This window comes from Pseudomonas sp. CJQ_9 (assembly GCF_043106615.1).
Classification (GTDB): Bacteria; Pseudomonadota; Gammaproteobacteria; order Pseudomonadales; family Pseudomonadaceae; genus Aquipseudomonas; species Aquipseudomonas juntendi.
On record NZ_JBICMS010000095.1, the window covers coordinates 1 to 56,751 of the forward strand.

The following is a 56,751-nucleotide window of genomic DNA, read 5'->3' on the forward strand; positions in this document are numbered from 1 at the left end:
TCAAAAGGCTCCCGCTTCCCAAACAGAGGCTGGAAATTGAAGCTCGCACTGAAGGGGTTTCGATCCTCGGTGGCGTAGCTCCAAACCTCGTCTTCAAAAGCCTGGGCCAGCACAGGAAGTTCAATCCCGACAAGGTCCTGGACTTGAACCAGCCAAACAGCCCTGTCCACAATCTTGATGAGGTAGTCGATCAATCCATAGGAAGCCAGGTAGAAGCGTTTAATCATCGCTGGCTCTACAAAACTGATGGTTTGAACAGGCAGTTCGCCCTCGATTGCCTGCAACAACATCACGAAATGAAGAGGCGTATTAGCGGAGAAGTTGAAGCGATCGTATGCCACCGTGGCCGAAAACCTGCGTCGCAGTTGCTCGTTTGCCAGCAGCAGATTTTCGGTGCGCTTCAAGCCAATCAGAACAAATGCGATACAGGTTTCATTCATCAGACTCTTGATCCAGTCTGCTGCCTCATACGCACCGTTACGACGATAATCGACCAGGTGCTGCGCCTCATCGAGTACCAACATCTCCACGCCAAGGTTCTTCAGGAGGAGGACTACGCGTGCAAATTTAACCTCAGCAGAATGTCCTCGTGCCTCAGCGAAAGGATCCTTCAACTCTGCCAAAATGGCTGCTGCCAAGTTTTTCTTAGTAGGAGACGAAGGCATCTCAACGAACAGAACTGCCCGCTTCTGCGGGTCATGGCTCTCCGATTCTTCCAGTGACCGAATGTACTCCTTAACCAATGTGCTCTTGCCCACACCGCTTGGACCTTGGATCAGCAACCCTTTACTTGCTCTGGTACGCCGACTATCGCCGTGGATTTCGCCTAGTCGCGTCAACGCTCGCTCGACTTGAGGGCTGTGAATAAAACGATCGCGGAGCGTAAAGCTGTATTCACCATGCTCATAGCATTCGTAAAGATCGATGGCGTTCATGGCTTAGAGCTCCCAGCAGGGCGACGAACCGAAACCTTGAAGGCTGCTGGCGGAATGTTAGGAATAGAGTCACCGGTCCATTCCACTTCAGCGAGTACCTTCGGTGGAGGCGTGCTTTCGGTCACTCGACCCTCCTTGTCAATCTTCGCTATGGCAGCTGCGCGCCGTTTTCTGAGCGTCTGCGAACGGCGGGCCTCGTCTGCATCCTCCATAATTTCCTGGTAGCACCTGTGCGTAGCCTCGAAGCTAGGCTGCTCATTGTATTTTTCTCGCAGCGCTTTCTCGGCAGCCTTCCACACCTCCCTGCTCTTACCGGCCATTCGCTCATCTTTGGCGGGCACTTTGAAGAACAAGTTTCTGAAGCGGTCGTGAACCCAGACGTGCCCGGCTTCGTCTCGATAGCGGACGTTTACCTTTTCCCCGTCTGCCAAACGCATACGTAGTTCAGCAAGTTCCGTAGAGTGGTAGCCCACTTTGGCTACCTCGATGCCGTAATGGTGAACCTTCACCGAGGCCCGCTTGGCCAGAATGCACTCCAACGAATCCAGGTCGACGGGAAGGCTAATGACATGGTTCGCCTCGCTAGTCCCCCAGACTTGAGCCGGTGTTCTGTTGTCCAGCCCCCGATGAGGAGTCTGGTGGTAACCATCGACGATCCATTTCACTACCACCGCTTCCAATTGAGGGAGCGTGAAGCATGCATTCTTCTCCGAGTCGTAATCGCCACGTTGCTGGATATTTGAGAAGGTGGTACCCGGGAGGTTGTGGATAAGCCCCAGGTTCTGTGTGCTGAAAAAGCGTTCGACGGCACCTTTCCTTTGAGGGGCTCTGGAAGCGGGATACATTATCTCGATACCCAACTCGTTGAACCCCATGATGAGATCACCCGCGTGAAATTCCGCCGCGTTGTCTGGGACGATGCGAGCCGGCAGCCCACGTGCCCACCATTCATTTCTCACTTTAGGAAAACGCTTCAGCAGTTCGGCCTTTGGGCGGATTGAGCGTTCGATCACACGAAGCACGGTCTCCGTATTTGGCGCCGACAGGTGAAGCAGATATCCCATCACCATTCGAGAGAAACGGTCGAGGACGATCGTCAGATAGGGGCGCCCAATGCACAGCCCCGAGGTTTCATCCACAAGCTGTACGTCCAATAGCGTGTGATCAATCTCCCACCGTTCCAAAATCTCATGGACACGTAGGACACCCGCCGCAACGCGGTGCTTTTTGTCTGCTGCGTGTTTTCCGAGCCTCTCCTTATCCACAAGGTACGGATCCAGCTTGGCGATGTACCTTCGGACAGTCATTCCGCTTGGGATCTTGAGCTGATCCGAAGACAAACGACTTTTGTTCCGCTCTTTTATCTGGTCCTCGAATTCTGAAACGACCACGCTGACCGCAGGAATCGTATCCTGCAGGTAGGTTTTATTAATCACGCCTTCAAGAATAACTTCGAGCTCTCCCTGTATCGCGGGGGCCCGTCCCTTTTTGGCATGCTGAGGGATAAGCTTTACTACGTTCTGGCCAATGTATTTGGCTGCCCAACGTCGAATGGTGGAAACCGAGGGTGCGCACGCATCCCCAATCTTTTTGGCGATTTCTCTAAGTGTCTTGATCATGTCTTCGTCACCCGGTAGCTTGTATTTACCGCGCTTAGTTAGGTCGTCCAGATACTTGCGTCGGCGCAATGCTTCATCCCCATGTTTTTTGGGGAAGCATGAGATGTCTGGAGGGATGTTCCGTACATACGGAACCTTCCCGAGATAAGGCTGATCAGCGGAGATCTCGATCTCGCGCTTCTCGTAGGCCTCATAGAACTCCTTTTCGGATAGCTTCGTGGGCTCACCAAGCTCATCGAAAAAGAGCAGCTTCCGGTCGATAAGCCTCTTCTCAAGCACCATCAGTACGCCACGAACGATGACGACCAATTTCACCCTAAGGGAAAAGGTTTGCATGGCGGTGCCCCCCTTGCAGGAAGACCGGGGAATTAGTGTCAATTGACCTATCTAGGTCAATACCCACCACCCCAAGGCCTAACAAGCGCCAGGCTTTCCTCTCACCAACCACGCAGAGCAAATCTGCAACGGTCATAGGCGGCCATTCGTTGAAGGCCGCCATTACCTCCTCCAACGCCTGATGCGAAAGCTCTGGACCGCGCCGGTGATACATCAACCTTCTAAGATTGGTAGCCAGGGGTTCAGCTTCAATTAACTTTTCAGTGATCACCGAAAAGTTACGGGCAGTGGCGTTGAAGTAGCGCTCAGCGGCATCCAGTCGCTGCCTGACGCTGGCAATCTTCAGTCGGTCGTGAGGCTTCACTTCAAACCACCACTCGCGCCCATCCGCGAGGAAAACCTGTACGTCTGGGTAATATTTGAAGTAGCCCTGGAGCGATGGAACACGTTCCTCACTGGGCTGCGGGACGTAGCCGATGACCGCAGGAGACAGCTCAAGAAGCCGAAAAAGAGCGCCTTCGAGCTGGGACTCCCAGGGCACAGGCTTTTTATTTTTGAGCGATGGGAAGTAGCCGCGGTAATGGTTGGACCGCCGCGTGACCACCTTTCGTACTGTCATGAAACACCTCCGAAAATCTCGAAACGAGCGCCGACGCTGCGCCAAAAAATCAAGGCGCAGAGCGGGCGAAGTGAGGCCTTTCGACAGGCAACACTGTGCCGTCGAGTGGCCTCGCTAAGGTCGAAAAGATGGGAGAGGATTGACAGCCGCTTCGAAAAAGCAGACATTGCGGATTCTCAGTACGCAAGTCAGCTTCGCTAAGCGCGGTCAGTCCTCTGAGGATTGGTCGCGTTTTTCTACATTTTGAGGCCTCCTTTTCTGCTCATAAGTCATGACCCTCATGACTGATCAGAATCTCAAGCAAGCGGCTTGCTCTATTTACTTCTAAACCGCCACGTGGTGATTGCCCGAGCAGTTTTGATCTGATCTGAAGTTCTCGCTCCAACCAGCTGATTGGATTACAAATCTTCAGAGCGATGCTGAAAAAGTTAGTCATAGATCTTATTCCAACATCACTTCGAAATCTACAATAAATCTAATTCGGCAAGTTCTGCTCAATACTGCCTCGATACTAAGTTTCTAAAAATAGATACTTAACAAGTATGTGTAATTAACTATTAACTTGTACGAGTATAAATTTTGGAATCGCAGCAATCCCTCAACACCTAAGGTCCGCCGCTGACCTTTTCAGTTTTCCCGGCTGCCCATCAGATCCCTTCCTCAATGCATCCCCATCCCCCTGAAATTCCAACGAGTGGAGTAGGGCGTACCGGCGGAACTCCGGGCAAAAAAAAAGCCCGCGATGGCGGGCTTGATGGTGACCGACGGGGACCAGGTTCGCAGTCCCGGTCGGTCAACTATTTGTGAAACCGTGCAGCTATTCTGTGAACCTACACCTGATTAGAAGTCCAGGTTAGAAACCGACAGGGCATTGCTCTCGATAAAGTCCCGGCGCGGTTCGACCGCATCACCCATCAGGGTGTTGAAGATCTGGTCGGCAGCGATTGCATCTTCGATGGTGACCTTGAGCATGCGGCGCACGGTTGGGTCCATGGTGGTTTCCCACAGCTGCTCAGGGTTCATCTCACCCAGCCCTTTGTACCGCTGGATAGTATGCCGCTTGGTGCTTTCGTTCATCAGCCAGTCCAGCGCTTCTTTGAACTCGCTGACCGCCTTGCGGCGCTCACCGCGCTGCACATAAGCGCCTTCGCCCAGCAGGGTAGAAAGGTTGGCGCCCAGGTTCACCACCGTACGGTAGTCATTGCTGCCAAAGAAGTCGCGGTTGAACGTAACGTAGCTGGCCAGGCCGTGGGAGGTCACTTCCACTTCCGGCAGCCACACGTTGCGCTCTTTGTCTTCGCGCAGGCTGGCCTGATAAGCAAGGCCGGACTTCTGGCTGTTGCTCAAGCGCGCCTGGAACTTCACCAGCCAGGCTTGCATCGCAGCATGATCGCCCAGTTGCTCGACGGTCACTTCCGGCAGGTAGATGAAATGCTCGGTGATTTCTTCTGGGTACAGGCGCGACAGACGCTTGAGCGTTTTCATCACGCCGCGGAATTCGTTGACCAGGTTTTCCAGTTGTACACCGGCAACTGCTGGCGCCGACTCGTCCAAGTGCAGGCTGGCATCTTCCAGGGCCGACTGGGTCATGTACTCTTCCATGGCCTCGTCGTCTTTGATGTACTGCTCCTGCTTACCTCGCTTGACCTTGTACAGCGGCGGCTGAGCAATGTAGATGTAGCCGCGCTCGACAAGCTCCGGCAACTGGCGGAAGAAGAAAGTCAGCAACAAGGTACGGATGTGCGAACCGTCAACGTCAGCATCGGTCATGATGATGATGTTGTGATAACGCAGTTTATCGATGTTGTACTCTTCGCGGCCAATGCCACAACCCAGCGCCGTGATCAGCGTGCCCACTTCCTGGGACGAGATCATCTTGTCGAAGCGCGCCTTCTCGACGTTGAGGATCTTACCCTTCAGCGGCAGGATCGCCTGGGTACGGCGGTTACGGCCCTGCTTGGCGGAGCCACCTGCGGAGTCACCCTCCACCAGGTACAGTTCAGAAAGGGCAGGGTCCTTTTCCTGGCAGTCCGCCAATTTGCCCGGCAAGCCGGCAATGTCCAACGCGCCCTTGCGACGGGTCATCTCACGGGCTTTGCGGGCCGCTTCCCGAGCACGCGCAGCGTCGATCATCTTGCCAACGACGGCCTTGGCCTCGTTAGGGTTCTCCAGCAGGAAGTCGGCAAAGTACTTGTTCATTTCCTGCTCAACGGCGGTTTTCACCTCCGAGGAAACCAACTTGTCTTTGGTCTGCGAGCTGAACTTAGGGTCCGGGACCTTGACCGAAATGATCGCGGTCAAGCCTTCACGGGCATCGTCGCCAGTGGTAGCTACCTTGTTCTTCTTCGCCAGGCCTTCCTGCTCGATGTAGTTGTTCAGGCTACGGGTCAGCGAGGAACGGAAGCCCACCAGGTGGGTACCACCATCACGCTGCGGAATGTTGTTGGTGAAGCACAGCAGGTTTTCGTTGAAGCTGTCGTTCCATTGCAGGGCAACTTCAACGCCGACGCCATCCTCGCGCTGCACATTGAAGTGGAACACCTGGTTGTTGACCGGCGTCTTATTGGTGTTCAGGTACTCTACAAACGCTCGCAGGCCACCTTCATATTTGAAGAACTCTTCCTTACCACTGCGTTCGTCCTTCAGCAGAATGCCGACGCCGGAGTTGAGGAACGACAGCTCGCGAATCCGCTTGGCCAGGATGTCCCAGCTGAAATGGATGTTCTTGAAGGTCTCAGCCGAAGGCTTGAAATGGATATGGGTACCCGTGGTTTCGCTGTCACCCACAACCGCCATCGGCGCTTGTGGAACACCGTGCACGTAGGTCTGTTCCCAGATCTTGCCGCTGCGGCGAACGGTCAATACCAGTTTCTCGGAGAGGGCGTTCACGACCGAAACCCCAACACCGTGCAAACCGCCGGAGACTTTGTAGGAGTTATCGTCAAACTTACCGCCGGCGTGCAGCACGGTCATGATGACCTCAGCGGCGGAAACACCTTCTTCTTTATGCACGTCGACCGGAATGCCCCGACCGTTGTCGCGGACACTGATGGATTCGTCCGGGTGAATAATGACAGTGATGTCATCGCAGTGACCGGCGAGGGCTTCGTCGATCGAGTTGTCGACCACTTCGAAGACCATGTGGTGCAGGCCGCTACCATCATCGGTGTCGCCAATGTACATGCCGGGACGCTTGCGTACGGCATCCAAACCTTTCAGCACCTTGATGCTGGAGGAGTCGTACGTTTGATTTTCGCTCATGCCTTCACTCCCGATGGTCGTGGGTCTGGGTGATACGGCCTTGTTCCACGTGGAACAAAGCAACTGGCGTTTCCGTCTGCCAGCCTTCCCTCAGTAATTCGTGATCTACACAGGTGATGAACACCTGGCAGCGTAATTCTTCAAGCAAGCGGCACAGAGCGCGGCGGTGCTGGTCGTCGAGTTCGGACGGCAAGTCATCCACGAGATAAATACAGTGACCGCGGCGAGCCTGGCTGACGAGGTGGCCTTGGGCAATGCGCAGTGCGCACACCACCAACTTTTGCTGACCACGCGACAAAATGTCGGCTGCATTATTGGCAGCCAGACGAAGACGCAGATCAGCGCGCTGCGGACCGGCTTGGGTATGGCCCATTTGCTGATCGCGAAGGAGAGAGGAGGCGAGTACTTCTTGCAGTTCCCGGTCCTTGTCCCAGCCTCGGTAGTAGCTCAGGGTCAACCCGTCCAGTTCGACCAGTTCGCTCAGGGTTCGCTCGAAGACGGGCTTCAAGGCCTTGATATAGTTGCGACGGTATTCATCTATTTCCGCACTGGCCAGGCACAGTTCCCGGTCCCAGGCGGCTTGCGAAGCTGGGTCAAGTGTACCATGCCGCAACCATGAGTTCCGCTGCCGCAGCGCCTTCTGCAGCCGTTGCCAAGCGGGTAGGAAGCGAGGTTCCACGTGGAACACTCCCCAATCCAGGAACTGGCGGCGAATTTTTGGTGCGCCCTCCAGCAGCCGAAAGCTGTCCGGGTTGATGAGCTGCAACGGCAGCAGCTCTGCCAACTGCGCAGCGCTACGGGCGTTCTGCCCATCGATGCGAATGGTAAAGTCCCCCTGGCGCTCGCGGGACACACCGAGGTTACTGGTGCCGCCCTCCGTCAATTGCACCTCACCAAATACGGTACAGGCAGCCTTTTCGTACTGTATGACCGGGTTCAAGCGGGTGCTGCGGAATGAGCGCGCTAATCCAAGCAAATGCACGGCTTCCAGCACACTGGTCTTGCCACTGCCATTGGCGCCGTAAAGGATATTGATGCGGGGGGAGGGTGAGAGCGTCACCGGGTGCAGGTTGCGCACCGCGGTGACCATGATACGTCGAAGGGACATGTCGCCTGCTACAGGTTACAGGCGCATCGGCATGACAACGTAGGAAGAATCATCATTCCCGGCTTCCTGCAGCAGCGCACTGCTGTTGGAGTCAGACAGGATCAGACGAACTTGCTCAGTGGTCATCACGCCCAGCACATCCAGCAGGTAGCTGACGTTGAAGCCGATTTCCAGCGAGCTACCCTCGTAGTCCACACTGATTTCTTCTTCCGCCTCTTCCTGCTCGGGGTTATTGGCCTGAATCTTCAATTGGCCAGCAGCCAGCTGCAGGCGAATGCCACGGTACTTCTCGTTGGAAAGAATCGCGGTACGGCTGAACGCCTCACGCAGCGCCTGACGATCGCCGACCACCACTTTGTCGCCGCCTTTAGGCAGTACGCGCTCATAGTCAGGGAATTTACCGTCTACCAGCTTGGAGGTAAAAGTGAACTCGCCAGTGGTCGCGCGAATATGGTGCTGGCCGAGCACGATGCTGACCATGCCTTCAGGGTCAGTCAGCAAGCGCGCCAACTCCAAGATACCTTTGCGGGGCACGATGACCTGGTGGCGATCGTCTTGCTCGATGGGCGCCGTCATGGAGCACAAGGCCAAGCGGTGACCGTCGGTAGACACTGCACGCAGGGTGTTGCGGGAAACCTCGAGCAGCATACCGTTGAGGTAGTAGCGGACATCCTGCTGAGCCATGGCGAAGCTGGTACGCTCGATCAAGCGGCGCAGCTTGCTCTGTTCCAAGTTGCAGGTCAGCGAACCCGGGCCTTCTTCCACTGTAGGGAAGTCGTTGGCAGGCAGGGTGGACAAGGTGAAACGGCTACGGCCGGCCTTGAGCAACAGTTTCTGCTCGTCGACCTTGATATCGATCAGGGCGTCATTGGGCAGGCTTTTGCAGATGTCCATCAGCTTGCGCGCTGGGACAGTGATCTCGCCAGGCTCAGCCGGCTCTTCCAATTGCACGCGGCCTACCAGTTCGACTTCCAGGTCGGTACCGGTCAACGACAGTTGCTGGCCTTGCACGACCAGCAAAACGTTGGACAGGACCGGCAAGGTCTGACGGCGCTCGACGACACCGGCGACCAGTTGCAGGGGTTTCAACAGGGCTTCGCGTTGAATGGTGAAATGCATGGTCTAGTCCCTTGCCTTCAATTAGCTGCGCACACGGCCATCAGGTCGTCAGCGTTCGCAGCAGGTTCTTGTAGTCCTCGCGGATATCCGCGTCGGATTCCTTCAATTCGTTAATCTTGCGACAGGCGTGCAGCACGGTCGTATGATCGCGCCCGCCAAACATGTCGCCGATTTCCGGCAAGCTGTGGTTGGTCAGCTCTTTGGACAGCGCCATGGCCACCTGGCGAGGGCGCGCCACGGAACGCGACCGTCGCTTGGACAGCAAATCGGAGATCTTGATCTTGTAGTATTCGGCGACGGTACGCTGAATGTTATCCACACTGACCAGTTTGTCCTGCAGGGCCAGAAGGTCTTTCAGCGATTCGCGGATCAGCTCGATGGTGATATCGCGCCCCATGAAATGCGAGTGAGCGATCACCCGCTTCAGCGCACCTTCCAGTTCGCGAACGTTGGAACGGATGCGCTGGGCGATGAAGAACGCTGCATCATGCGGCAGTTCGACCTTGGCCTGGTCAGCCTTCTTCATCAGGATGGCTACACGCGTCTCCAGCTCTGGCGGCTCTACGGCAACCGTGAGACCCCAGCCAAAGCGCGACTTCAAGCGCTCTTCCAGGCCTTCGATCTCTTTGGGGTAGCGGTCGGAGGTCAGAATGACCTGCTGGCCCCCCTCAAGCAGCGCGTTGAAAGTGTGGAAAAATTCTTCCTGGGAGCGCTCCTTGCGGGCAAAGAACTGGATATCGTCAATCAGCAGCGCATCTACCGAACGGTAGAAACGCTTGAATTCGTTGATGGCATTGAGCTGCAGTGCCTTGACCATGTCTGCGACGAAGCGCTCCGAATGCAGGTACACAACCTTGGCGTTCGGGTTCTTCTTCAGCAAGTGGTTACCCACAGCATGCATAAGGTGGGTTTTACCCAGACCCACGCCGCCATAAAGGAACAACGGGTTGTAGCCATGCTTGGGATTGTCTGCAACCTGCCAGGCCGCTGCGCGCGCCAGCTGGTTCGACTTACCCTCGACAAAGGTGTCGAAGGTGAAGGTTCGGTTCAGGTAGCTGGTGTGCTTGAGTGCACCTTCAACCTGTACGGTGCGCTGTTCGGCCCTGCCACTGGTGGCTGGCGCAGCGGCCGGCTCAGCCATGGCATCGAAGCTGTCGCGCGAAGACGGCTCAGCCATTTCATCCATCGGTACAGATTCGGCAACCGCTACCGCCGCAGGTTCGATTGTAGCCGCAGCAGGCGCAGCCTTAAGGCTCTGGCTTTTGGCCTGGGTCTGCGCCTGTGACGCGGCGACCGCAGCACTGACCGGCGCGTTGGGCGCGGCGCGCGGAGCCGAGCTGCGGCGGCTGCCTATTAATAAGGAAAGGGCAGGTGCTATGCCGCTGCCATTCTCGCCCAACAATTCGAGCAAGCGGCCCAGGTACTTTTCATTGACCCAATCGAGAACGAAACGGTTAGGCGCATAGACGCGCAACTCGTCGCCTTCGGCTTCGACCTGTAGCGGACGGATCCAGGTGTTGAATTGCTGGGCAGGCAGTTCATCGCGCAGAAGCTCCACGCACTGCTGCCAAAGTTCCACTGACACGGATATCCCCTGAGTTTGAAAGCCGGATGAGGCAAAAACAAACCGCCATTGTACCGGTCAAGCGTCCAGTTATCCACATGTGGACACATGAGTAACCATGACAAATCAGCCATTTATCGACCAGATTGGCATGATGGCGGTGTTGATAAGCCCTGTGGATAACCGACCATGAGAGCTATGCACAACCCTGGGTCCAGCCCTGTGGATAATTCAGCTGTGCATAACAGGCCATTTAATCCACAGGTTGCGACCATCTACGAAACAAGCGCAGCACGGGTTCAGAACATACTTATGAAATCCTGTACATCCCATGAACCGTGGCCTTGGCATGGTTATCCACAGAAAGTTATCCACCTAAGCTTTATAGGTTTATCAGAAAAGCTTTTTATATCTCTCTTCTTTTTTTCATGTTGTCCCCAACGTGTACCTTCGATCAAGCACCCTCGGGAGAATGGCCGAGCAGTTGCCGTCCATCACGTGCTCTATAGGTAAAGACTGGTTGGAAATTGACCTACGGGCTTGCTTTCTCTAGAATCGCCGGTCTCGTAAAAAGGGGGCCATCCCGGCCCGTCGTCGACAAACCAGGTAACACGCCATGAAACGTACTTTCCAACCAAGCACCATCAAGCGCGCGCGCACTCACGGTTTCCGTGCCCGTATGGCTACCAAGAACGGCCGCGCTGTTCTGTCGCGTCGTCGTGCCAAAGGCCGTAAGCGTCTGGCCATTTGATTTTTCGGCACAGGTGGTGAGTCAGGACTTCAGTCGGGAAAAGCGACTGCTTACACCCCGGCATTTCAAAGCGGTCTTCGACTCCCCAACCGGCAAGGTTCCAGGGAAAAACCTGCTGATCCTTGCTCGCGAGAACGGCCTCGATCACCCACGGCTGGGCCTGGTGATCGGCAAGAAAAGCGTCAAACTCGCCGTTCAACGCAATCGCCTCAAGCGCTTGATGCGCGATTCCTTTCGTCTGAACCAGCAGTTACTTGCCGGCCTGGACATCGTGATCGTCGCGCGCAAGGGATTGGGTGAAGTAGAAAACCCGGAATTGCACCAACACTTTGGCAAACTCTGGAAACGCCTGGCGCGCAGCCGCCCAGCACCAGTAGTCACCGCCAATTGCGCAGGGGTAGACAGCCAAGATGCGTAAACTGGCGCTCGTTCCGATCCAGTTTTACCGCTACGCCATTAGTCCTCTGATGGCCAGCCACTGTCGTTTCTTCCCCAGCTGCTCCTGTTACGCCTACGAAGCCATCGAAAATCATGGCTTGTGGCGTGGTGGGTGGCTGGCTGTTCGTCGCCTGGGGCGTTGTCATCCGTGGAATGCAGGCGGTTTCGACCCCGTTCCACCCGCTCCTTCCTCCCGAACTTCTTCGATAGCCGAGTAATCATGGATATTAAACGCACGATCCTGATCGCCGCGCTGGCAGTCGTGTCCTACGTCATGGTCCTGAAGTGGAACGATGACTATGGCCAAGCTGCCTTGCCGACTCAGAATACTGCTGCCAGCACTGTTGCGCCGGGCTTGCCCGATGGCGTGCCGGCCGGTAACAACGGTGCCAGCGCCGATGTACCGAGCGCCAACGCCGACTCCAGCCCTGCCGAACTGGCACCGGTCGCACTCAGCAAGGACCTGATCCGCGTCAAGACTGACGTCCTTGAGCTGGCTATCGACCCGGTTGGTGGTGACATCGTCCAGCTGAACCTGCCGAAATACCCCCGCCGCCAGGACCACCCGGACATCCCGTTCCAGTTGTTCGACAATGGTGGTGAGCGTGTCTACCTGGCACAAAGCGGCCTGACCGGCGCCAACGGCCCGGATGCCCGCGCCAGCGGCCGCCCACTGTATGCCGCCGAGCAGAAAAGCTACCAACTGGCTGACGGCCAGCAGCAATTGGTGGTCGACCTGAAGTTCAGCGACAACGGCGTCAACTACATCAAGCGCTTCAGCTTCAAGCGCGGTGAGTACGACCTGAATGTCAGCTACCTGATCGACAACCAGAGCAGCCAGCCGTGGAGCGGCAATATGTTTGCCCAGCTCAAGCGTGACGCCAGCGGCGATCCGTCTTCGAGCACTGCGACCGGCACCGCCACCTACCTGGGTGCAGCCCTGTGGACAGCTTCCGAGCCTTACAAAAAGGTCTCGATGAAGGACATGGACAAGGGCAATTTGAAAGAAAATGTGTCTGGTGGCTGGGTAGCCTGGCTGCAGCACTACTTCGTGACCGCGTGGATCCCGGCCAAGTCGGACAACAACGTTGTTCAGACGCGCAAGGACAGCCAAGGCAACTACATCATCGGCTACACTGGCCCGGCACTGAACGTACCTGCCGGTGGCAAGGTTGAAACCAGCGCCATGCTGTATGCCGGACCGAAGATCCAGTCCAAGCTCAAGGAATTGTCCCCAGGCCTGGAACTGACCGTCGACTACGGCTTCCTGTGGTTCATCGCCCAGCCGATCTTCTGGCTGCTGCAACATATCCACAGCCTGCTGGGCAACTGGGGCTGGTCGATCATCGTGCTGACCATGCTGATCAAAGGCCTGTTCTTCCCGTTGTCGGCTGCCAGCTACCGTTCCATGGCGCGAATGCGTGCCGTTGCACCGAAACTCGCCGCGTTGAAAGAGCGCTTCGGTGATGATCGCCAGAAGATGTCCCAGGCGATGATGGAGCTGTACAAGAAAGAGAAGATCAACCCGTTGGGCGGCTGCCTGCCGATCCTGGTGCAGATGCCGGTGTTCCTGGCCCTGTACTGGGTGCTGCTGGAAAGCGTTGAAATGCGCCAGGCGCCATGGATGCTGTGGATTACCGACCTGTCGATCAAGGATCCGTTCTTCATCCTGCCGATCATCATGGGCGCCACCATGTTCATCCAGCAACGCCTGAACCCGACACCGCCGGATCCTATGCAGGCCAAGGTGATGAAAATGATGCCGATCATCTTCACCTTCTTCTTCCTGTGGTTCCCAGCGGGTCTGGTGCTGTACTGGGTTGTGAACAACTGCTTGTCGATTTCGCAGCAGTGGTACATCACACGTCGCATCGAAGCAGCCACGAAAAAAGCTGCTGCCTGACGGGCTGCTACGCTAGCCTGTGAATAAAAACGCCCCCTAGTGGGGCGTTTTTGCTATCTGTCGTTGTTGTCGTAGAGGCTTTCGAGCATGAACATTGTGCGTGAAACCATCGCAGCCATCGCCACCGCCCAGGGCCGCGGCGGGGTGGGGATTGTCAGGTTGTCCGGGCCCCTGGCCGCCAAGGCCGGGCAATTGATCACCGGCCGTACGCTTACCCCGCGCCACGCCCATTACGGCCCCTTCCGCGATGAGGAAGGGCTGGTACTGGACGAAGGGATCGCATTGTTCTTCCCCGGGCCCAATTCGTTCACCGGCGAGGACGTGCTTGAGCTGCAGGGCCACGGTGGCCCGGTGGTGCTGGACATGCTGCTGCAGCGCTGTGTACAAGTTGGCTGTCGGCTGGCCCGCCCAGGGGAGTTCAGCGAGCGCGCGTTCCTCAACGACAAGCTCGACCTGGCGCAGGCCGAAGCCATTGCCGACCTGATCGAGGCCAGCTCCAGCCAGGCGGCCCGCAACGCCCTGCGCTCGCTACAGGGCGAGTTCTCCAAGCGTGTGCATGGTTTGACCGAGGCGTTGATCGCATTGCGCATCTACGTCGAGGCAGCGATCGACTTCCCTGAAGAAGAGATCGACTTCCTCGCCGACGGCCACGTGCTTTCGATGCTCGATACCGTACGCTGTGAGTTATCCACCGTGCAGCGCGAGGCCGGGCAGGGTGCGTTGCTGCGCGACGGCATGACGGTGGTTATCGCCGGCAGGCCTAATGCCGGTAAATCCAGCCTGCTGAACCAGCTGGCCGGGCGCGAAGCGGCGATCGTCACCGATATCGCCGGCACCACACGGGATATTTTGCGCGAACATATCCACATTGATGGCATGCCGCTACATGTGGTGGACACCGCCGGTTTGCGGGCCACCGATGACCATGTGGAAAAGATTGGTGTGGAACGGGCGCTGAAGGCCATTGGCGAGGCTGACCGGGTATTGCTGGTGGTTGACTCCACAGCGCCCGAAGCCAGCGACCCGTTTGCCCTGTGGCCAGAGTTTCTCGACCAGCGGCCAGACCCGGCGAAGGTTACGCTGATCCGTAACAAGGCAGACCTGAGTGGCGAGCGGGTAGGGCTGGAACAATGCGATGATGGCCACGTCACGATCACCCTTAGCGCCAAGGGCAATGATGCAGGCCTGCAGCTGCTACGCGACCACCTGAAGGCCTGCATGGGTTATGAACAGACTGCCGAGAGCGGTTTCAGCGCCCGCAGGCGCCACCTGGATGCGTTGCGCCAGGCCAGTGAGCACTTGGAGCACGGCCGCGCACAACTGACTCTGGCGGGCGCGGGAGAGCTGTTGGCGGAAGACCTGCGTCAGGCCCAGCATGCGCTGGGCGAGATCACCGGGGCATTCAGTTCGGATGATTTGCTGGGGCGGATCTTCTCCAGCTTCTGTATCGGCAAATAATCCACAGCCGGGCACCGCCAAGAGCCGCTTCTTCGGGAGCGGCTTTTTTTTGCCTGGAATTCACGCATGGGCCGTGCGGGCCCCATCGCCGCCTGCCAGCACCCACAAGCATCCTGCTTTCCATGCTTGTTCCGCCCTCCAGTGGGAACGGGTTTACCTGATATGAGGCCAGTACAGGCTCACAATTTTTATACACAAGCGTAGAAATGCGCTCAGGAGCCCTGTGGAAAACCCGCCTTCAGCTCCGTTGATAAGCATGCTTTTTTTCTGAGGACAAAACCCCCTGTGGGTAAACATGCATTTAATCCACAGGCTAAAGCACGTTATCCATACCCCTCAGGGCACTCCAACCACAGGGTTTAATTTCTCTGTACATACCGTAATTCATGGTCTGCAAAGGTTTATCCACAGATAAGACTGCGCATAAGAATAAACATAAAAACAAAGCTTTTATAAATTTCTCTTCTTTGATTTCTGTTGTGTGCCACTCATCCACAGACTGGTCAAAATTTGCTCAGACGGTTTCTTTAAGGGGGGGTAAGTCCCTATACTTGTCGGCTTACCTTCTCTATTCGCAAAAACAGGCACGAGGTGCGTGGTGGATTTCCCTTCCCGTTTTGAAGTGATCGTCATCGGCGGCGGCCATGCCGGTACCGAGGCTGCGCTTGCGTCAGCACGCATGGGTGTGAAAACCCTGCTGTTGACCCATAACGTGGAAACCCTCGGTCACATGAGCTGCAACCCCGCCATCGGCGGTATTGGCAAAAGCCATCTGGTCAAAGAGATCGATGCCCTCGGTGGCGCCATGGCGTTGGCTACCGACAAGAGCGGCATCCAGTTCCGCGTTCTGAACAACCGCAAAGGTCCAGCTGTACGGGCAACCCGTGCACAGGCCGACCGCGCCATCTACAAGGCCGTGGTTCGTGAAATCCTGGAGAACCAGCCAAACCTGTGGATATTCCAGCAATCCTGCGATGACCTGATCGTCGAGCAGGATCAGGTCAAAGGCGTGGTGACCCAGATGGGCCTGCGTTTCTTTGCCGAATCGGTGGTACTGACCACCGGTACCTTCCTTGGCGGCCTGATCCACATCGGGTTGCAAAACCATTCAGGTGGTCGCGCCGGTGATCCGCCTTCGATCGCGCTGGCACACCGCATGCGCGAGCTGCCATTGCGCGTAGGCCGGTTGAAAACGGGTACGCCACCACGTATCGACGGTCGTTCGGTGGATTTTTCGGTCATGACCGAGCAACCAGGCGATACGCCCATACCGGTGATGTCGTTCATGGGCAATGCCGAAATGCACCCACGCCAGGTCAGTTGCTGGATTACCCATACCAACGCGCGTACCCACGAGATCATTGCCTCGAACCTCGACCGGTCGCCCATGTATTCGGGCGTGATCGAAGGGGTGGGCCCGCGCTACTGCCCATCGATCGAAGACAAGATCCACCGGTTCGCCGACAAGGAAAGCCACCAGGTATTCATCGAGCCTGAGGGCTTGACCACCCATGAGCTGTACCCGAACGGTATTTCCACGTCGCTGCCGTTCGACGTGCAACTGGAACTGGTCCGTTCGATCCGTGGCATGGAAAACGCCCACATCGTGCGCCCTGGCTATGCCATCGAGTACGACTACTTCGATCCGCGTGACCTCAAGTACAGCCTCGAGACCAAAGTCATCGGCGGCTTGTTCTTCGCCGGCCAGATCAATGGCACCACCGGTTACGAAGAAGCCGGCGCCCAAGGCCTGCTGGCCGGCACCAACGCCGCGTTGCGGGCACAAGGCCGTGACAGCTGGTGCCCTCGCCGTGACGAGGCGTACATCGGCGTACTGGTCGACGACCTGATTACCCTGGGCACCCAGGAGCCGTACCGTATGTTTACCTCGCGTGCCGAGTACCGGCTGATTCTGCGCGAAGACAACGCCGACCTGCGTCTGACCGAAAAGGGCCGTGAACTGGGCCTGATCGATGACCAGCGCTGGGCGGCCTTCTGCGCCAAGCGCGACGGCATCGAACGCGAGGAGCAGCGCCTGAAGTCGACCTGGGTACGACCCAATACCGAACAAGGCCAAGCCATTGTGGATAAGTTCGGCACGCCGCTCAGCCACGAGTACAGCCTGCTCAACCTGCTGGCCCGCCCGGAAATCGACTACGCCGGGCTGATCGAAGCCACCGGCGGTGAGGCAATCGATCCACAGGTCGCCGAACAGGTCGAGATTCGCACCAAGTACGCCGGTTACATCGACCGCCAGCAGGATGAGATCGCTCGCCTGCGTGCCAGCGAGGACACCCGGTTGCCTGTGGATATCGACTACACGACCATTTCCGGCCTGTCGAAAGAGATCCAGGGCAAGCTGGGCCAGACCCGCCCGGAAACTCTGGGCCAGGCATCGCGCATTCCCGGCGTGACCCCGGCGGCGATTTCCCTGTTGCTGATTCACTTGAAAAAACGCGGCGCTGGCCGCGAATTGGAGCAAAGCGCTTGAGTGCCCTGGTTACCCCGCAACATGCTGAAGAGTTGTCCACAGGTGCGCGGCAGCTTGGTGTAGACCTGAGTGCCGAGCAGCATGAAAAACTGCTCGGCTACCTGGCCTTGTTGATCAAATGGAACAAAGCCTACAACCTGACCGCCGTGCGCGACCCGGACGAGATGGTTTCGCGGCATCTGCTCGACAGCCTGAGCGTCATGGCGTTTATCCACAGCGCGCGGGACAACTGGCTGGATGTCGGCAGTGGTGGTGGCATGCCTGGTATTCCTTTGGCTATCCTGCACCCGCACAAGCGGGTGACCGTGCTGGATGCCAATGGCAAGAAAACCCGCTTCCTGACCCAGGTGAAAATGGAACTCAAGCTGGACAACCTCACGGTTATCCACAGCCGGGTCGAGGCGTTTCAACCTGCACAACCGTTCGATGGGATCATCTCCCGTGCCTTCAGCAGCATGGAGAACTTCACCAACTGGACCCGCCACCTGGGCGACACCGGGACGCAATGGCTTGCAATGAAGGGGCTGCATCCTGCCGATGAACTGGTAGCATTGCCCGCAGACTTCACAGTGGAAAGCGAACAGGCCCTGACCGTTCCAGGTTGCCAGGGCCAGCGCCATCTGCTGATACTGCGCCGCAAGGCATGACTGGGAACACGCGCATCAATGGCTAAGGTATTCGCAATCGCGAACCAGAAAGGTGGTGTAGGCAAGACCACCACCTGTATCAATCTCGCCGCCTCGCTGGCCGCAACCAAGCGTCGTGTGCTGCTGATCGACCTCGATCCGCAGGGCAACGCCACCATGGGCAGCGGTGTGGACAAACACGAACTCGAGCACTCGGTCTACGACCTGCTGATCGGGGAGTGCGACCTGGCCCAGGCCATGCATTACTCCGAGCACGGTGGTTTTCAGTTGCTGCCGGCCAACCGCGACCTGACCGCCGCCGAAGTGGTGCTGCTGGAAATGCAGGTCAAGGAAAGCCGCCTGCGCAACGCGCTGGCGCCCATCCGTGACAACTACGACTACATCCTGATCGATTGCCCGCCGTCTCTGTCGATGCTGACGCTCAACGCCCTGGTCGCAGCCGATGGGGTGATCATCCCCATGCAGTGCGAGTACTACGCACTGGAGGGCCTCAGTGACCTTGTGGATAACATCAAGCGCATCGCTGCCCGGCTGAACCCGGAGCTGAAGATCGAGGGCTTGCTGCGGACCATGTACGATCCCCGCCTGAGCCTGAACAACGATGTGTCGGCCCAGCTCAAGGAGCACTTCGGGCCCCAGCTTTACGACACGGTCATTCCGCGCAATATTCGCCTGGCCGAGGCCCCCAGCTTCGGCATGCCGGCCCTGGCCTACGACAAGCAATCGCGTGGCGCCCTGGCTTATCTGGCGCTGGCTGGGGAACTGGTTCGCCGGCAACGCCGTCAGTCGCGCACTGCACAGACAACTTAAGGAATCCGTATGGCCGTCAAGAAACGGGGTCTCGGACGTGGGTTGGATGCACTGCTCAGTGGTCCTACCGTGAGCGCGCTCGAAGAGCAGGCTGTGAAGATCGACCAAAAGGAGCTGCAGCATCTGCCGGTCGAACTGATCCAGCGTGGCAAATATCAGCCACGCCGGGACATGGACCCACAGGCGCTGGAAGAACTTGCCCACTCGATTCGCAACCATGGGGTGATGCAACCGATCGTGGTGCGCCCGATCGGCGATAACCGCTACGAGATCATTGCCGGTGAGCGCCGTTGGCGTGCCACCCAACAGGCCGGCCTGGACACCATCCCGGCCATGGTCCGCGAAGTGGCCGACGAGGCCGCCATTGCCATGGCGCTGATCGAGAACATCCAGCGTGAAGACCTCAACCCGCTGGAAGAGGCGCTGGCCCTGCAGCGGCTGCAGCAGGAGTTCGAACTGACTCAGCAACAGGTGGCCGATGCGGTCGGCAAGTCGCGGGTCACCGTGGCCAACCTGCTGCGCCTGATTACCTTGCCTGAGGCGATCAAGACCATGCTGGCCCACGGCGACCTGGAAATGGGTCACGCCCGCGCATTGCTCGGGTTGGATGAGAATCGCCAGGAAGAGGGGGCGCGTCATGTTGTCGCACGTGGTCTCACCGTGCGCCAAACTGAAGCACTGGTTCGCCAGTGGCTCAGCGACAAGCCTGAACCGGTCGAACCGGGCAAACCTGATCCGGATATCGCGCGCCTTGAACAGCGGCTCGCAGAGCGCCTGGGCTCGGCTGTGCAGATTCGCCACGGCAACAAGGGCAAAGGCCAATTGGTTATTCGCTACAACTCGCTTGACGAGTTGCAAGGTGTGCTTGCACACATCCGCTGAAACAATTGCTGTTGTAGCGGGCAGTCGGAAATCACTACCGAAGAGTTGAATAGGGGTTAAACCACCCCTATACTCTGCGCGCATTTTGTCGGCACAAATTATGCCAAGTCATCACTGACTTGTTGGTCGACTTCCGAGGAGCAGTTGTGATGGAAATCCGCACGCCAAACCGCCTGCCTTTCCATCGCTGGGCGGTTTTTCCGGTACTGCTGGCTCAATTTGTCGTATTCCTGCTGGCGACCCTGGTGTTGTGGCAGTGGAAAGGGGCGGTCAGTGGATATTCAGGCCTTTGCGGAGGTTTGATTGCCTGGCTGCCCAACGTGTATTTCGCCTGGAAGGCTTTTCGCTTTAGCGGAGCTCGGGCGGCACAAGCCATCGTCAAGTCATTCTACGCTGGCGAGGCAGGCAAGATGATTTTGACGGCAGTGCTTTTTGCACTGACCTTCGCAGGAGTGAAGCCACTGGCGCCGCTAGCAGTATTCGGCGTCTTCGTGTTGACCCTTTTGGTCAGCTGGTTCGCGCCCCTGCTGATGAATAAAAGACTTTCGAGACCTTAGGGCGTTTGAGGCAACCATGGCAGCAGAAACCGCTTCGGGCTATATCCAGCACCACTTGCAGAACCTGACCTACGGTCAACTACCAGACGGCAGCTGGGGCTTTGCCCATTCGGCTGCAGAAGCCAAGGCAATGGGCTTCTGGGCGTTCCACCTGGACACCCTGGGTTGGTCCGTCGCGCTGGGTCTGATCTTCCTGTTCATCTTCCGCATGGCGGCCAAGAAGGCCACCTCCGGCCAGCCTGGCGGCCTGCAGAACTTCGTGGAAGTGATGGTCGACTTCGTCAACGGCAGCGTGAAGGACTCCTTCCACGGCCGTAGCCCGGTCATCGCACCGCTGGCGCTGACCATCTTCGTCTGGGTATTCCTGATGAACGCCGTCGACCTGGTACCGGTCGACTGGATTCCTCAGCTGGCGATCCTGATCTCCGGTGATCCGCACATTCCGTTCCGCGCCGTGTCGACCACCGACCCGAACGCGACCCTGGCCATGGCGTTCTGCGTATTCGCGCTGATCATCTTCTACAGCATCAAGGTCAAGGGCCTGGGCGGCTTCATCGGTGAGCTGACCCTGCACCCGTTCGGTAGCAAGAACATCTTCGTGCAGATCCTGCTGATTCCGGTCAACTTCCTGCTCGAATTCGTCACCCTGATCGCCAAGCCGATCTCGCTGGCACTGCGTCTGTTCGGCAACATGTATGCCGGCGAATTGGTGTTCATCCTGATCGCGGTCATGTTCGGTTCCGGCCTGCTGTGGCTGAGCGGCCTGGGTGTCGTGCTGCAATGGGCGTGGGCGGTGTTCCACATCCTGATCATCACCCTGCAAGCTTTCATCTTCATGATGCTCACCATCGTCTACCTGTCGATGGCGCACGAAGATAACCATTAAGACCGCCTGGCGTGTCTGATAGCCTTCCCCGCTCGTTTGGGGGGAGGGCTTAAAAAGTCCGCAAGGGCATGCTGTACCAAACGATTTGTTTTACCGCTTCAACTTAAAAACCTAACCAATACGACGTAAAAGTCGGGAGGAAAGATGGAAACTGTAGTTGGTCTGACCGCTATCGCTGTTGCTCTGCTGATCGGCCTGGGTGCTCTGGGTACCGCCATTGGTTTCGGCCTGCTGGGCGGCAAATTCCTGGAAGGCGCTGCTCGCCAGCCAGAAATGGTTCCAATGCTGCAGGTTAAAATGTTCATCGTTGCCGGTCTGCTCGACGCCGTAACCATGATCGGTGTTGGTATCGCTCTGTTCTTCACCTTCGCGAATCCGTTCGTTGGTCAAATCGCCGGCTAATCACTCGTAACCACGAGTTGATAGCTGTGATGAACCAAAGACCGAGCGAGGTGTTGGCGTGAATATTAATGCAACCCTGATTGGCCAATCCGTTGCCTTCTTGATTTTTGTACTCTTCTGCATGAAGTACGTATGGCCTCCGGTCATCACTGCTCTGCAAGAGCGCCAAAAGAAGATTGCCGACGGCTTGGACGCTGCCAACCGCGCAGCTCGCGACCTGGAGCTGGCCCAAGAAAAAGCGGGTCAGCAACTGCGTGAAGCTAAGGCACAGGCAGCCGAAATCATTGAGCAAAGCAAGAAACGCGCTGCTCAGCTTGTCGAGGAAGCCCGTGAACAGGCCCGCGTCGAAGCTGACCGTGTGAAGGCTCAGGCTCTGGCCGAGATCGAACAGGAACTGAACAGTGCTAAAGACGCCCTGCGTGCCCAAGTGGGTGCCCTGGCCGTTGGCGGTGCTGAAAAGATCCTTGGCGCCACAATCGATCAAAACGCGCATGCGGAGCTGGTTAACAAACTGGCCGCTGAAATTTAAGCGAGGGCGATCATGGCAGAACTGACCACGTTGGCCCGACCTTACGCTAAGGCTGCCTTTGAGCACGCCCAGGCCCATCAGCAACTGGCCAATTGGTCAGCCATGCTCGGCCTGGCTGCTGCGGTGTCGCAAGACGACACCATGCAGCGCCTGCTCAAGGCCCCGCGACTGACGAGCGCAGAAAAGGCCGCCACGTTCATTGACGTGTGCGGTGACAAGTTCAATGCACAGGCACAGAATTTCATTCATGTTGCCGCGGAAAACGACCGTCTCCTGCTTCTGCCGGAGATTGCCGCCCTGTTCGACCTGTACAAGGCCGAGCAAGAGAAATCCGTGGACGTGGAAGTCACCAGTGCCTTCGCGTTGAACCAAGAACAGCAAGACAAACTCGCCAAGGTTCTCAGTGCACGGTTAGGCCAGGAAGTGCGCCTGCACGCGTCGGAGGATGCCAGCCTGATTGGCGGCGTCGTCATCCGCGCAGGTGACCTGGTAATCGATGGCTCTGTTCGCGGCAAAATCGCGAAACTGGCCGAAGCATTGAAATCTTGAGTTTGAAGGGGCAGCAGAGCAATGCAGCAACTCAATCCTTCCGAAATTAGTGAAATCATCAAGGGCCGCATCGACAACCTCGATGTGAGCTCCCAAGCCCGTAACGAAGGTACCGTTGTTTCGGTATCCGACGGTATCGTGCGGATCCACGGTCTGGCCGACGTCATGTACGGCGAAATGATCGAGTTCCCTGGCAGCGTCTACGGTATGGCCCTGAACCTGGAGCAAGACTCCGTAGGTGCAGTGATCCTGGGTGCCTATGACACCCTCGCCGAAGGCATGAGCGCCAAGTGCACCGGCCGCATCCTGGAAGTTCCTGTTGGTAAGGAACTGCTGGGTCGCGTCGTTGACGCACTGGGTAACCCGATCGATGGCAAAGGTCCGCTGGGCAACACCCAGACCGACGCGGTCGAGAAAGTGGCTCCAGGCGTGATCTGGCGTAAGTCGGTAGACCAGCCTGTACAGACTGGCTACAAGTCCGTCGACGCCATGATCCCTGTCGGCCGTGGCCAGCGCGAGCTGATCATTGGCGACCGTCAGATCGGTAAGACCGCCATGGCCATCGACGCCATCATCAACCAGAAAGACTCCGGTATTTTCTGTGTTTATGTTGCTGTCGGCCAGAAGCGCTCCACCGTTGCCAACATCGTTCGCAAGCTGGAAGAAACCGGCGCCCTGGCCAACACCATCGTGGTTGTTGCCAGTGCTTCGGAATCCGCCGCACTGCAGTTCCTGGCGCCATACGCCGGCTGCACCATGGGCGAGTTCTTCCGTGACCGCGGTGAAGACGCACTGATCGTTTACGATGACCTGTCCAAGCAGGCCGTTGCCTACCGTCAGATCTCCCTGCTGCTGCGCCGTCCACCAGGACGTGAAGCGTACCCAGGCGACGTGTTCTATCTCCACTCCCGTCTGCTGGAGCGTGCATCGCGCGTTTCGGAAGAATACGTCGAGAAGTTCACTAACGGTGCAGTCACTGGCAAGACCGGTTCCCTGACCGCCCTGCCGATCATCGAAACCCAGGCTGGCGACGTTTCCGCGTTCGTTCCGACCAACGTGATTTCCATCACCGACGGTCAGATCTTCCTGGAATCGGCCATGTTCAACTCGGGCATCCGCCCTGCAGTGAACGCCGGTGTTTCGGTATCCCGCGTAGGTGGTGCCGCTCAGACCAAGATCATCAAGAAGCTGTCCGGTGGTATTCGTACCGCTCTGGCTCAGTACCGTGAACTGGCTGCATTCGCCCAGTTCGCTTCCGATCTGGACGAAGCGACCCGCAAGCAGCTGGAGCATGGTCAGCGCGTAACCGAGCTGATGAAGCAGAAACAGTACGCGCCGATGTCCATCGCGGACATGGCTCTGTCGCTGTATGCCGCTGAGCGTGGTTTCCTGACTGACGTGGAAGTCTCCAAGGTCGGTAGCTTCGAGCAAGCACTGATCGCCTTCTTCAACCGTGATCACGCCGAACTGATGGCGAAGATCAACGTGAAGGGTGACTTCAACGACGAAATCGACGCAGGCCTGAAAGCCGGTATCGAGAAGTTCAAGGCCACCCAGACCTGGTAAGCCGCAGCGGGGGCTCCGGCCCCCGCTTGCTAACCTGATAGGTGATACATGGCAGGCGCAAAAGAGATTCGCAGTAAGATTGCGAGCATCAAAAGCACGCAAAAAATTACCAGCGCCATGGAGAAAGTGGCGGTCAGCAAGATGCGCAAGGCACAAATGCGCATGGCTGCTAGCCGTCCTTACGCGGAGCGTATCCGCCAGGTGATCGGTCATCTGGCCAACGCCAACCCGGAATACCGCCACCCGTTCATGATCGAGCGCCCTGTAAAGCGCGCCGGTTATATCGTGGTGAGCAGTGACCGTGGCTTGTGCGGTGGCTTGAACACCAACCTGTTCAAGGCCCTGGTCAAGGACATGAGCGAAAACCGCGAACAGGGCGTGGAAATCGACCTGTGCGTGATCGGCAGCAAGGGTGCGACTTTCTTCCGCATCTTTGGCGGCAACGTTGTAGCCGCGATCAGCCACCTGGGCGAAGAGCCGTCGATCAATGATCTGATCGGCTCCGTCAAAGTGATGCTGGACGCCTACATGGACGGCCGTATCGATCGCCTCTCGGTGGTTTCGAACAAGTTCATCAACACCATGACCCAAAAACCGACGGTCGAGCAATTGGTACCGTTGGTGGCAACCCCGGATCAGGAACTCAAGCACCACTGGGACTACCTGTACGAACCCGACGCAAAAGAGCTGCTGGACGGCTTGATGGTGCGTTACGTGGAGTCGCAGGTCTACCAGGCGGTGGTCGAGAACAACGCTGCTGAACAAGCAGCCCGGATGATCGCCATGAAAAACGCCACAGACAACGCCGGTGATTTGATCAAAGAGCTGCAATTGATCTACAACAAGGCGCGTCAGGCTGCGATCACCCAGGAGATCTCGGAAATCGTCGGCGGCGCTGCCGCGGTTTAACGGTTCAAAAAATCAGAGGATCCAGCTATGAGTAGCGGACGTATCGTTCAAATCATCGGCGCCGTCATCGACGTGGAATTCCCACGTGACGTCGTGCCGAGTGTTTACAACGCGCTGAAAGTACAAGGCGCGGAAACCACCCTGGAAGTTCAGCAGCAGCTGGGCGACGGCGTGGTTCGTACCATTGCGATGGGCTCGACCGAAGGCCTGAAGCGCGGTCTGGATGTCGTCGACACCGGCGCTGCCATCTCCGTTCCTGTTGGTAAGGCCACCCTGGGCCGCATCATGGACGTACTGGGCAACCCGATCGACGAAGCCGGCCCGATCGGCGAAGAAGAGCGTCGCGGTATCCACCAGCCAGCGCCTTCGTTCGCTGACCAGGCAGGCGGCAACGACCTGCTGGAAACCGGCATCAAGGTTATCGACCTGGTTTGCCCGTTTGCCAAGGGTGGTAAGGTTGGTCTGTTCGGTGGTGCCGGCGTCGGCAAGACCGTGAACATGATGGAACTGATCCGTAACATCGCCATGGAACACAGCGGTTACTCCGTGTTCGCTGGTGTGGGTGAGCGTACTCGTGAGGGTAACGACTTCTACCACGAGATGAAGGACTCCAACGTTCTCGACAAGGTAGCGCTGGTCTACGGTCAGATGAACGAGCCACCAGGAAACCGTCTGCGCGTAGCGCTGACCGGCCTGACCATGGCTGAGAAGTTCCGTGACGAAGGTAACGACGTTCTGCTGTTCGTCGACAACATCTATCGTTACACCTTGGCCGGTACCGAAGTATCCGCACTGCTGGGCCGTATGCCTTCTGCAGTAGGTTACCAGCCGACCCTGGCTGAAGAGATGGGCGTTCTGCAAGAGCGCATCACCTCCACCAAGGAAGGTTCGATCACCTCCGTTCAGGCCGTATACGTACCTGCGGACGACTTGACCGACCCGTCGCCAGCGACCACCTTCGCCCACTTGGACGCCACCGTCGTTCTGTCCCGTGACATCGCCTCCCTGGGTATCTACCCAGCGGTCGACCCACTGGACTCGACTTCGCGTCAGCTGGACCCGAACGTGATCGGCAACGAGCACTACGAGACCGCTCGTGGCGTTCAGTATGTTCTGCAGCGCTACAAAGAGCTGAAGGACATCATCGCGATCCTGGGTATGGACGAACTGTCCGAAAGCGACAAGCAACTGGTAGCCCGCGCTCGTAAGATCCAGCGCTTCCTGTCGCAGCCGTTCTTCGTGGCCGAGGTCTTCACCGGCTCGCCAGGCAAGTACGTTTCCCTGAAAGACACCATCGCTGGCTTCAGCGGCATCCTCAAAGGTGACTACGACCACCTGCCAGAACAAGCGTTCTACATGGTCGGCAGCATCGACGAAGCGATCGAGAAAGCCAAGAAACTGTAATCCCGGCGCCCCGCAAGGGGCGCTAATCAGGTTGAGGCAAGCAGATGGCTATGACAGTCCATTGCGACATCGTCAGCGCGGAAGGAGAAATCTTCTCCGGCCTGGTCGAGATGGTAGTAGCGCACGGCAACCTGGGCGATCTGGGTATCGCTCCAGGCCACGCGCCGCTGATCACCAATCTCAAGCCAGGTCCGATCACGCTGACCAAGCAGGGTGGCACTCAAGAGGTGTTCTACATCTCCGGTGGCTTCCTCGAAGTGCAGCCGAACATGGTGAAGGTTCTTGCCGACACCGTGCAACGTGCTGCCGACCTGGACGAAGCTCAGGCTCAGGAAGCCCTCAAGGCTGCCGAGAACGCGCTGAACACTAAAGGCTCGGACTTCGACTACGGCGCTGCAGCCGCACGTCTGGCCGAGGCGGCTGCTCAGCTGCGTACTGTCCAGCAAATGCGCAGAGGCAAGTAATCCGGCCCAGGCCGCTTACTGCCACTGCGATTGAGTTAAAGGGTAGCCTCGGCTACCCTTTTTCTTTTTCCGAATTTCTATTCTGGTCACGCAGCTGACCGCCCAGGATTGGTAGCCAGTAATGTCCCTCGATATCGTTATTCTCGCCGCAGGCCAAGGCACGCGCATGCGTTCGGCGCTCCCCAAGGTGCTGCACCCGGTCGCCGGCAACTCCATGCTCGGCCATGTTATCCACAGCGCGCGCCAGCTGCAGCCGCAAGGTATTCATGTGGTCATTGGCCATGGTGCCGAACTGGTCCGCGAGCGCCTGGCCGCCGATGACCTGAATTTCGTCATGCAGAATAAACAGCTGGGTACCGGCCACGCCGTTGCACAGGCACTGCCAGCGCTGACTGCCGATACTGTGCTGGTACTGTACGGCGACGTGCCGCTGATCGAAGTGGAGACCTTGCAGCGCCTGCTGGCCAAAGCTAATGACCAGCAACTGGGCCTGCTCACGGTCACCCTCGACGACCCGACCGGCTATGGCCGCATTGTTCGCGATCAGCAAGGCAATGTCACCGCCATCGTTGAGCACAAGGATGCCAGCGAAGCGCAGAAAACGATCAACGAAGGCAACACCGGCATTCTGGCGCTGCCAGCGGCGCGCCTGGCTGACTGGATGGGTCGTCTGTCGAACAATAACGCCCAGGGTGAGTATTACCTGACCGACGTCATCGCCATGGCGGTGGCCGATGGTTTGGTGGTGGCTACCGAGCAGCCACACGATCCAATGGAAGTGCAGGGGGCCAACGACCGTCGCCAGCTTTCCGAGCTGGAGCGCCACTACCAGTTGCGTGAAGGGCGTCGTCTGATGGCCCAGGGTGTAACCCTGCGTGACCCGGCGCGCTTTGATGTGCGCGGTGAGGTTACCGTCGGTCGTGACGTGCTGATCGACATCAACGTTGTACTCGAGGGCAAAGTGGTCATCGAGGACGATGTGCAGATCGGTCCCAACTGTGTAATCAAGAACACGACCCTGCGCAAAGGGGCTGTGGTCAAGGCCAACAGTCACCTTGAAGGTGCGGTGATGGGCGAGGGCAGCGATGCCGGCCCGTTTGCCCGGCTGCGCCCTGGCAGCGTGCTGGATGCCAAAGCCCATGTGGGTAACTTTGTAGAACTGAAAAACGCTCACCTGGGAGAGGGTGCCAAGGCTGGCCACCTGACCTACCTGGGGGACGCCGAAATCGGCGCCCGTACCAACATCGGCGCTGGCACCATCACCTGCAACTACGACGGTGCCAACAAGTTCAAGACAGTGATGGGTGAGGACGTATTCATCGGTTCGAACAATTCGCTGGTGGCGCCTGTGGAAATAAAAGCCGGTGCAACGACGGCTGCCGGCTCGACCATCACTCAGGCTGTGGAAGCGGGCGACCTGGCAGTGGCACGGGCGCGACAGCGCAACATCCCAGGCTGGAAGCGGCCGGAGAAGATCAAGAAGAGCTGATTTATCCACAGCTGCGTCCCTCGAGCCGACCTATGTGAGTAAGTCGGCTTTTTTTGTGCGCTATGCAATCCGGTGTGTGGTCGCGGCCCGTGTGGGAGCGGGCAAGCCCGCGAACACCGGCAAAGCCGGTGCCAGACATCGCGGTGCCGGCATTGCGGGCAAGTCGGACTGCCGCACCGCCGCTCCCCCAGGAAAAATTGCCGCCAGTAAAGTTACGCACAGCTTGACGAATCGCTCATCTTAGGTTTTGATTGCAATCATTATCTTTCGAAACGAAATTTAACCGATCATGTCGAAACGTAACACTCCTCAACGCCGCCACAACATCCTGGCCATGCTCAGCGAGCTGGGCGAAGTGAGTGTGGATGCATTGGCCAAGCGTTTCGAAACCTCGGAAGTGACCATTCGTAAGGACCTTGCCGCGCTGGAGGCGAACGGCCTGCTGCTGCGCCGTTATGGCGGGGCAGTACCGGTACCGCAGGAAATGCTCAGCGAACCCGCGCAACCGGTCTCTGCCTACAAGAAGGCTATCGCCCGTGCAGCGGTGGGTCGTATACGCGAGCATGCTCGGATCATTATCGATAGCGGTAGCACGACCGCCGCTATGATTCCGGAACTGGGCCGCCAGCCCGGCCTGGTGGTGATGACCAATTCGCTGAATGTGGCTCGCGCCATAAGCGAGGTCGAGCACGAACCGGTACTGCTGATGACCGGTGGTACCTGGGACCCGCACTCCGAATCGTTCCAAGGGCAGGTCGCCGAGCAGGTCCTGCGGTCTTACGATTTCGACCAGTTGTTCATCGGTGCCGATGGCATCGACCTCGCGCGGGGCACCACCACCTTCAACGAGTTGCTTGGCCTGAGCCGAGTAATGGCTGAGGTCGCCCGCGAAGTGATCGTAATGGTCGAGTCGGACAAGGTGGGGCGCAAGATCCCCAACCTCGAGCTGCCCTGGGGCAGCGTGCATACCCTTATTACAGATGAACGCCTGCCCCCAGCGGCACGCGAACACATTCAAGCCCGCGGCATCAACCTGATCTGTGCCGCGATCAGCCAGGAGCAATAATTCATGTGTGGAATCGTTGGTGCCGTCGCCGAACGTAATATCACCGCCATCCTGATCGAAGGCCTCAAGCGGCTTGAGTACCGTGGCTACGACAGCGCCGGCCTGGCCGTGCTCACCCAGGAAGGCCAGCTGCAGCGTCGCCGCCGTATCGGCAAGGTCAGCGAGCTGGAAGCGGCCGTTGCTGCCGAGCCGCTGAGTGGCCGGCTGGGTATCGCCCACACCCGCTGGGCGACGCATGGTGCACCGACCGAGGGCAATGCCCACCCGCACTTCTCTGCTAATGAAGTAGCGGTAGTGCACAACGGCATCATCGAGAACCACGAAGAGCTGCGCGAAGAACTGAAGGGCCTGGGCTATGTCTTCGCCTCGCAGACCGATACCGAAGTCATCGTGCACCTGATTCACCATACCCTAAAAAGCGTGCCAAACCTGGCAGATGCGCTGAAGGCGGCCGTGAAACGCCTGCACGGTGCCTACGGCCTGGCGCTGGTCAGCATCCACCAGCCTGATCGCCTGCTCGCCGCACGCAGCGGCAGCCCACTGGTGATCGGCCTGGGCCTGGGCGAGAACTTCCTGGCATCCGACCAACTGGCCCTGCGCCAGGTGACCGACCGCTTCATGTACCTGGAAGAGGGCGATATCGCCGAGATCCGTCGCGATCAGGTCACCATCTGGGACCAGGCCGGGCACGAAGTCCAGCGCGAAACCGTGCAGTACCATGAAGGCGCCGAGGCCGCCGACAAGGGTAACTACCGCCACTTCATGCTCAAGGAAATCCACGAGCAGCCAACCGTGGTTCAGCGCACGCTGGAAGGGCGCTTGGGTAAAGATCACGTTCTGGTCCAGGCGTTCGGCCCCCAGGCTGCAGAATTGTTTGCCAAAGTGCGCAATGTGCAGATCGTTGCCTGCGGTACCAGCTACCACGCAGGCATGGTCGCCCGTTACTGGCTCGAAGGCCTGGCCGGCATCCCCTGCCAGGTGGAAGTGGCCAGTGAATTCCGCTACCGCAAGGTGGTGGTGCAGCCAGACACCCTGTTTGTGTCCATTTCGCAATCTGGCGAAACCGCTGACACCCTCGCTGCCCTGCGCAACGCCAAGGAGCTGGGCTTCCTCGGCAGCCTGGCGATCTGCAACGTGGGTATCAGCTCGCTGGTCCGTGAGTCGGACGTGACCCTGCTGACCCTCGCTGGCCCGGAAATCGGTGTGGCCTCGACCAAGGCCTTCACCACCCAGCTGGTGTCGCTGATGCTGCTGACGCTGGCGCTCGGCCAAGTCCGCGGCACCTTGCCGGCCGGTGTCGAAGCGGACCTGGTCGAAGAGCTGCGCCGCCTGCCCACGCGCCTTGGCGAAGCCTTGGCCATGGACGCCACCGTCGAGAAAATCGCCGAGCTGTTCGCCGACAAGCACCACACCCTGTTCCTCGGCCGCGGCGCCCAGTACCCGGTGGCGATGGAGGGCGCACTCAAACTCAAGGAAATCTCCTACATTCACGCAGAAGCCTACCCGGCTGGCGAACTGAAGCATGGCCCGTTGGCATTGGTGGACAACGATATGCCGGTGGTGACCGTTGCGCCGAACAACGAACTGCTGGAGAAACTGAAGTCCAACCTGCAGGAAGTACGGGCCCGAGGTGGTGAATTGGTGGTGTTCGCTGACGAACATGCGGGCATGACCAATGGCGAGGGCACCCACGTGATCCAGGTGCCGCACATCGCCGATGCCCTGGCGCCGATCCTGTACACCATTCCGCTGCAGTTGCTGTCTTACTACGTGGCTGTGCTGAAAGGCACCGATGTGGATCAGCCGCGTAACCTGGCCAAGTCGGTTACGGTTGAGTAACGGATGGGCGCGGGGCTTGGGCTGCTGGTTTCCGGCAGTAAAAGTGGTACCGCGACATTAAAAGCTGTCATGCCTGATCACCGCCCCCTGATGATCTAGGCACCGCTCGCTTGCGCCGCTGGCTCTGCCGGTGGGCGCAACCGTGTGGCCAGGCCCAGCAGGCACAGGGTGCCGATGACCATGATGCCCCAGGCCCAGTGCAACGAGCTGAGCTGATCGCGCACGATACCGGCGATCAGCGGCAAGCTGGCCGCGATCAGATAGCCGCCGCCTTGTACGAAGGCCAGCAGCGCACCGGCTTGGGCCGGGGAGTCAGCGTGGTCGAGCGTGACGATGAGCGACAGCGGGAACAACGCGCCGATGCCAAGGCCCAGGCAAAGGGTGGCGAAGATCGCCAGGTGCAGGGGTGCGCTCAGCAAGCAGATCAGACCGGCCAGCAACAGCAGAATGACCACCGTCAGTGGCTGGCGACGGTCAGGATAGCGATGGATCAGTGCCGACACCAACAGCCCGGCGGCGACCTCGGTGAGGGTCAGGGCTCCCAACAAGTAACCGGCCTCTGCAGCGCTCCAGCCAAGCTCTACATAGAACGGTGGCAACCACGCCAGCACCAAGGTGTAGGCACCGGTGCCGATGCCAAAGAACGCCAGCAGCAACCAAGCCCGCGCGCTGTCGTACGGCAACCTCGCATCGGTGGTACGCGCCGGGTCGCTACCGGCTGCCAGCACCCAGGCGATCAAGCCGACCAGCGCAGGCAAGGCCGCCCAGCCGAGCGTAAGCTGCCAGCCGAAGGTTGCTGCGCCGGGCGCCGCGAAAGCAGCCGCCAGCGCCGCACCGGCCATGATGCCGGTGGTGAACAACCCCATGAGCATGCCGGCGTTTTGTGGGTGGCTGCGTTTGAGAAACGCAGGCATCAGTGCCTGGATCACCGCGATGCCTACGCCGCCGAGCATGGCCGTGGCGATCAACGCTGCGCCTGAAGTGACATAGGCGCGCGCCGCGCAACTGATGGCGATAAAGGTGATGCCCAACGCTACCCCTTTGATCTCGCCAATCAGGCGTAACAACAAGGGGCCGCAGAGGGCGAACAAGCCCATCATCATCACCGGCAAAGTAGTCAGCAGCCCGGCCTGCGCATTGCTCAGGCCAAGGTCCTGCTGCAAGGTGCCGAGTAGCGGGCCGACGGCCGCCATGATCGGGCGCAGATTAAGGCCAATCAATACGGCCAACAGGCCGACGCAGGCTTTACTCGGTACGTTACGCATGTTCAGGGTGCTCCTGCAGAAAACTGCCCATTGCCTGATTGAACGCTGGGGCGAGCGGAATGTTGAAGACGTGGCCGTCGCCTGCCAAGGTCAGTAGCTGGGCATGGCCGATGCGCTCGCTCAGAAGCTCGGCTTCCGCACGCGGGCTGAGCTGGTCGCCGGTGGCCGCCAGCACCAGGGTCGCGGCCTGGATCGCCGGCAGCTGTTCCCTAAGGTCGTACTGCTGCATGCCCTGGCACCAGTGCACCTGGTTGGCGGTTGCCAGCTGCGCGGCCTGGGCATGCCAGGCCTGATACAGCCGTTGACCTCGAGTGGATGCGGCATACTCGGCTCCGACCAATGCCGGCCAGGTCGACTTGAAGCGCTTCAGACAGCCATCGGCTTGCCGCAGGCCGTCGGCCCAGTCGCTGAGCGTGGCTTGGCGGTGACGATCGTTCATGTGGGCGAAGGTGCCGGCAACGATCAGCTTCTGCACGGCATGCGGTGCATGACAGGCCATTTCCAGCGCCACCATGCCGCCGAGCGACAGACCGATGACATGCGTGGATTCCAACCCCAGGTGATCGAGCAGTGCAAGCATTTGAAGTGCCTGGGCGTGGGCTGTGATACCTTCCGGCGCTTGGCTGGAGGCGCCATGGCCCAGCAGGTCAGGTACGATGACGCGGTGACCCATGCCCAACAGCGCGCTGACCTGGGGCATCCAGGCGCGCCCGCTGTTGCCCAGGCCATGCAGCAACAGCACCGGGCTGCCGGCACCGGCATCGTAGTAATAGTGGCGGTGCGGTCCCTGTATGAAAAATGCCATGTGTCTCTCCTGATCCTTCAGTCGCATGCTCGCCAAGATAGCTTAACGTTAAGATACTTTAAAGGCGCTAGGGTTCAGGTTTGTGTGCGGGTTAACAGTGATGAAGGGCACGGTCGAGGGAAACGATGGACGATCATGTGGATTTCGTGGTGGCGCAGTGGGCGCAGGCGATGCCCGAAGTGGACGTTTCGTCCATGGCGATATTCGGGCGCATGGTGCGCATTCATAAGCATCTTGAACGCCTGCGCGCCGAGGCGTTGGCCCAGTATGGCTTCAAGGAAGGCGAGTTCGACGTGCTGGCCACGTTGCGCCGCGCCGGGGCGCCGTATCGGCTCACCCCCACCGAGCTCTACCGCTCGCTGCTGGTCACCTCCGGCGCTATGACCAATCGGCTGGCACGGCTGGAAAGTGCCGGCATGGTCGAGCGGATTGCCGACAGCCAAGACAAGCGCAGCTCGCAAGTTGCGCTGACCGTCGTGGGTAAGGAATTGATCGACCAGGCCGTCCTTACCCATACCGAAATACAAGAGCTGGTATTGGCTCCCTTAAGTGACCAACAACGCGCGGACTTTGCCCAAGTGTTGAAGCACGTGCTCGTGCATTTACCCGGCGAGGGCGCGCCAACGCCATGATCTGGAATATTCAGGAGGAATTTCCATGCTCCACAGCAACTACCTCAAACAGTTGGATCTGCAGGACATCGTGGTGTTTCTCAACTTGCTGGAGTTGCGCAGTGCCAAACGCACCGCTGAGCTGATGAGCGTGAGCCAGCCGACAGTCAGTTATTGTTTGAAGCGGCTGCGCGGCTGCTTTGACGACACGTTGTTCTCTTCATCCCAAGGGGTGCTGCAACCGACCAGCAAGGCCGAGAAGATCGCGCCTTATTTGCGCGTGGTGGTCGAGTCGGTCAACCGCTGCGCTGAAGATGAAAACCACGCTTCTGCGCAAGCCGTGCGCAAGATCTGGCGGCTCTGCGCGCCGGAGTATTTCGAGTTGTCGTTCCTGCCGCAAACCCTGGCGATGCTGTCGCACACGCATGCCAATACTTCGCTGCACCTCGATCGCCTGAGCCGCGACCTGCCTGTGGATCAGTTGATGTCAGGGGAAATTGACATCGCGATCGGCTTCGGTCCGGGCTATCACCAGATGCACCCGGAGCTGCAATGGCAAGCGGTGGTCAACGACGACTTTGTCTGCCTGACCAGTCAAAACGGGTTGGCCAACGACGCGGCCATGAGCCTGGATGAATTCTGCGCCTCGCCCCACGTATTCCCAACACCGTGGATTTCAGAAAAGAACATGGTCGACAGCTGGCTGGATAAAGTCGGTCGTTCGCGCAATGTGCTGGTGCGCGCCAATGGTTACCAAGCCTGCGTGAACATCGTCGCCGCAGTACCGGCCACGCTCGCACTGCCGGCGCGCCTGTTGCCGCACTTGCGCATTCCGTCATCAGCGAAAGTCTGCCAGCCGCCGCTGGGTTTCCCAACATTCACCTTGGACATGATCTGGGCGCGCGACCGCAGCGACAGCAAAGATATAGCCAGCCTGCGCAGGTTGATCGAACAGGTGGCCGAGGCGTTGTTGACGGAACGATGAAACAGGCTTTTAAATTTTCACCACGCTTTTAGATTTCTTAAAACCAGCCAGCCGCTCGTTTCTCTTATCGTGTGGTCATCGGGTAGCGCAAGACCTACCTGAGCCCCACACTTTCACGGAGGAATGAGTCATGCTGGCGCACGCCCAACCTGTGGTATTTCCCTACTTCCGACAACCGACGCCGTGCTATGGCTTCGAGTGTGTCATTGCGGTCGATCGCGACATGCGTGTCAGCGATTCGATCAGCGGCGCTTCGTTGTATGAAGACCTTGCCCATAGCGGTGCGGTGATTTACCGCGACTTCGCCGACAGCCTGTCCGACTTCAACGAGTTCGTCAGCGCGCATTCGTCGCGGGTGACCTTCGACCCAGCGCGCAAGGCGGCTACGGCCAATACTGCCGAGATCGAAGCCGGTATTCACGAAATGGGCCTGCACCGCGAAAACGGCAACTTGCCGTTCAACCCCGACTTGCAATGGTTCTATTGCCTGGAAGCGGCCGAAGTCGGTTCGCAAACCACACTGTGCGATGGCGAGCGCGTTCTGTTCGATCTGTCAGCGAAAACCCGCAAGTTGTTCGAACAACGCCAGATTCGCTATAGCCGGCGCATCCCTTGGCAGAACGTAAAACGCTTCCTGAGCATTGAACTGCAACTGCCGCTCGAGGCGATCACCGACGAACACCTGCAACAGGTTAATGATCAAGTGGCAGGGCAAACCTACCGGCGCATCGACCAGAACCTGATTGCCTCGCAGTTGATCATTTCGGCGGTGGAAACCAGCTGCTTCAGCGGCCGCAAGGCGTTCTGCAATTCGATGCTCGGCCCCAGCGTCAACTACGAACCGCCGCGTATCACCTGGAGCGACGGCGAAGATATCGCCCTGGAAATCTGGGATGAAATCAAGGAAGTGACCGAGCGCAATACCTACAGCCACTTCTGGCAGAAAGGCGATGTCATCGTCATCGACAACACCCGCGTCATGCACGGCCGTCGCCGTCTGGACGACCCTTCGCGCCGCATTTTCGGTGCGCAAAGCTACCGCCTGGGAGGTAACGGCCAATGATCAGCCAAAAGATGCAGGACTATCTGGCAAGCACACCTGACCGCGTCGTCATCCGTGAAATGGATGGCCGTGAATACACCTTGCACGAACTACGCCGCGACGTACTGCGCCTGGCCAGCGCCCTGGAAGGGCGCGTGGGGCGCTGCGAACGCAAGGTGTTCGGGATTGCCATGCGTTCGTGCTACGAATGGGTCTATACCCTGCTGGCCATTCAAAAGGTCGGTGCGGTGCTGCTGCCGGTGCCGATCGAGTTCTCCGACGACCAGATCGCCAGTTTGCTGGGCAAGGCCACGGCAGTGTTGGTGCGCGACGAGATAACCGCCAAGCGGCTGCATGACATCCTGCCCGACAAGCCCTGCTTCATTCCCGGCCAGTTGATGAACCAGGCCATCGGTGAAGAATGGCGCAACGAGGACGAGCTGATTCCGGATGGCATCGTCTCGATCATCCATACCTCTGGCACCACCTCCAAGCCCAAGGGTGTGATGATTCGCGACGAGGCGGTCAGTCTGTTGGTGGACAACGTCATGAAGCGCTTGCCCCAGCAGCCCCTGCACTATTTCTCGATCGTGCCAATGAGCTTACTGATCGAGCAGGTGCTGGGCGTGTTCATTCCGATCCTGTCTGGCGGCACCCTCACGCTGATGCCCGAAGGTGTGCCCGAGTACGGCGCGGCAAGCGGTAACGCCAGGCATTATCTTGAGCTGATCGCCCCCAACGAGCCGAATTTTCTCTACCTGCCGCCCAAGCTGCTGGAGGAAGCCAACATGCTGCTGCAGGACTGTTCGGTGCAGCAGCTGTTCGGTGCCCAGTGCCCACACATCATCACCGGCGGCGCGAAGATCCCGGTCAGCGTGCTGGAGGCGCTGGAGGCCCATGGCGTGCAGGTATTCGAGGCCTATGGCCTGAGCGAAAACTCATCGATCATCTCGCTGAACTCGCCAGCCGAACGGCGTATCGGTTCGGCCGGCAAGCTGCTCGACGGCATCGAGCCCAAGCTGGTCGACGGCGAGTTGCTGGTGCGCACGCCTACGTTATGCGCCGGCTACTACAACGCCGACGACACGGCTTGCGACCTGTCCGATGGCTACCTGCACACCGGGGATATCGCCGAACTGCGCGACGGATACCTGTACATCACCGGGCGCAAGAAGCACGTGATCATCCTCTCGACGGCGCGCAACATCTCGCCCGAATGGGTCGAGAACGTCTACAAGGAAAGCCCGTTGGTAGACGACATGATCGTCATGGGCGAAGGCAAGGACGAGCCCTGCGCCATCGTGCTGAGCGGTGCCGGCAGCGACCAGGTGCGCCGCGAAATGGCACGCTTGGAACACCGCCTGGCTGATTTCGCCCGGGTCCGGCAGATTCGCGTAATCGAGGACATCGCGCAGTTCCGCGAGCAGTTCTACACCGTGACCGGGCGACCGCGACGGGCCGAGATTGAAGCGCGTTTCATCGACCAGATGTACGCCTGAGGAAGAGCCCCATGTACATCGTGCGCAATTTCTACAAAGGCCGGCCCGGCTACCGTTGTCTGCAGGAGGCGGTGCGTGCCCACTACCTCAAGCACTACGATGCCACCCCCGAGCCGCAGCCGGACCTTTTCGTTTGCCTGACCGGTTCCAATGGCGGTGCGCCAGGTTACGCCTGCGCCGGCATCAGCTACGGCGATTCGGGCAAGCTGTTCAGCGAGTATTACCTGGACCAGAGCCTGGACCAGCGTTACGGCCTGGACCGGGCGCGGATCGCCGAAGTGGGCGCCTTCGCTTCGTTTCGCAGCGGCAGCGGCGCCGGCAAGTACCTGCTAAACAACGTGATTCAGACCCTGGCCCTGCGCAACTTCGGCCTGGTGGTGCTGACCGCGACCGAACAGGTGCGCCAACTGCTGACCCCGATCGTCGATACCCTCGACGATCTGGGCGGCGCCGATCAAGCCCGGGTCAAGGATCCCCAAGTCAATTGGGGTTCCTACTACCAACAAGGCCCACGCGTGGTGGCCGCGCGATTGGCGCCACCGAGCATCTGGATGAGCGCACCGGCATCTGCCGCGGGCCTGGGCCAGGCCGTCCCTACTTTCAATCGCCAGGCCTCGGCCTGACCACGACGCGCGCCGGGCATCCGCTGCCCGGCGCGCCGGAGGTAAACATGAACGTGACCAAGCGTTACGAGAATTTCATTGTCTTTCTGGCGCCGCTGATCAACAGCGTGGGCGGTATCGCCATCGACCTGTACGCGCCGAGTATCCCCTCCATTGGCCGTGAACTGTCAGCCAGCCCGGCGCTGATGCAGAACACCATCACCATCACCCTGCTGTTCTACGCACTGGGGCAGCTGTTCTTCGGCATCATGGCCGATGCCCGTGGGCGGCGGCCGGCGGTGCAATTGGGGCTATTGGTGTTCCTCGCGGGCAGCGTGTTGGCAACCGTGGCCACGTCCATCGAGATGCTCCTGCTCGCCCGCGCCCTGCAAGGCTTCGCCATCGGCGCCTGTCAGGTAGTTGCCCGTGCGCTGCTGGTGGACATCGTCAAAGGGCCGCGTTTCTACGTAGCGATCATCTACCTCAGCCTGGCCTTCGGCCTGGGGCCGGTGATCGCGCCGTACATTGGCGGGGTGATCGAAGTGCACCTTGGCTGGCGCTATAACTTCGTCCTGTACGCCGTATACGCCGTCATCGTGTTGGCCTTCGTGCTGGCAGGGCTCAAAGAGTCGTTGCCCGCAACGAACAGACGCAGCGCCTTGCAAACCTGTGCCGGCTACCGCCCAATCCTGGCGGACAGCCGTTTTCGGGCCTCGGTGGTCGTGCTCGGCTCGAGCTTCTCGGCGTTTCTGCTATGGAACGTGTTCGGCCCACACATCGTCCAGGAACGCCTGGGGCATAGCGCGCAGTACTTTGGTACCACCGCGCTGGCTGTGGGTAGCTGCTACCTGGTCGGCACTCTGGTCAACCGTGCGCTGATCCGGCAGGTCAAGCCGCGGCTGCTGATGTGGGCAGGAATGGTGGTGTTTCTGCTCGGCGTGGTGACCATCGCCACGCAGGCAGAGGAGCTTCACCTGGTCTCGATCTTGGGCGGCATCATGCTGGTCGCGTTCGGTCAGGGCTTCATCTTCTCCAACGCCATGGCCAACTCGATGTCGCTGTTCCCCGACCGCGCCGGTGTTGCCGCCAGCCTGCAAGGCTGCCTGATGCTGGTATTCGGGTCATTGGCCTCGGCGCTGGTCAGCGCTTTGCCGCTGACCTCGAACCTGGCAATTGCCTGCGTGTTTCTGGTGCTTTGGTTGATCTCGTTGTCGGGCATGCTGAGCGTGCGCGTGCCGCGTCAAGCCTCGGTGGCCTGAAGCCTGCCGACCCCGGCGGTGCAGCGTATCTGCTGCCGGGGTCTGCCAGGTAGCCCTGAACAGTAGTCATCAACCAGCAGGGCCGAGTAACTGCTACGCACAAAACGCTTGCCTGCGCCGAAGGGGGCAGCAGCGGGCGCAAGCTCCCGCCCGCTGTTGCCCTCGGCGTGGTCGACTCAAATCTGCATGGCCATGCCATCCACATTCATCGCTGCCTGGCGCAACGCTTCGGAGCGGGTGGGGTGGGGGTGGCAGGTGAGGGCGACATCTTCGGCCGAAGCCGAGAACTCCATGGCCACGCAGAATTCACCGATCATTTCGCTGACGCTCGGGCCCACCAGGTGCACACCCAGCACTTCGTCGGTTTTGGCATCGGCCAGCACCTTGGCGAAGCCTTCGGTCTCGTGGTTGATCTTGGCGCGGCTGTTGGCCGTGAAGGGGAATTTGCCCACTTTGTATTCACGCCCGTCGGCCTGGAGCTGCTCTTCGGTCTTGCCCACGCTGGCTAGCTCCGGCCGGGTATAGATCACGCCAGGGATGAGGTTGTAGTTGACCTCGTGCGGTTTGCCGGCGATGCGCTCGATGCAGGCCACTGCTTCGTCTTCGGCCTTGTGCGCCAGCATCGGCCCGGAAGTGACGTCGCCGATTACCCAAAGCCCGGGCACTGAAGTGCGGTGATGTTCGTTGCCGAGCATGCCGCGCTTGTCGGTTTCCAGGCCTGCGCTTTCCAGGTTCAGGCCTTTGGTATAGGGGCGGCGACCGATCGCGACCAGTACATAATCGGCTTGCAGTGTTTCTGCCGCGCCACCCGCTGCAGGCTCCAAGGTCAAGGCCACGCCGTCGGCGCTGGCGGTCGCCTGGGTCACTTTGCTGCCCAGCTTGAACGCCATACCTTGCTTGGCCAATGCCTTCTGCAGGGTCTTGGCGGTTTCGCTGTCGGTGCCAGGGCAGATGCGATCAAGGTATTCGATGACCGTGACCTGGCTACCCAGCCGGCGCCACACCGACCCCAATTCGAGGCCGATCACCCCGGCACCGATTACGACCAGGTGCTTGGGCACCTGCGGCAGCGACAGCGCGCCGGTCGAGTCGATGATGCGCTGGTTGTCGATGGTCACGCCTGGCAGCGGCGTTGGCTCGGAACCGGTGGCGATGACGATGTCTTTGGCCTGCAGCGTGATTTCGCTGCCGTCCTGTGCCTTCACGACCACTTTGCCGACGCCATCCAGGCGGCCCCAGCCCTTGATCCAGTCGACCTTGTTCTTGCGGAACAGGTACTCGATGCCTTTGGTCAGGCCGGCCACGCTCTCGTCCTTCTGCTTCATCATCTGGGCGAGGTTCAGCGTGGGTTTGACTTCGATGCCGAGGTGTGCAAACGCCTCACCGCTGGCGGCTTCGTAGAGTTCGGAAGCATGCAGCAGTGCCTTGGACGGCATGCAGCCGACGTTCAGGCAAGTGCCGCCCAAGGTCGAGCGGCCCTCCACGCAGGCGACACTGAGCCCAATTTGGCCAGCGCGAATGGCTGCGTTGTAGCCGCCAGGGCCACCGCCGATGATCACCACGTCATAGAATTTCATGGTTCAACTCCAGGGATGTAGAAACGCGACAGGGGCATAAGGTTAGGCTGAGCTCGTCAAGTTGTATACAATTTGCTGTGCATATCAGGTCAGTCGGGGCTAGGCCATGTTCGCGTCTGGAGGAAACATCCCACGAATGAACTACTCTGATCCGACGACGTTCGAAATTTCAGGCGTCGTGGCCAAATACGGACAGGAGGGTCGTTCATGCTTGCGCAACTTCCACCGGCACTGCAGAGCTTGCATCTGCCGCTGCGGCTGAAACTCTGGGACGGCAACCACTTCGATCTCGGGCCCAGCCCGCAGGTCACCATACTGGTCAGAGAACCCCAGTTGATCAGCCAGCTGACCCACCCGAGCATGGACCAGTTGGGTACGGCATTTGTCGAAGGCAAGTTGGAGCTGGAAGGCGATATCGGTGAGGCCATACGCGTTTGCGATGAGCTGAGTGAGGCACTGCTTACCGACGAAGACGACACGCCGCCCCAGCGCCTGGCGCATGACAAGACTACCGACGCGCAGGCCATTTCCTATCACTACGACGTATCCAATGAGTTCTACCAGCTGTGGCTGGACCAGGACATGGTGTACTCATGCGCTTATTTTCGCGAGCCGGACAACACCCTCGAGCAGGCGCAGCAGGACAAGTTCGAGCACCTGTGCCGCAAGCTGCGGCTCGAGGCGGGCGACTATCTGCTCGATGTGGGCTGTGGCTGGGGTGGCCTGGCGCGATTCGCCGCCCGTGAGTATGGCGCCAAGGTATTCGGCATCACCCTCAGCAAAGAGCAGTTGAAGCTCGGCCGCCAGCGGGTCAAGGCAGAGGGTCTGAGCGACAAGGTCGATTTACAGATTCTCGATTACCGCGACCTGCCTCAAGACGGCCGCTTCGACAAGGTTGTCAGCGTGGGCATGTTCGAGCATGTCGGCCATGCCAACCTGGCGTTGTATTGCCAGAAGCTGTTCGGTGCGGTGAGGGAAGGGGGGCTGGTGATGAACCACGGCATCACCGCCAAGCATGTGGATGGTCGGCCGGTGGGGCGAGGTGCAGGCGAGTTCATCGATCGCTACGTGTTCCCACATGGTGAGCTGCCCCACCTGTCGATGATCAGTGCCAGCATCTGCGAAGCAGGGCTGGAGGTGGTGGACGTGGAGAGCTTGCGCCTGCACTACGCCAAGACCCTGCACCACTGGAGCGAGAATCTGGAGAACCAGCTGCACAAGGCGGCGGCACTGGTCCCCGAGAAAACCCTGCGCATCTGGCGTTTGTACCTGGCCGGGTGTGCCTATGCGTTCCAGAAGGGCTGGATCAACCTGCACCAGATTCTGGCAGTGAAGCCCTATGCCGACGGGCATCACGACCTGCCCTGGACACGCGAGGATCTGTACCGCTGACACCTACCTCTGGTCGGCGGCACCGGTTACAGGATTGGGGATATCAAGCGTGCGATGCGCATCCCCAATTGCTGTAGCCGGTGGGTGTCGCGGCTGTCCTCAACGGTTATTTCTCGCGCCTGCTCGAAGTCTTCATTCAACATACGTTCCACCTGGTCGGCAAAGCCACGGTCGACCGTCAGCAGGGTGATCTCGAAGTTCAGGCGGAATGAACGGTTGTCCAGGTTGGCACTGCCGATTGCGCTGACCTCGTCATCTACCAGTACTACCTTCTGGTGCAGGAAACCCGGCTGGTAGCGGAACATGCGTACGCCTGCGCGTACCGCTTCGAAGGCAAACAGGCTGGAGGCGGCATAGACAACCCGGTGGTCGGGGCGTGCCGGGATCAATACGCGCACATCCACCCCACGCAGTGCTGCCAGGCGCAATGCCGCGAACACCGCTTCGTCAGGGATGAAGTAGGGGGTGGTTATCCACACCCTGCGCGTGGCGGAGTGGATGGCTTCAAGGAAGAACAGTGCGCAGGTTTCCTGTGGGTCCGCCGGCCCACTGGCCAAGGCCTGGCAGAGCACGCCGTCGTCCGGGTAGGCATCTGGCAGAATCAGCGGCGGCAGCTGGCGCGAGGCCCAGTACCAGTCTTCGGCGAACGACTCTTGCAGGCAGGCCAGCACTGGCCCGCCGATCTGCACATGAGTATCGCGCCACGGTGAAAGCTGCGGGTCTTCACCCAGGTACTCGTCACCTACGTTATGCCCGCCGATGAAACCGACCAAGCCATCCACCACCACGATCTTGCGATGGTTGCGGAAGTTGACCTGAAAGCGGTTGAACCAACCACGCCGGGTGGCGAAAGCGTGAACCTGTACGCCGCCATCACGCAGCGCCTGGCTGTAGCTGGCTGGCAAGGCATGGCTACCGACACGGTCGTACAGCACAAACACCTGAACCCCTTCAGCCGCCTTGCGCAGCAGCAGGTGCTGTAATGCCTTGCCGAGTTTGTCGTCATGGATGATGAAGAACTGCACAAGCACCACATCGTGGGCTTTTTCGATGGCCGCGAAAATGGCATCGAAGGTGGCCTTGCCATTGATCAGCAGCTTCACCTGGTTGTTCGCCAGGCAAGGCATGCGCCCCAGTTTGGGCATGGCGCGTAGCGCGGCGTAGCTTTCCGACTCGCGGGCGGTCAGGGCTTCTTCAACCCATGGCCGCCAGTTGAGGTTGGCCATTGCAACGTGCATTTCCTGGTTGGCTTGGCGGCGCGCCTTGATATACGCATTGAACGAACGGGCGCCGAACACCAGGTACGGTATAAGGGTGAAATAAGGAATGAAGAACAACGGCATCGCCCAGGCAATTGCGCCTTGGGCCGTGCGCACCGTGAACAACGCATGCAGTGCGGCTACGATACCCAGTAGATGAATCAGGCCAATTACATAACCAAAGAAATAGGGGCTGTGGTAATCCATATGCATCCTGCTCACCGAGTACTGTTGGCTAACAGAACACGTTCCCGGTGCACCTTGCAACCTGCGGATGGTTTTGGCGTCTAAGGCTCAGCCCGGCCCGCTTGGCCGGCTTTTTTCAGGAGTGTTCACCCATGAAGATTCGTCTGCCACTGTTGGCCCTGGTCCTCGGTATGAGCAGCCCGCTGGTGCATGCCCAGATGCTGCAACCGGGTTTGTGGGAGCTGACCACCAGCAACATGCAGGTCGATGGCAAGCCGTTACCTGACATGGGGTTCATGCTGGGCCAGCTCAAGAACCTGCCGCCGGAGCAGCGCGCGATGATGGAAGGCGTGCTGGCCAAACAAGGGGTTACGGTGGCTGGTAATGGCGTGCGTTCATGCCTGACCGCCGAACAAGTGGCGACCAACGACATCCCGCTGCAGGACCCCAAATCCGGTTGCACGCAGAAAATCACTGACCGTACCGGCAACGTGTGGAAGTTCGAGTTCAGCTGCCCGAAGGCACAGGGCAGTGGCCAGGCGACGTTCCTCAGTGATCGGGAGTTCACCACCCAGGTCAGCGGCACCTTCAACGCGTCGGGTGTTCAGCAGCAAGGCAGTATGAACACCCGTGCGGTGTGGCTGGGCAGTGATTGCGGTACGGTCAAACCGCGCAGTTGAGGTCCCACTGCCACTGGCTGGCGGCAACAGCGTCGTGGGCATGCAGGCTTTCTGCATGTTCCACCCGCAGCCTGAAAGCAGCACTCCACTCCAATTGTCGTAGCGCCTGGTGCAGGCGCCGGGCAGCATCTTCACAGAACATCAGGTTCTGCCCGTTGGCTAAAGCGAAGGCCTGTTCGTCTGCACGCTTGACCGCAGTCTGTACCGCTGTGCCCAAGCTCATTTCGATGCAATCAATCAGCTCGGTAATCGGCAGCTCACGCTGGCTGCTGCGCAGCCGTACCTGAATTTTCGCGCTACTGCGTTGGCTATGTGGGGTAGCGACGATGCCTTCGGCAGTGCCTAGCCAGTTCATTACCGCCGCAGTGTCGACCTGCGACCCGGGGAATTGCTGTTGGAACTGCTGTTGTATCAGTTGCCTGGCAAGCGCCGCCGAACATGGACAGGTGGACGAATAGGGCACGCATACGGATAGTTCCACGTGGAACATTTCATTCTCGATGCGTGCATCGATGGTCACGGGATAGCTCTTCCAGCCTGCCAATGGGCTGATCAAGGCTGGTCTTTTAAGCAGGTGATCAAAGCCCAAGCGCAGATAAGCAGCGGAAGACAGCCCTTCGTGGCTGGTCAAAAAATCCGCCAAAAGCTGCCGAATTGCCAGCGCCGTAACGGGCTGGTTTTCCAGGGCCTCCAATGCAAGGTAGAGCCGCGACATGTGGATGCCACGTGAATGGCCGTCTATCAAACTGACGCCTGCGTCGACGGTGGCAGCAGCGGGGCGCCCTTCAAACTGCACGGGCAGGGCGATGCCGCACATCCCCACCCAGTTCAGTGGCAAGGTGAAGGCATGAGTTTGTGAAGCGATATCAGGGAGCGTGTGCTGGTTCATTTGGGTTTCCACAGAAGAAGGCATCAGCGGCAGCCGCCGATCATGCTGCAATGCACATTGAAACGTTGCCCGCTGGAACTGGATACGCGGTTCCAGGTGGTCCAGCCTACGCGGCGGCTGTAACCCACCCAGGCCTCGCCGTCACTGGCCAGGCCGGTGAAGAAGGTCAACGAACCGTAACGGCTGTTGGTTTGAGCCCATAGCCGCCGCGTGACCGAGTCGAAACCGCGCAGGTAAAGCTCATTGTCGTGTGTACGTACGCTGTAGTAACTCCCCTTGCCGTCCTGGCAGGAGAGCAGCGTGGCACTGCGGGTACACAACGCCAATGCAGTGCTCTGCGGCATGGCAACCAGTGAGGTGGGCATGGCGATCAACACCAATGCCATGGCGCGTGACAGTTTCATGTTTCATCCCCGGTGAGCATTCGTCCGTCGAGAACGGCTTGGCGAAATTGTATTGTTACTTTATAACATTGCGCAATGCATCGTTTCGAATGCGTTCGCCTGAAGGGGTTTTGCCATGTCCAATCGTCTTCCCGTTACTGTGCTGTCCGGCTTTCTGGGTGCCGGTAAAAGCACCTTGCTCAACCATGTATTGCGTAACCGTGACAACCTGCGGGTTGCCGTCATCGTCAATGACATGAGCGAAATCAACATCGACGCCAGCGAGGTGCAGCGCAACGTCAGCCTCAACCGCGCTGAAGAAAAGCTCGTTGAGATGAGCAACGGCTGCATCTGCTGCACCCTGCGTGAGGACCTGCTGGAAGAGGTAGCGCGGTTAGCCGCAGAAGGGCGCTTCGACTACCTGCTGATCGAGTCCACTGGCATTTCGGAGCCACTGCCGGTAGCAGAGACTTTCACCTTCCGCGACGAACAAGGCCGCAGCTTGTCCGACATGGCCCGGCTGGACACGATGGTCACAGTGGTCGATGGCCTGAACTTCCTGCGCGATTACCAGGCTGCAGACAGCCTGGCCAGCCGTGGCGAAACATTGGGCGAGGACGATGAGCGCTCGATCAGTGACCTGCTTATCGAACAGGTGGAATTCGCCGATGTGCTGCTGCTGAGCAAGATCGACCTGATCAGCCAGCATGAGCGCGAAGAGCTCGTGGCCATTTTGCGCAGCCTCAATGCGCGGGCAGAGATCGTGCCGATGGTCATGGGCCAGGTTGCACTGGAGCGCATTCTCGATACGGGCCTGTTCGACTTCGACCAGGCGGCGCAGGCGCCAGGCTGGTTGCAGGAGCTACGCGGCGAGCACGTACCGGAAACCGAAGAGTACGGAATTGCAGCCATGACCTGGCAAGCGCGGCGCCCGTTTCATCCACAACGGTTCTACGACTTTATCCACACGCACTGGAGCAACGGGCGCTTGCTCCGGTCCAAAGGCTTTTTCTGGTTGGCCAGCAAGTACCAAGAAGCGGGTAGCTGGTCGCAAGCGGGGGGCATGATGCGCCATGGCTTGGCGGGGCGCTGGTGGCGCTTCGTACCGCGCGACCAGTGGCCCGAGGATGTGGATAACACGAGTGCGATCCTTAAACACTGGACCGCTGAAGCCGGCGATTGCCGCCAGGAATTGGTGTTCATTGGGCAGAATATCGACTTTGCAAAGTTATCCACAGACCTTGATGCGTGCTTGTTGACCGACCAGGAAATGGCGCTTGGGCATATGGGCTGGTTGCGGTTGCCCGATCCGTTCGGGCCGTGGCATGCGGAGGCGGCAGCATGAGCCTGGCACTGAGGGCTGTGGATATCTTTCAGGTCGCTGGCGAAACACCGCAAGTATTGGCAGAGGTCCTGCAGGATGGCGTCAACCTGGCCGTCTGGCGTCGGCGTTTGCCGGCGCAGTTGCAGGACTTTGCCGAACTGGTACTCAGCCTTGGCCAGCCTTTGGCCGATCAACGGGTAATCGAGGTGGACGAGCAGCGCCCGCCGGTGCTGCCGGACCTGCTGCGCGAAGCCGCTGACCTGCACGGCTATGAGTCATTTGTAGCCGATGTGACCTGGCTGGTCGCGGCCTACACCTGCCTGGTAGGTGCGCGTCGTGTCGGTCTGCGCCTGCGCGTACTGGATGGCCCCATGTGTCCGCGTTTCCATGTGGATAACGTACCCTTGCGCTTGCTCACAACTTACGTCGGGCCGGGTAGTGAGTGGTTGCCTGAGGCGATAAGCCCCCGGCGAGAGTTACACACAGCGCAGCCTCCTGTGGATAAAATTCAGACCCTGCAAGCCGGTGACGTGGCGCTGCTCAAGGGCGAGAAATGGCAAGGCAACGAAGGTGCAGGCCTGGTACATCGCTCGCCTTCGGGCCAGCAGGGGCGCCTGCTGTTGAGCCTTGACTGGTTGGCCTGACGGCGCATAGTTAGGCTTTGCCACTGTTTGAATCAGCCCATGCTGCAGCACATACCTACCCACGTAATTGCCGGCCCGCTCGGCGCCGGCAAAACCACCCTGATCCGCCATTTGCTGGCGCAGCGGCCGCCCAATGAGCGCTGGGCGGTGCTGATCAATGAATTTGGCCTGGTTGGCCTGGATGCGGCGTTGCTCAGCCAGGATGAAGACGGCGTGGCCATTGGTGAAGTGGCCGGCGGTTGTTTGTGCTGCGTGAACGGTATGCCGTTCCAGGTCGGGCTAGGGCGTCTGTTGCGTAAATCACGCCCTGACCGTTTGTTCATCGAGCCTTCAGGTCTGGGTCATCCGTTGCAGCTGCAGGCACAATTGCAGGCAGCGCCATGGGCTGGAGTGCTGACAATTCAGCCACTTGTCATGGTTGTGGATGCTCAAGCAGTGGCTCGCAATGAGCGGCTTTCCGATGCGCAACAGCAGGCGTTGAACGCCTGCGAGTGTGTGATTATGAATAAGTCAGAGGCTGTGGATGAATCAACTAAATTGTTGATAAGTAATAAATTTAGCGACAGGAACGTACTCTGGGCCGTGGAGGGTGAAGTAGCGTTTTGTGGACTACCCCAGGCACCTTCACAGATTGTTGACAGCCCGCTATCCGTCTTCAGGATTGTCGACAATCTGGAAATAACCGCAGGAGCGGTCTGGGCCGACCCCACCCAGCCGGTCTGCCTGGCCCAGCAGGGTGAGGGTGGTTGGAGTATTGGCTGGCGCTGGCACCCCAGCCAGCAGTTTTATCCACAGCGGCTAAGCACGTTTTTGCAGAATTTGCCCTGGCGGCGCGCCAAGGGGGTTATCCACAGCCCGGAGGGGTGGCAGGGTTTCAACGGGCTGAATGGGGGCTTGCCCGCCTGGCAGCCCAGCGAGTGGCGCCGGGATAGCCGCATCGAGCTGATTTTCGATCAGGCGCAATCGCAAGCGGCGCTGCAGGCCGCTTTGCGTGAATGCTGCATCAGCTGATCAGTTACGCCAGCGGTTGTGTTCCTGGCGCCATTGCTGCATCTCGATAACGTTGTCGGTGCGCGGCGGGGTTTTGATCTCGAACGGGTAGGGTGCCAGTTCTATCTGCACGCTGTGCGCACCGAACTGTGTCACGCTACCGGGGTGGCGCTGCTCGCCAGTGACGGTGAACTCGAAGGCATAGATGCGGGCCAGGCGCTTGCGGCCATTGGCATCGCGCACAAAGCCGATGCGCTTGAGCGCCACGGCGTCGTCGAGCAACTCGAGGTCCAGTTTGGCGCAATGCTGTTTGACCCGTTCCAGGGCTTTCTCGCGCAACCCATGGTTGTGCCACAACCAGGCGCCTGCCGTGGCTACCAGCATCAGGACGAAGAGGTTCTCCAGGGTCAACATTTGCTTATGCTCCAAACAGGTAGATCCAGCTTAACTGCGTCCCTGGCCTGTCGTACAGGTGACAATCGAGTTCATACTGCGTCGCGCACTATTCTTTGAAACAGCTTTGGAAAACACCCGCATGAAACGTACTCCGCACCTGCTCGCCATTCAGTCCCATGTGGTGTTCGGCCACGCCGGCAACAGCGCCGCGGTGTTCCCCATGCAGCGGATCGGGGTCAACGTGTGGCCGCTCAATACCGTGCAGTTCTCCAACCACACACAGTATGGCCAGTGGGCGGGCGATGTGCTCGCTCCAGCGCAAATTCCTGCGTTGGTCGAAGGTATTTCCAACATCGGTGAACTGGGGCACTGCGATGCAGTGCTTTCCGGTTACCTGGGCAGTGCCGAGCAAGGGCGGGCGATTCTGGCCGGGGTACAGCGGATCAAAGCGGTGAACCCCAAGGCGTTGTACCTCTGTGACCCGGTCATGGGGCACGCCGAGAAGGGTTGCATCGTACCGCCTGAGGTCAGCCAGTTCCTGCTCGACGAGGCGGTGGCCAAGGCCGATATCCTGTGCCCCAACCAGCTGGAGCTGGACAGCTTTTGTGGGCGCCGCGCGCAGTCGCTGGAGGATTGCGTGCACATGGCGCGCAGCTTGCTGCAGCGCGGGCCGCAGGTGGTCGTGGTCAAGCACCTGGCCTACCCCGGGCGGTGCGAGGACCAGTTCGAAATGCTGCTGGTGACGGCTCAGCACTGCTGGCACCTGCGGCGCCCGCTGCTGGCTTTCCCGCGTCAGCCAGTGGGGGTCGGCGACCTGACTTCCGGGCTGTTCCTGGCTAGGGTATTGCTCGGCGACAGCTGGGTGCAGGCATTCGAGTTCACTGCCGCCGCGGTGCATGAAGTGCTGTTGGAAACCCAGGCCTGTGCCAGCTACGAGCTGCAGCTGGTACGGGCCCAGGATCGCGTTGCCCACCCGCGTGTGCGCTTTGAAGCGCGGTTGCTGGCGTTTTAAATAGCGTCGGTTTTCAGGTCCTGGTAGCGCTTTTCCAGTTCCTGGCGGATCTGGCGGCGCTGCTGCCCCTGCAGGAAGCGGCGCTTTTCTTCGCTGCTTTGTGGCTGACGCGGCGGTACCGGCACCGGGCGGCGATTGTCATCCACCGCGACCATGGTAAAGAAGCAGCTGTTGGAGTGGCGCACCGAGCGCTCGCGAATGTTCTCGGTCACCACTTTGATGCCCACTTCCATCGAGGTATTGCCGGTGTAGTTGACGGACGCCAGGAACGTCACCAGCTCGCCCACGTGTACCGGCTCGCGGAAGATCACCTGGTCTACCGACAACGTCACCACATAGCTGCCGGCATAGCGGCTGGCGCATGCATAGGCCACTTCGTCGAGGTATTTGAGCAGGGTGCCGCCATGTACGTTGCCAGAAAAGTTGGCCATGTCCGGGGTCATCAGGACGGTCATGCTCAGCTGGGCGTTTCCAGGTTCCATAAGGTGCTCACGGTTAGGTTGCGCTGAATCGGGCGAATGGAGGGGGTGATCTGCTGACACGGGTTTTCCCTCTTGTGAATTTGCCTCGTTGCTACGGGACGTTGCCGGCGGCGTAGCGGTCACCCTGATCATGCCATCAGCGGCGCTTTTCCAGCCGATCTGTTTCTGCATATTGCGCCGGCTTTTTGCAGCCGATCGCGATGTTAACCTGAGTACGCCCATGCACCATGGGCGTTCCTGCATTCAATACAGTATGTACTTGCTGCTCGCTCAGGTTTGCCCCGGCAGAGGAGCGGTTTGCCCAGGCATTCATAAAAGACGAGAAAAGGAGTATCACGCCATGCATGCCATCAGCTTCATCCAGGACCTGGCAGTCATCATGCTGGTCGCTGGCGTGGTCACCATCCTCTTTCACCGCCTCAAACAGCCGGTAGTGCTTGGTTATATTGTCGCCGGCTTCATCATCGGCCCCCACACCCCGCCATTCGGCCTTATCCACGACGAAGACACCATCAAGACCCTCGCCGAGCTGGGGGTGATCTTCCTGATGTTCTGCCTGGGGCTCGAGTTCAGCCTGCGCAAGTTGTTCAAGGTGGGCGCCACGGCGTTCATCGCGGCGTTCCTCGAAATTGTGCTGATGATCTGGATCGGCTTCGAGATCGGCCGCTGGTTTGGCTGGAACACCATGGACTCGCTGTTCCTGGGTGCCATCCTGGCCATTTCCTCGACCACCATCATCGTCAAGGCGCTCAACGACCTGAAGATGAAGAACGAGCGCTTTGCCCAGCTGATCTTCGGCGTGCTCATCGTCGAGGACATTCTTGGCATCGGCATCATTGCCCTGCTCTCAGGTATCGCCGTCAGCGGCACGGTCAGCTCGGGGGAGGTATTCTCCACTGTCGGCAAGCTGTCATTGTTCATGATCGTTGCCTTGGTCATCGGTATCCTGCTGGTGCCGCGCCTGCTGGCCTACGTGGCCCGATTCGAGAGCAACGAGATGTTGCTGATTACCGTGCTGGGGCTGTGTTTCGGCTTCTGCCTGCTGGTCGTCAAGCTCGAATACAGCATGGTCCTGGGCGCCTTCCTGATTGGCGCGATCATGGCCGAGTCACGCCAGTTGCTGAAGATCGAGCGCCTGATCGAACCCGTTCGCGACCTGTTCAGCGCCATTTTCTTCGTCGCCATCGGCTTGATGATCGACCCGCAGGTCCTGGTCGAATACGCTTGGCCGATTGTGGTCATTACTCTGGCGGTGGTATTGGGCAAGATGGTGTCCTGCGGTATGGGCGCGTTCATTGCCGGTAACGATGGGCGTACCTCGCTGCGTGTGGGCATGGGGCTTTCGCAGATTGGCGAATTCTCCTTCATCATTGCCGCGCTGGGCATGACCCTGCAGGTAACCAGCGACTTCCTGTACCCCGTGGCGGTCGCCGTATCGGCTATCACCACCCTGCTTACGCCCTACCTGATCCGCGCAGCCGACCCGCTTTCGCAAAAGCTGGGCAATGTCGTGCCTGGGCGCCTGGCGCGGGTGCTGTCGTTGTATGGCGAGTGGTTGCGCAACATTCAACCGCAGGGCGAGGGTGCCATGCTCGCGGCAATGATCCGGCGCATCCTCTTGCAGGTTGGGGTGAACCTGGCCCTGGTGATCGCGATCTTCTTCAGCGGCGGCTATTTTGCCGGGCGCATCGGTAACTGGCTCAGTGAATGGGTCAGCGACATCAGCCAGCAGAAGGCGATGATCTGGGGCGCGGCGTTGTTGCTGTCGCTGCCGTTCCTGATCGCGGCCTACCGCAAGCTCAAGGCGCTGTCGATGCTGCTGGCCGAGATGGGCGTGAAGCCGGAAATGGCCGGGCGGCACACCCAGCGGGTGCGGCGGGTGATTGCCGAAGTGATTCCGCTGCTGTCTTTAGTGGTAATTTTCCTGCTGCTGTCGGCACTGTCAGCGAGCATCTTGCCGACCAACGAATTGCTGTTGGTGATTGCCGTGGTCGCTGCGGTGGTAGTGGCCTTGCTGTGGCGCTGGCTCATTCGCGTGCATACGCGCATGCAGATCGCCTTGCTGGAAACGCTGGAGAACAGCCGCGAGAACTCGCACTGAGTGCCACCCGGCTGCAGCGACAGCGGCGCCTACCGGTTCACCACACGCTTGGCCGTTGTGGGTACCTGTAGGCGCCGCTGCACCGGAATCGGTGGGGAAGATCAGCTTTCCAGCCACACATCCCTTGCCCAGTGCCATACCGATTCCCAGCTGTCCTCACCGACCTGCTCTTCCTCAGCCTCCCACAACACTACGGTGCCATCTTCCTCTACGCAGTAGTAGTTGGCGCCGTCCTGGCACAACGGGATCAGCTCACGCGGTACGCCCGCATCCCAGGCGTTGGCCGCCACATCGGGCAGGTAGGTGTGCGACTGTGGATCGGTGCACGTTACCGGCTCCAGTGAGCCATACACCACATCGCTCACAGTCAGCAAAAACTCTTTGAACACGTATGGAATGTTGATGAACAGCTGCTCTTCGATCTCTACCAGCTGATCCTCATCGGGAAGCTCCAAAGGTACCGGCACCGGCTCGTTGGCTTCACGGAGTTGTTCGATCACTTCTTCCACGGTTCACTTCCTCTGACCTAGATGACAACTTTGCGCGTTATACCCTAGTAGGCCACTCTGACAAAAGCAAAAACCCCGGGCCAGGCCCGGGGTTCTTGGTACGGCGCGCAGCGGTTAGCTATTTTGACGGATACCGGCTACCAGCCAAGGCTGGTTCTCACCTGGGGCACGCACCATATGCCAGCTTTCGCTGAACACTTCGCCCTGGTCGAAGCGCGAGTTTTTCGACACGCCACGGAAGGTCAGGGTGGCGTCGGTGCGGTCTGGGCGGTCATCGACGCCGTCCAGTTGCACTTCGAGGTTGTCGATGTAGGTGGACTGGAAGCCATCACCCAACTCGGCGCGCTCACGCTTGAGGAACTCCAGCATCTGCGGCGTGACGAACTCGGCGATCTTGTCCATCTCGTTGGCATCCCAGTGCTGCTGCAGCGACTGGAAGTGGTTGCGAGCGGCGGCCAGGAAGCTCTGTTCGTTGAACCAGGCAGGTGCGTTGATCACCGGGGCGGCGGCAGGCGCGGCCGAACCACCGAACATCGACGGCTGGGCAGGCTGGCCGTGGGCTTCACGCTGCATCGGCGCGTGGCCTGGCATGGCCATTTGTGGTTGCTGCTGGCGACGACGCGCGGCAATGAAGCGGAACACCAGGAAGGCGATGAGCGCCACGATCAGGAAGTCCATGATCTGGAAGCCCTCGAAACCGTCGCCCATGAACATGGACGCCAGCAAGCCGCCGGCGGCCAGGCCAGCGAGTGGGCCCAACCAGCGCGAAGCACCGCTGGCGGCCGGGGCGGCACGACCAGGTGCGGTCGGCGCGGCGGCTGGCGCGGTTGGTGTGGCCTGGCGGGTCTGGTGAATAGGCGCGGAGCCCGAGCTCTTGCCGCCGCCGAAACGCTTGGCGTTGGCGTCCAGGCTCAGCGTCAGGCCGACGCAAAGCGCCAGTGCGATGCTAAGAAAACGTTGCATAATTGGGATATCCCCTGTTGTGGATTGCACGCGCGTCATGGTGCACAGGTTCCCGGGCACATGACCAGCGACATAATGTTTCCAGCTTTTGCCTGAATGTTACAACGCCGGCACCGCCGCCCTTGAGCGCGCTCCCAAAAAGGCAGCCGCTGCAAGGAACAGTACTGGCACAGGCGTCAGATCGCCTCGAGTTTGGCATACCCCAGCATCAGCCATTTGCTGCCTTCGGCAAAATTCACCTGCACCCGTGCCTGGGCGCCGGAGCCCTCGAAGTTGAGGATCACACCTTCGCCAAACACCGCGTGCTGCACCCGCTGGCCGAGGTTGAAGGCGGTTTGCGGGATGTTGGCGTTGTCGAACAGGTGGCTGTTGGTGGCTGTCTTGGGGGCGCCGAATGGGCGGCTGACGCTGTTGGAAAGGCGTACTTCCTGAACCAGCCCCGGTGGAATTTCGCGAACGAAGCGCGACACCTTGTTGTAGGTTTCGCTGCCATACAGGCGGCGTGTCTCGGCATATGTCATGACCAGTTGGCGCATCGCACGGGTGATACCGACATAGGCCAGGCGACGTTCCTCTTCCAGGCGGCCAGGTTCCTCGAGGCTCATTTTGTGCGGGAACAGCCCTTCTTCCATGCCGACCAGGAATACGTAGGGGAACTCCAGGCCCTTGGCGCTGTGCAAGGTCATCAGCTGGATGCTGTCCTCATGTTCGTCCGCCTGGCTGTCGCCGGCTTCCAGCGAAGCATGGCCGAGGAAAGCCGAGAGCGGAGAGAGGTCGGCATCTTCTTCGGTGGATTCGAAGTTGCGCGCTGCGCTGACCAGTTCCTCAAGGTTTTCTACCCGAGCCTGGCCCTTTTCACCCTTTTCTTCCTGGTGATAGGTAATCAGCCCGGACTGCTCGATGGTGGTCTGGGTCATGGTATGCAGCGGCATGTCCGCAACCTTGGCAGCCAGCCCTTCGATCAGTTCGATGAAGGCCCCCAATGCGCTGGCGGCGCGGCCTTTCAACGCCTTGGCGGCGATCAGCTGGCACATGGCCCCCCACATGGAAAGCTGGCTGTGGCGGGCGTGCTCGCGGATGGCTTCGACGGTTTTTTCGCCAATGCCACGTGGGGGGACGTTGATTACCCGCTCCAGTGCGGCATCGTTGCCACGCCCTTCGATCAAGCGCAGGTAGGCCATGGCGTTCTTGATTTCGGCGCGCTCGAAGAAGCGTTGGCCGCCATAGATGCGGTATGGCACGCGTTCGCGCAACAAGGCTTCTTCCAGCACCCGTGACTGGGCGTTGGAACGGTACAGGATGGCAATGTCGTTGCGCGCGTTACCCTGCTTGATCAGGCCTTCGATGGTTTCTACCACGTAGCGCGCTTCGTCGTGCTCGTTGTAGGCCGCGTACAGGGTCAGGGGTTCGCCTTCACCCAGGTCGGTCCACAGTTCCTTGCCCAAGCGCCCGCTGTTGTTGGCAATCAGCGCGTTGGCAGCCTTGAGGATGCCGCCGGTGGAGCGGTAGTTCTGCTCCAGGCGGATCATTTCGGCGTCGGGGAAGTCGGCGGTGTACTGGTGGATGTTCTCGATCTTGGCACCGCGCCAGCCGTAGATCGACTGGTCGTCATCGCCCACCGCCATCAGGCTGGCGCCACCGCGCGCCAACAGGCGCAGCCAGGCGTACTGCACGGCGTTGGTGTCCTGGAACTCGTCGACCAGCACGTGCTGGAAGCGCCGCTGGTAATGCTCCAGCAGGCCCGGGTGGTCACGCCACAGGTCCAGTGCGCGCAGCAGCAGCTCGGAAAAGTCGATGACCCCGGCGCGTTCGCAGGCCTGCTCGTAGGCGGTATACACCTCGCGCATGGTGGCCAGGAACAGATCGCCGCCGGCCTGGATATGTTGCGGGCGCAGCCCCTCGTCCTTCTGGCCGTTGATGAACCACTGGGCCTGGCGGGCCGGCCACTTCTGTTCATCCAGGCCCAACTCGCGCATCACCCGCTTGATCAGGCGCTGTTGGTCGTCGCTGTCGAGGATCTGGAAGTTCTGCACCAGCCGCGCTTCCTGCCAGTGTGCCCGCAGCAGGCGATGGGCCAGGCCGTGGAAGGTGCCGACCCACATGCCAGCTGGGTTGATGCCCAGCAATTGCTCGATCCGCTGGCGCATTTCCGCGGCGGCCTTGTTGGTGAAGGTCACCGACAGGATCGAGTGCGGCGAGGCCTGCTCTACCTGGATCAGCCAGGCGATACGGTGCACCAGCACGCGGGTTTTACCGGAACCGGCGCCGGCAAGCACCAGTTGACGCCCGAGCGCG

At 59.4% G+C, this 56,751-nt stretch carries 53 protein-coding genes (1 of these 53 only partly in view); 34 read left to right on the forward strand and 19 right to left on the reverse strand.

The genetic code is table 11. The annotated features are described in order from the left end of the window. From ACF8SD_RS19910 to dnaA, 7 genes are all read right to left on the reverse strand, one after another. Positions 1-935, reverse strand: a 935-nt coding sequence (locus ACF8SD_RS19910; RefSeq protein ID WP_392484998.1) for a TniB family NTP-binding protein, incomplete at its 3' end; no start/stop codon positions are given. Then, the gene (locus tag ACF8SD_RS19915; protein WP_153670606.1) at positions 932-2,890 is read right to left on the reverse strand and encodes a DDE-type integrase/transposase/recombinase; all 1,959 of its coding nucleotides are present in this window, start codon (positions 2,888-2,890) and stop codon (positions 932-934) included. The genes ACF8SD_RS19910 and ACF8SD_RS19915, both read right to left, overlap by 4 nt. After that, positions 2,871-3,509 carry a TnsA endonuclease N-terminal domain-containing protein gene (locus ACF8SD_RS19920; RefSeq protein WP_153670607.1) on the reverse strand — a complete coding sequence of 213 codons (639 nt, stop codon included), beginning with the start codon at positions 3,507-3,509 and terminating at the stop codon, positions 2,871-2,873. The genes ACF8SD_RS19915 and ACF8SD_RS19920 overlap by 20 nt, the downstream gene beginning before the upstream one ends. Positions 3,510-4,349: 840 nt before the next feature. Further along, positions 4,350-6,770, reverse strand: a complete 2,421-nt coding sequence (gene gyrB, locus ACF8SD_RS19925) for a DNA topoisomerase (ATP-hydrolyzing) subunit B (protein ID WP_392484999.1) — start codon at positions 6,768-6,770, stop codon at positions 4,350-4,352. A gap of 4 nt (positions 6,771-6,774) precedes the next feature. Continuing rightward, positions 6,775-7,878: a DNA replication/repair protein RecF gene (gene recF, locus ACF8SD_RS19930; RefSeq protein WP_173887066.1), complete on the reverse strand. Its 1,104-nt coding sequence runs from the start codon at positions 7,876-7,878 to the stop codon at positions 6,775-6,777. A gap of 15 nt (positions 7,879-7,893) precedes the next feature. Continuing rightward, the gene (gene dnaN, locus ACF8SD_RS19935; protein WP_173887065.1) at positions 7,894-8,997 is read right to left on the reverse strand and encodes a DNA polymerase III subunit beta; all 1,104 of its coding nucleotides are present in this window, start codon (positions 8,995-8,997) and stop codon (positions 7,894-7,896) included. Positions 8,998-9,037: 40 nt separating this feature from the next. Continuing rightward, a complete protein-coding gene (gene dnaA / locus ACF8SD_RS19940; protein WP_173887064.1) occupies positions 9,038-10,582 on the reverse strand; it encodes a chromosomal replication initiator protein DnaA in 1,545 nt (514 codons plus the stop codon). Between the two features lie 595 nt (positions 10,583-11,177). Between dnaA and rpmH the strand changes: the two genes are divergently transcribed. The 21 genes from rpmH to glmS all read left to right on the forward strand — a co-directional run bounded on the left by rpmH (position 11,178) and on the right by glmS (position 31,601). Further along, a complete protein-coding gene (rpmH, locus tag ACF8SD_RS19945; RefSeq protein WP_003253163.1) occupies positions 11,178-11,312 on the forward strand; it encodes a 50S ribosomal protein L34 in 135 nt (44 codons plus the stop codon). A gap of 13 nt (positions 11,313-11,325) precedes the next feature. Then, positions 11,326-11,730, forward strand: a complete 405-nt coding sequence (gene rnpA, locus ACF8SD_RS19950; protein ID WP_029886846.1) for a ribonuclease P protein component — start codon at positions 11,326-11,328, stop codon at positions 11,728-11,730. Continuing rightward, complete coding sequence (yidD, locus tag ACF8SD_RS19955) at positions 11,723-11,968, forward strand: membrane protein insertion efficiency factor YidD (RefSeq protein WP_009684672.1); 246 nt, start codon at positions 11,723-11,725, stop codon at positions 11,966-11,968. Before rnpA ends, yidD begins: the two co-directional genes overlap by 8 nt. A 2-nt stretch (positions 11,969-11,970) precedes the next feature. Then, the gene (gene yidC, locus ACF8SD_RS19960) at positions 11,971-13,653 is read left to right on the forward strand and encodes a membrane protein insertase YidC (protein WP_009684671.1); all 1,683 of its coding nucleotides are present in this window, start codon (positions 11,971-11,973) and stop codon (positions 13,651-13,653) included. A gap of 87 nt (positions 13,654-13,740) precedes the next feature. Continuing rightward, on the forward strand, positions 13,741-15,111 hold the full coding sequence (mnmE, locus tag ACF8SD_RS19965; RefSeq protein ID WP_173891629.1) for a tRNA uridine-5-carboxymethylaminomethyl(34) synthesis GTPase MnmE: 1,371 nt from the start codon (positions 13,741-13,743) through the stop codon (positions 15,109-15,111). Between the two features lie 598 nt (positions 15,112-15,709). Next, positions 15,710-17,602 carry a tRNA uridine-5-carboxymethylaminomethyl(34) synthesis enzyme MnmG gene (gene mnmG / locus ACF8SD_RS19970; RefSeq protein ID WP_009684669.1) on the forward strand — a complete coding sequence of 631 codons (1,893 nt, stop codon included), beginning with the start codon at positions 15,710-15,712 and terminating at the stop codon, positions 17,600-17,602. Beyond that, positions 17,599-18,249 (forward strand): 16S rRNA (guanine(527)-N(7))-methyltransferase RsmG, encoded by a 651-nt coding sequence (gene rsmG, locus ACF8SD_RS19975; RefSeq protein ID WP_182367577.1) that lies wholly within the window; start codon positions 17,599-17,601, stop codon positions 18,247-18,249. The genes mnmG and rsmG overlap by 4 nt, the downstream gene beginning before the upstream one ends. Positions 18,250-18,267: 18 nt before the next feature. Further along, positions 18,268-19,059, forward strand: coding sequence for a ParA family protein (locus tag ACF8SD_RS19980; protein ID WP_009684667.1), 792 nt, complete (start codon positions 18,268-18,270; stop codon positions 19,057-19,059). A 9-nt stretch (positions 19,060-19,068) separates the two neighbouring features. After that, positions 19,069-19,941: a ParB/RepB/Spo0J family partition protein gene (locus tag ACF8SD_RS19985; protein WP_115295205.1), complete on the forward strand. Its 873-nt coding sequence runs from the start codon at positions 19,069-19,071 to the stop codon at positions 19,939-19,941. 149 nt (positions 19,942-20,090) lie between these two features. Then, positions 20,091-20,498: a F0F1 ATP synthase subunit I gene (locus tag ACF8SD_RS19990; protein ID WP_009684665.1), complete on the forward strand. Its 408-nt coding sequence runs from the start codon at positions 20,091-20,093 to the stop codon at positions 20,496-20,498. A 16-nt stretch (positions 20,499-20,514) separates the two neighbouring features. Next, a complete protein-coding gene (gene atpB / locus ACF8SD_RS19995) occupies positions 20,515-21,384 on the forward strand; it encodes a F0F1 ATP synthase subunit A (protein ID WP_003260030.1) in 870 nt (289 codons plus the stop codon). Positions 21,385-21,528: 144 nt separating this feature from the next. Then, on the forward strand, positions 21,529-21,786 hold the full coding sequence (atpE, locus tag ACF8SD_RS20000) for a F0F1 ATP synthase subunit C (RefSeq protein WP_003097235.1): 258 nt from the start codon (positions 21,529-21,531) through the stop codon (positions 21,784-21,786). A gap of 58 nt (positions 21,787-21,844) precedes the next feature. Then, entirely contained in the window at positions 21,845-22,315 is a 471-nt protein-coding gene (locus tag ACF8SD_RS20005) for a F0F1 ATP synthase subunit B (protein ID WP_003253189.1), read from the forward strand. A gap of 12 nt (positions 22,316-22,327) precedes the next feature. After that, on the forward strand, positions 22,328-22,864 hold the full coding sequence (locus ACF8SD_RS20010; RefSeq protein ID WP_003253191.1) for a F0F1 ATP synthase subunit delta: 537 nt from the start codon (positions 22,328-22,330) through the stop codon (positions 22,862-22,864). Between the two features lie 21 nt (positions 22,865-22,885). Then, the gene (gene atpA, locus ACF8SD_RS20015) at positions 22,886-24,430 is read left to right on the forward strand and encodes a F0F1 ATP synthase subunit alpha (protein WP_009684664.1); all 1,545 of its coding nucleotides are present in this window, start codon (positions 22,886-22,888) and stop codon (positions 24,428-24,430) included. Between the two features lie 48 nt (positions 24,431-24,478). Continuing rightward, positions 24,479-25,339, forward strand: a complete 861-nt coding sequence (atpG, locus tag ACF8SD_RS20020) for a F0F1 ATP synthase subunit gamma (RefSeq protein ID WP_009684663.1) — start codon at positions 24,479-24,481, stop codon at positions 25,337-25,339. 27 nt (positions 25,340-25,366) lie between these two features. Next, complete coding sequence (gene atpD, locus ACF8SD_RS20025) at positions 25,367-26,743, forward strand: F0F1 ATP synthase subunit beta (protein ID WP_009684662.1); 1,377 nt, start codon at positions 25,367-25,369, stop codon at positions 26,741-26,743. Between the two features lie 44 nt (positions 26,744-26,787). Beyond that, positions 26,788-27,207, forward strand: coding sequence for a F0F1 ATP synthase subunit epsilon (locus ACF8SD_RS20030; protein ID WP_029886844.1), 420 nt, complete (start codon positions 26,788-26,790; stop codon positions 27,205-27,207). Positions 27,208-27,328: 121 nt separating this feature from the next. After that, positions 27,329-28,696, forward strand: a complete 1,368-nt coding sequence (gene glmU / locus ACF8SD_RS20035; protein ID WP_173891626.1) for a bifunctional UDP-N-acetylglucosamine diphosphorylase/glucosamine-1-phosphate N-acetyltransferase GlmU — start codon at positions 27,329-27,331, stop codon at positions 28,694-28,696. 286 nt (positions 28,697-28,982) lie between these two features. Further along, the gene (locus tag ACF8SD_RS20040; RefSeq protein WP_392485059.1) at positions 28,983-29,762 is read left to right on the forward strand and encodes a DeoR/GlpR family DNA-binding transcription regulator; all 780 of its coding nucleotides are present in this window, start codon (positions 28,983-28,985) and stop codon (positions 29,760-29,762) included. 3 nt (positions 29,763-29,765) lie between these two features. Further along, entirely contained in the window at positions 29,766-31,601 is a 1,836-nt protein-coding gene (gene glmS, locus ACF8SD_RS20045; protein ID WP_392485000.1) for a glutamine--fructose-6-phosphate transaminase (isomerizing), read from the forward strand. 95 nt (positions 31,602-31,696) lie between these two features. Here glmS and ACF8SD_RS20050 read toward each other — a convergent pair whose 3' ends face one another. Both ACF8SD_RS20050 and ACF8SD_RS20055 read right to left on the reverse strand, forming a co-directional pair. After that, complete coding sequence (locus ACF8SD_RS20050) at positions 31,697-32,866, reverse strand: MFS transporter (RefSeq protein WP_173891621.1); 1,170 nt, start codon at positions 32,864-32,866, stop codon at positions 31,697-31,699. Continuing rightward, positions 32,859-33,671: an alpha/beta fold hydrolase gene (locus ACF8SD_RS20055; RefSeq protein ID WP_392485001.1), complete on the reverse strand. Its 813-nt coding sequence runs from the start codon at positions 33,669-33,671 to the stop codon at positions 32,859-32,861. The genes ACF8SD_RS20050 and ACF8SD_RS20055 overlap by 8 nt, the downstream gene beginning before the upstream one ends. A gap of 125 nt (positions 33,672-33,796) precedes the next feature. Between ACF8SD_RS20055 and ACF8SD_RS20060 the strand changes: the two genes are divergently transcribed. The 6 genes from ACF8SD_RS20060 (at position 33,797) to ACF8SD_RS20085 (ending at position 39,669) form a co-directional block, all read left to right on the forward strand. After that, complete coding sequence (locus tag ACF8SD_RS20060; protein ID WP_173891619.1) at positions 33,797-34,303, forward strand: MarR family winged helix-turn-helix transcriptional regulator; 507 nt, start codon at positions 33,797-33,799, stop codon at positions 34,301-34,303. A 25-nt stretch (positions 34,304-34,328) separates the two neighbouring features. Next, entirely contained in the window at positions 34,329-35,267 is a 939-nt protein-coding gene (locus ACF8SD_RS20065) for a LysR family transcriptional regulator (RefSeq protein WP_392485002.1), read from the forward strand. Between the two features lie 130 nt (positions 35,268-35,397). Beyond that, the gene (locus ACF8SD_RS20070; protein WP_173891617.1) at positions 35,398-36,330 is read left to right on the forward strand and encodes a TauD/TfdA family dioxygenase; all 933 of its coding nucleotides are present in this window, start codon (positions 35,398-35,400) and stop codon (positions 36,328-36,330) included. Then, a complete protein-coding gene (locus ACF8SD_RS20075) occupies positions 36,327-37,808 on the forward strand; it encodes an AMP-binding protein (protein WP_392485003.1) in 1,482 nt (493 codons plus the stop codon). Before ACF8SD_RS20070 ends, ACF8SD_RS20075 begins: the two co-directional genes overlap by 4 nt. 11 nt (positions 37,809-37,819) lie before the next feature. Beyond that, positions 37,820-38,431, forward strand: a complete 612-nt coding sequence (locus ACF8SD_RS20080; protein ID WP_392485004.1) for a thermostable hemolysin — start codon at positions 37,820-37,822, stop codon at positions 38,429-38,431. Between the two features lie 47 nt (positions 38,432-38,478). Then, the gene (locus ACF8SD_RS20085) at positions 38,479-39,669 is read left to right on the forward strand and encodes a multidrug effflux MFS transporter (RefSeq protein WP_392485005.1); all 1,191 of its coding nucleotides are present in this window, start codon (positions 38,479-38,481) and stop codon (positions 39,667-39,669) included. A gap of 176 nt (positions 39,670-39,845) precedes the next feature. Here the strand turns inward: ACF8SD_RS20085 and lpdA are convergent, their stop codons facing one another. Then, positions 39,846-41,246 (reverse strand): dihydrolipoyl dehydrogenase, encoded by a 1,401-nt coding sequence (gene lpdA, locus ACF8SD_RS20090; protein WP_392485006.1) that lies wholly within the window; start codon positions 41,244-41,246, stop codon positions 39,846-39,848. Positions 41,247-41,453: 207 nt separating this feature from the next. On the opposite strand from lpdA, the gene cfaB reads away from it, so the two are divergent. Then, positions 41,454-42,638: a C17 cyclopropane fatty acid synthase CfaB gene (gene cfaB / locus ACF8SD_RS20095; RefSeq protein ID WP_173891612.1), complete on the forward strand. Its 1,185-nt coding sequence runs from the start codon at positions 41,454-41,456 to the stop codon at positions 42,636-42,638. A 26-nt stretch (positions 42,639-42,664) separates the two neighbouring features. On the opposite strand, the gene cls is transcribed toward cfaB, so the two are convergent. Next, complete coding sequence (gene cls / locus ACF8SD_RS20100; protein ID WP_173891611.1) at positions 42,665-44,104, reverse strand: cardiolipin synthase; 1,440 nt, start codon at positions 44,102-44,104, stop codon at positions 42,665-42,667. Between the two features lie 131 nt (positions 44,105-44,235). Between cls and ACF8SD_RS20105 the strand changes: the two genes are divergently transcribed. Next, entirely contained in the window at positions 44,236-44,763 is a 528-nt protein-coding gene (locus ACF8SD_RS20105; RefSeq protein WP_009683544.1) for a DUF3617 domain-containing protein, read from the forward strand. Here the strand turns inward: ACF8SD_RS20105 and folE2 are convergent. Continuing rightward, complete coding sequence (gene folE2, locus ACF8SD_RS20110; protein WP_392485007.1) at positions 44,747-45,652, reverse strand: GTP cyclohydrolase FolE2; 906 nt, start codon at positions 45,650-45,652, stop codon at positions 44,747-44,749. The genes ACF8SD_RS20105 and folE2 overlap by 17 nt on opposite strands. Positions 45,653-45,675: 23 nt before the next feature. Beyond that, positions 45,676-46,056 (reverse strand): glutamine synthetase, encoded by a 381-nt coding sequence (locus ACF8SD_RS20115; protein ID WP_392485008.1) that lies wholly within the window; start codon positions 46,054-46,056, stop codon positions 45,676-45,678. A 115-nt stretch (positions 46,057-46,171) separates the two neighbouring features. On the opposite strand from ACF8SD_RS20115, the gene zigA reads away from it, so the two are divergent. From zigA to ACF8SD_RS20130, 3 genes are read left to right on the forward strand one after another with little or no spacing between them, the layout of a single operon-like run. Continuing rightward, positions 46,172-47,380 (forward strand): zinc metallochaperone GTPase ZigA, encoded by a 1,209-nt coding sequence (gene zigA / locus ACF8SD_RS20120; protein ID WP_392485009.1) that lies wholly within the window; start codon positions 46,172-46,174, stop codon positions 47,378-47,380. After that, positions 47,377-48,003: a DUF1826 domain-containing protein gene (locus tag ACF8SD_RS20125; RefSeq protein ID WP_392485010.1), complete on the forward strand. Its 627-nt coding sequence runs from the start codon at positions 47,377-47,379 to the stop codon at positions 48,001-48,003. Before zigA ends, ACF8SD_RS20125 begins: the two co-directional genes overlap by 4 nt. Before the next feature lie 39 nt (positions 48,004-48,042). Beyond that, complete coding sequence (locus ACF8SD_RS20130; RefSeq protein WP_392485011.1) at positions 48,043-49,014, forward strand: CobW family GTP-binding protein; 972 nt, start codon at positions 48,043-48,045, stop codon at positions 49,012-49,014. On the opposite strand, the gene ACF8SD_RS20135 is transcribed toward ACF8SD_RS20130, so the two are convergent. After that, positions 49,015-49,407, reverse strand: coding sequence for a DUF3301 domain-containing protein (locus tag ACF8SD_RS20135; RefSeq protein WP_009683538.1), 393 nt, complete (start codon positions 49,405-49,407; stop codon positions 49,015-49,017). Positions 49,408-49,528: 121 nt separating this feature from the next. On the opposite strand from ACF8SD_RS20135, the gene pdxY reads away from it, so the two are divergent. Beyond that, a complete protein-coding gene (gene pdxY, locus ACF8SD_RS20140; protein ID WP_392485012.1) occupies positions 49,529-50,401 on the forward strand; it encodes a pyridoxal kinase PdxY in 873 nt (290 codons plus the stop codon). Here pdxY and ACF8SD_RS20145 read toward each other — a convergent pair. Continuing rightward, positions 50,398-50,883 (reverse strand): acyl-CoA thioesterase, encoded by a 486-nt coding sequence (locus ACF8SD_RS20145; RefSeq protein ID WP_009683536.1) that lies wholly within the window; start codon positions 50,881-50,883, stop codon positions 50,398-50,400. The genes pdxY and ACF8SD_RS20145 overlap by 4 nt on opposite strands. A 136-nt stretch (positions 50,884-51,019) precedes the next feature. Then, positions 51,020-51,229, reverse strand: a complete 210-nt coding sequence (locus tag ACF8SD_RS20150; protein WP_125854445.1) for a hypothetical protein — start codon at positions 51,227-51,229, stop codon at positions 51,020-51,022. Between ACF8SD_RS20150 and ACF8SD_RS20155 the strand changes: the two genes are divergently transcribed. Next, positions 51,224-52,984, forward strand: a complete 1,761-nt coding sequence (locus ACF8SD_RS20155) for a cation:proton antiporter (RefSeq protein WP_392485013.1) — start codon at positions 51,224-51,226, stop codon at positions 52,982-52,984. The genes ACF8SD_RS20150 and ACF8SD_RS20155 overlap by 6 nt on opposite strands. 101 nt (positions 52,985-53,085) lie before the next feature. Here the strand turns inward: ACF8SD_RS20155 and ACF8SD_RS20160 are convergent, their stop codons facing one another. From ACF8SD_RS20160 to uvrD, 3 genes are all read right to left on the reverse strand, one after another. Beyond that, complete coding sequence (locus tag ACF8SD_RS20160; protein WP_392485014.1) at positions 53,086-53,493, reverse strand: SMI1/KNR4 family protein; 408 nt, start codon at positions 53,491-53,493, stop codon at positions 53,086-53,088. A gap of 114 nt (positions 53,494-53,607) precedes the next feature. Further along, a complete protein-coding gene (locus ACF8SD_RS20165; protein ID WP_392485015.1) occupies positions 53,608-54,456 on the reverse strand; it encodes a Tim44 domain-containing protein in 849 nt (282 codons plus the stop codon). 176 nt (positions 54,457-54,632) lie between these two features. Next, positions 54,633-56,751: the 3' portion of a DNA helicase II gene (gene uvrD, locus ACF8SD_RS20170; RefSeq protein WP_009683531.1), read on the reverse strand. 68 nt of this gene lie beyond the right edge of the window; the window shows 2,119 of its 2,187 coding nt (coding positions 69-2,187); its start codon lies beyond the right edge, outside the window — the gene reads right to left on this strand; it ends in the stop codon at positions 54,633-54,635.

Bases quoted from the DNA above. Each gene is read 5' to 3' on its own strand.
- ACF8SD_RS19915 (WP_153670606.1), bottom strand. From the start codon at position 2,890: ATGCAAACCTTTTCCCTTAGGGTGAAATTGGTCGTCATCGTTCGTGGC.
- ACF8SD_RS19920 (WP_153670607.1), bottom strand. From the start codon at position 3,509: ATGACAGTACGAAAGGTGGTCACGCGGCGGTCCAACCATTACCGCGGC.
- gyrB (WP_392484999.1), bottom strand. From the start codon at position 6,770: ATGAGCGAAAATCAAACGTACGACTCCTCCAGCATCAAGGTGCTGAAA.
- recF (WP_173887066.1), bottom strand. From the start codon at position 7,878: ATGTCCCTTCGACGTATCATGGTCACCGCGGTGCGCAACCTGCACCCG.
- dnaN (WP_173887065.1), bottom strand. From the start codon at position 8,997: ATGCATTTCACCATTCAACGCGAAGCCCTGTTGAAACCCCTGCAACTG.
- rpmH (WP_003253163.1), top strand. From the start codon at position 11,178: ATGAAACGTACTTTCCAACCAAGCACCATCAAGCGCGCGCGCACTCAC.
- yidD (WP_009684672.1), top strand. From the start codon at position 11,723: ATGCGTAAACTGGCGCTCGTTCCGATCCAGTTTTACCGCTACGCCATT.
- yidC (WP_009684671.1), top strand. From the start codon at position 11,971: ATGGATATTAAACGCACGATCCTGATCGCCGCGCTGGCAGTCGTGTCC.
- mnmE (WP_173891629.1), top strand. From the start codon at position 13,741: ATGAACATTGTGCGTGAAACCATCGCAGCCATCGCCACCGCCCAGGGC.
- ACF8SD_RS19980 (WP_009684667.1), top strand. From the start codon at position 18,268: ATGGCTAAGGTATTCGCAATCGCGAACCAGAAAGGTGGTGTAGGCAAG.
- ACF8SD_RS19985 (WP_115295205.1), top strand. From the start codon at position 19,069: ATGGCCGTCAAGAAACGGGGTCTCGGACGTGGGTTGGATGCACTGCTC.
- ACF8SD_RS19990 (WP_009684665.1), top strand. From the start codon at position 20,091: ATGGAAATCCGCACGCCAAACCGCCTGCCTTTCCATCGCTGGGCGGTT.
- atpB (WP_003260030.1), top strand. From the start codon at position 20,515: ATGGCAGCAGAAACCGCTTCGGGCTATATCCAGCACCACTTGCAGAAC.
- atpE (WP_003097235.1), top strand. From the start codon at position 21,529: ATGGAAACTGTAGTTGGTCTGACCGCTATCGCTGTTGCTCTGCTGATC.
- ACF8SD_RS20010 (WP_003253191.1), top strand. From the start codon at position 22,328: ATGGCAGAACTGACCACGTTGGCCCGACCTTACGCTAAGGCTGCCTTT.
- atpA (WP_009684664.1), top strand. From the start codon at position 22,886: ATGCAGCAACTCAATCCTTCCGAAATTAGTGAAATCATCAAGGGCCGC.
- atpG (WP_009684663.1), top strand. From the start codon at position 24,479: ATGGCAGGCGCAAAAGAGATTCGCAGTAAGATTGCGAGCATCAAAAGC.
- atpD (WP_009684662.1), top strand. From the start codon at position 25,367: ATGAGTAGCGGACGTATCGTTCAAATCATCGGCGCCGTCATCGACGTG.
- ACF8SD_RS20030 (WP_029886844.1), top strand. From the start codon at position 26,788: ATGGCTATGACAGTCCATTGCGACATCGTCAGCGCGGAAGGAGAAATC.
- glmU (WP_173891626.1), top strand. From the start codon at position 27,329: ATGTCCCTCGATATCGTTATTCTCGCCGCAGGCCAAGGCACGCGCATG.
- glmS (WP_392485000.1), top strand. From the start codon at position 29,766: ATGTGTGGAATCGTTGGTGCCGTCGCCGAACGTAATATCACCGCCATC.
- ACF8SD_RS20050 (WP_173891621.1), bottom strand. From the start codon at position 32,866: ATGCGTAACGTACCGAGTAAAGCCTGCGTCGGCCTGTTGGCCGTATTG.
- ACF8SD_RS20055 (WP_392485001.1), bottom strand. From the start codon at position 33,671: ATGGCATTTTTCATACAGGGACCGCACCGCCACTATTACTACGATGCC.
- ACF8SD_RS20060 (WP_173891619.1), top strand. From the start codon at position 33,797: ATGGACGATCATGTGGATTTCGTGGTGGCGCAGTGGGCGCAGGCGATG.
- ACF8SD_RS20065 (WP_392485002.1), top strand. From the start codon at position 34,329: ATGCTCCACAGCAACTACCTCAAACAGTTGGATCTGCAGGACATCGTG.
- ACF8SD_RS20070 (WP_173891617.1), top strand. From the start codon at position 35,398: ATGCTGGCGCACGCCCAACCTGTGGTATTTCCCTACTTCCGACAACCG.
- ACF8SD_RS20075 (WP_392485003.1), top strand. From the start codon at position 36,327: ATGATCAGCCAAAAGATGCAGGACTATCTGGCAAGCACACCTGACCGC.
- ACF8SD_RS20080 (WP_392485004.1), top strand. From the start codon at position 37,820: ATGTACATCGTGCGCAATTTCTACAAAGGCCGGCCCGGCTACCGTTGT.
- ACF8SD_RS20085 (WP_392485005.1), top strand. From the start codon at position 38,479: ATGAACGTGACCAAGCGTTACGAGAATTTCATTGTCTTTCTGGCGCCG.
- lpdA (WP_392485006.1), bottom strand. From the start codon at position 41,246: ATGAAATTCTATGACGTGGTGATCATCGGCGGTGGCCCTGGCGGCTAC.
- cfaB (WP_173891612.1), top strand. From the start codon at position 41,454: ATGCTTGCGCAACTTCCACCGGCACTGCAGAGCTTGCATCTGCCGCTG.
- cls (WP_173891611.1), bottom strand. From the start codon at position 44,104: ATGGATTACCACAGCCCCTATTTCTTTGGTTATGTAATTGGCCTGATT.
- ACF8SD_RS20105 (WP_009683544.1), top strand. From the start codon at position 44,236: ATGAAGATTCGTCTGCCACTGTTGGCCCTGGTCCTCGGTATGAGCAGC.
- folE2 (WP_392485007.1), bottom strand. From the start codon at position 45,652: ATGAACCAGCACACGCTCCCTGATATCGCTTCACAAACTCATGCCTTC.
- ACF8SD_RS20115 (WP_392485008.1), bottom strand. From the start codon at position 46,056: ATGAAACTGTCACGCGCCATGGCATTGGTGTTGATCGCCATGCCCACC.
- zigA (WP_392485009.1), top strand. From the start codon at position 46,172: ATGTCCAATCGTCTTCCCGTTACTGTGCTGTCCGGCTTTCTGGGTGCC.
- ACF8SD_RS20125 (WP_392485010.1), top strand. From the start codon at position 47,377: ATGAGCCTGGCACTGAGGGCTGTGGATATCTTTCAGGTCGCTGGCGAA.
- ACF8SD_RS20130 (WP_392485011.1), top strand. From the start codon at position 48,043: ATGCTGCAGCACATACCTACCCACGTAATTGCCGGCCCGCTCGGCGCC.
- ACF8SD_RS20135 (WP_009683538.1), bottom strand. From the start codon at position 49,407: ATGTTGACCCTGGAGAACCTCTTCGTCCTGATGCTGGTAGCCACGGCA.
- pdxY (WP_392485012.1), top strand. From the start codon at position 49,529: ATGAAACGTACTCCGCACCTGCTCGCCATTCAGTCCCATGTGGTGTTC.
- ACF8SD_RS20145 (WP_009683536.1), bottom strand. From the start codon at position 50,883: ATGGAACCTGGAAACGCCCAGCTGAGCATGACCGTCCTGATGACCCCG.
- ACF8SD_RS20155 (WP_392485013.1), top strand. From the start codon at position 51,224: ATGCATGCCATCAGCTTCATCCAGGACCTGGCAGTCATCATGCTGGTC.
- ACF8SD_RS20150 (WP_125854445.1), bottom strand. From the start codon at position 51,229: ATGCATGGCGTGATACTCCTTTTCTCGTCTTTTATGAATGCCTGGGCA.
- ACF8SD_RS20165 (WP_392485015.1), bottom strand. From the start codon at position 54,456: ATGCAACGTTTTCTTAGCATCGCACTGGCGCTTTGCGTCGGCCTGACG.